General features: G+C 65.6%; 45 protein-coding genes, 1 tRNA gene and 1 pseudogene. 25 read left to right on the plus strand and 22 right to left on the minus strand.

All coding sequences use genetic code 11. The features are described 5' to 3' along the window. From HCU76_RS33550 to HCU76_RS33585, 8 genes are all read left to right on the plus strand, one after another. The coding region (locus HCU76_RS33550) for an FAD-dependent oxidoreductase (RefSeq protein ID WP_218511698.1) at positions 1-877 on the plus strand (877 nt) is incomplete at its 5' end. Then, the gene (gene thiS, locus HCU76_RS33555; RefSeq protein ID WP_213959198.1) at positions 874-1,071 is read left to right on the plus strand and encodes a sulfur carrier protein ThiS; all 198 of its coding nucleotides are present in this window, start codon (positions 874-876) and stop codon (positions 1,069-1,071) included. The genes HCU76_RS33550 and thiS, both read left to right, overlap by 4 nt. 35 nt (positions 1,072-1,106) lie before the next feature. After that, a complete protein-coding gene (locus HCU76_RS33560; protein ID WP_213959197.1) occupies positions 1,107-1,904 on the plus strand; it encodes a thiazole synthase in 798 nt (265 codons plus the stop codon). Continuing rightward, positions 1,901-2,785: a thiamine phosphate synthase gene (locus HCU76_RS33565; RefSeq protein ID WP_213959196.1), complete on the plus strand. Its 885-nt coding sequence runs from the start codon at positions 1,901-1,903 to the stop codon at positions 2,783-2,785. The genes HCU76_RS33560 and HCU76_RS33565 overlap by 4 nt, the downstream gene beginning before the upstream one ends. A gap of 98 nt (positions 2,786-2,883) precedes the next feature. Next, positions 2,884-3,411, plus strand: coding sequence for a hypothetical protein (locus HCU76_RS33570; protein ID WP_213959195.1), 528 nt, complete (start codon positions 2,884-2,886; stop codon positions 3,409-3,411). Between the two features lie 57 nt (positions 3,412-3,468). Continuing rightward, a complete protein-coding gene (locus HCU76_RS33575) occupies positions 3,469-3,915 on the plus strand; it encodes a phasin family protein (RefSeq protein ID WP_213959194.1) in 447 nt (148 codons plus the stop codon). A 32-nt stretch (positions 3,916-3,947) separates the two neighbouring features. Then, the gene (locus HCU76_RS33580; RefSeq protein ID WP_213959193.1) at positions 3,948-4,583 is read left to right on the plus strand and encodes a TetR/AcrR family transcriptional regulator; all 636 of its coding nucleotides are present in this window, start codon (positions 3,948-3,950) and stop codon (positions 4,581-4,583) included. Between the two features lie 28 nt (positions 4,584-4,611). Continuing rightward, positions 4,612-5,388: a triacylglycerol lipase gene (locus HCU76_RS33585; RefSeq protein WP_213959192.1), complete on the plus strand. Its 777-nt coding sequence runs from the start codon at positions 4,612-4,614 to the stop codon at positions 5,386-5,388. A 15-nt stretch (positions 5,389-5,403) separates the two neighbouring features. Here the strand turns inward: HCU76_RS33585 and HCU76_RS33590 are convergent, their stop codons facing one another. From HCU76_RS33590 to HCU76_RS33605, 4 genes are all read right to left on the minus strand, one after another. Next, complete coding sequence (locus tag HCU76_RS33590; RefSeq protein WP_213959191.1) at positions 5,404-5,583, minus strand: DUF3606 domain-containing protein; 180 nt, start codon at positions 5,581-5,583, stop codon at positions 5,404-5,406. 200 nt (positions 5,584-5,783) lie between these two features. After that, positions 5,784-6,758 carry an alpha/beta hydrolase gene (locus tag HCU76_RS33595; RefSeq protein ID WP_213959190.1) on the minus strand — a complete coding sequence of 325 codons (975 nt, stop codon included), beginning with the start codon at positions 6,756-6,758 and terminating at the stop codon, positions 5,784-5,786. Positions 6,759-7,248: 490 nt separating this feature from the next. After that, positions 7,249-7,324: transfer RNA gene (locus HCU76_RS33600), tRNA-Asn, on the minus strand. 51 nt (positions 7,325-7,375) lie between these two features. After that, the gene (locus tag HCU76_RS33605; protein WP_213959189.1) at positions 7,376-8,179 is read right to left on the minus strand and encodes an IclR family transcriptional regulator C-terminal domain-containing protein; all 804 of its coding nucleotides are present in this window, start codon (positions 8,177-8,179) and stop codon (positions 7,376-7,378) included. A gap of 93 nt (positions 8,180-8,272) precedes the next feature. On the opposite strand from HCU76_RS33605, the gene pobA reads away from it, so the two are divergent. Genes pobA through HCU76_RS33625 form a run of 4 tightly spaced genes read left to right on the plus strand, consistent with a single transcriptional unit; the run spans position 8,273 to position 11,826 of the window. Beyond that, a complete protein-coding gene (pobA, locus tag HCU76_RS33610; protein ID WP_213959188.1) occupies positions 8,273-9,454 on the plus strand; it encodes a 4-hydroxybenzoate 3-monooxygenase in 1,182 nt (393 codons plus the stop codon). 39 nt (positions 9,455-9,493) lie between these two features. Continuing rightward, on the plus strand, positions 9,494-10,246 hold the full coding sequence (aat, locus tag HCU76_RS33615; RefSeq protein ID WP_213959187.1) for a leucyl/phenylalanyl-tRNA--protein transferase: 753 nt from the start codon (positions 9,494-9,496) through the stop codon (positions 10,244-10,246). Then, positions 10,243-10,992 carry an arginyltransferase gene (locus HCU76_RS33620; protein ID WP_213959186.1) on the plus strand — a complete coding sequence of 250 codons (750 nt, stop codon included), beginning with the start codon at positions 10,243-10,245 and terminating at the stop codon, positions 10,990-10,992. Before aat ends, HCU76_RS33620 begins: the two co-directional genes overlap by 4 nt. Before the next feature lie 33 nt (positions 10,993-11,025). Beyond that, entirely contained in the window at positions 11,026-11,826 is an 801-nt protein-coding gene (locus HCU76_RS33625) for an IclR family transcriptional regulator (protein ID WP_213959185.1), read from the plus strand. 61 nt (positions 11,827-11,887) lie between these two features. Here HCU76_RS33625 and HCU76_RS33630 read toward each other — a convergent pair whose 3' ends face one another. The 7 genes from HCU76_RS33630 to HCU76_RS33660 all read right to left on the minus strand — a co-directional run bounded on the left by HCU76_RS33630 (position 11,888) and on the right by HCU76_RS33660 (position 21,344). After that, complete coding sequence (locus tag HCU76_RS33630) at positions 11,888-13,084, minus strand: serine hydrolase (protein ID WP_213959184.1); 1,197 nt, start codon at positions 13,082-13,084, stop codon at positions 11,888-11,890. A 116-nt stretch (positions 13,085-13,200) separates the two neighbouring features. Beyond that, positions 13,201-14,739 (minus strand): 2-isopropylmalate synthase, encoded by a 1,539-nt coding sequence (locus HCU76_RS33635; protein WP_213959183.1) that lies wholly within the window; start codon positions 14,737-14,739, stop codon positions 13,201-13,203. 36 nt (positions 14,740-14,775) lie between these two features. Then, positions 14,776-16,479 carry a 2-isopropylmalate synthase gene (leuA, locus tag HCU76_RS33640; protein ID WP_213959182.1) on the minus strand — a complete coding sequence of 568 codons (1,704 nt, stop codon included), beginning with the start codon at positions 16,477-16,479 and terminating at the stop codon, positions 14,776-14,778. A 189-nt stretch (positions 16,480-16,668) separates the two neighbouring features. Beyond that, positions 16,669-17,493, minus strand: a complete 825-nt coding sequence (pssA, locus tag HCU76_RS33645) for a CDP-diacylglycerol--serine O-phosphatidyltransferase (protein WP_213959181.1) — start codon at positions 17,491-17,493, stop codon at positions 16,669-16,671. Between the two features lie 162 nt (positions 17,494-17,655). Beyond that, positions 17,656-18,672: a ketol-acid reductoisomerase gene (ilvC, locus tag HCU76_RS33650; RefSeq protein ID WP_213959180.1), complete on the minus strand. Its 1,017-nt coding sequence runs from the start codon at positions 18,670-18,672 to the stop codon at positions 17,656-17,658. Between the two features lie 166 nt (positions 18,673-18,838). Continuing rightward, a complete protein-coding gene (gene ilvN / locus HCU76_RS33655; protein WP_213959179.1) occupies positions 18,839-19,330 on the minus strand; it encodes an acetolactate synthase small subunit in 492 nt (163 codons plus the stop codon). A 229-nt stretch (positions 19,331-19,559) separates the two neighbouring features. Continuing rightward, complete coding sequence (locus HCU76_RS33660; RefSeq protein ID WP_213959178.1) at positions 19,560-21,344, minus strand: acetolactate synthase 3 catalytic subunit; 1,785 nt, start codon at positions 21,342-21,344, stop codon at positions 19,560-19,562. Positions 21,345-21,625: 281 nt separating this feature from the next. On the opposite strand from HCU76_RS33660, the gene HCU76_RS33665 reads away from it, so the two are divergent. The 6 genes from HCU76_RS33665 (at position 21,626) to HCU76_RS33690 (ending at position 25,051) form a co-directional block, all read left to right on the plus strand. Continuing rightward, entirely contained in the window at positions 21,626-22,192 is a 567-nt protein-coding gene (locus tag HCU76_RS33665; protein WP_213959177.1) for an RNA polymerase sigma factor, read from the plus strand. Next, entirely contained in the window at positions 22,189-22,617 is a 429-nt protein-coding gene (locus HCU76_RS33670; RefSeq protein ID WP_213959176.1) for a DUF3619 family protein, read from the plus strand. Before HCU76_RS33665 ends, HCU76_RS33670 begins: the two co-directional genes overlap by 4 nt. A 116-nt stretch (positions 22,618-22,733) precedes the next feature. After that, positions 22,734-23,474, plus strand: coding sequence for a DUF3106 domain-containing protein (locus HCU76_RS33675; protein ID WP_256354664.1), 741 nt, complete (start codon positions 22,734-22,736; stop codon positions 23,472-23,474). A gap of 15 nt (positions 23,475-23,489) precedes the next feature. Beyond that, complete coding sequence (locus HCU76_RS33680; protein ID WP_218511699.1) at positions 23,490-24,050, plus strand: RDD family protein; 561 nt, start codon at positions 23,490-23,492, stop codon at positions 24,048-24,050. Beyond that, the gene (locus HCU76_RS33685) at positions 24,047-24,442 is read left to right on the plus strand and encodes a diacylglycerol kinase (RefSeq protein WP_218511700.1); all 396 of its coding nucleotides are present in this window, start codon (positions 24,047-24,049) and stop codon (positions 24,440-24,442) included. Before HCU76_RS33680 ends, HCU76_RS33685 begins: the two co-directional genes overlap by 4 nt. Before the next feature lie 18 nt (positions 24,443-24,460). Continuing rightward, positions 24,461-25,051 (plus strand): TIGR00730 family Rossman fold protein, encoded by a 591-nt coding sequence (locus HCU76_RS33690; protein ID WP_213959172.1) that lies wholly within the window; start codon positions 24,461-24,463, stop codon positions 25,049-25,051. Positions 25,052-25,239: 188 nt separating this feature from the next. Here HCU76_RS33690 and HCU76_RS33695 read toward each other — a convergent pair whose 3' ends face one another. Further along, positions 25,240-25,578 carry a P-II family nitrogen regulator gene (locus HCU76_RS33695; RefSeq protein WP_213959171.1) on the minus strand — a complete coding sequence of 113 codons (339 nt, stop codon included), beginning with the start codon at positions 25,576-25,578 and terminating at the stop codon, positions 25,240-25,242. A gap of 116 nt (positions 25,579-25,694) precedes the next feature. On the opposite strand from HCU76_RS33695, the gene HCU76_RS33700 reads away from it, so the two are divergent. Together HCU76_RS33700 and HCU76_RS33705 are read left to right on the plus strand one after the other, a co-directional pair. Next, entirely contained in the window at positions 25,695-26,603 is a 909-nt protein-coding gene (locus tag HCU76_RS33700) for a DMT family transporter (protein WP_256354665.1), read from the plus strand. Positions 26,604-26,644: 41 nt separating this feature from the next. Then, positions 26,645-28,090, plus strand: coding sequence for a GNAT family N-acetyltransferase (locus HCU76_RS33705; protein ID WP_213959169.1), 1,446 nt, complete (start codon positions 26,645-26,647; stop codon positions 28,088-28,090). A 91-nt stretch (positions 28,091-28,181) separates the two neighbouring features. On the opposite strand, the gene ppa is transcribed toward HCU76_RS33705, so the two are convergent. Continuing rightward, the gene (gene ppa, locus HCU76_RS33710; RefSeq protein WP_213959168.1) at positions 28,182-28,715 is read right to left on the minus strand and encodes an inorganic diphosphatase; all 534 of its coding nucleotides are present in this window, start codon (positions 28,713-28,715) and stop codon (positions 28,182-28,184) included. 252 nt (positions 28,716-28,967) lie between these two features. On the opposite strand from ppa, the gene HCU76_RS33715 reads away from it, so the two are divergent. Then, entirely contained in the window at positions 28,968-31,439 is a 2,472-nt protein-coding gene (locus HCU76_RS33715) for a sodium-translocating pyrophosphatase (protein ID WP_218511701.1), read from the plus strand. Positions 31,440-31,444: 5 nt separating this feature from the next. Beyond that, complete coding sequence (locus HCU76_RS33720; RefSeq protein WP_218511702.1) at positions 31,445-31,813, plus strand: nuclear transport factor 2 family protein; 369 nt, start codon at positions 31,445-31,447, stop codon at positions 31,811-31,813. Between the two features lie 29 nt (positions 31,814-31,842). Here HCU76_RS33720 and HCU76_RS33725 read toward each other — a convergent pair whose 3' ends face one another. From HCU76_RS33725 to HCU76_RS33765, 9 genes and pseudogenes are all read right to left on the minus strand, one after another. Continuing rightward, positions 31,843-33,180 carry a DUF2254 domain-containing protein gene (locus HCU76_RS33725; protein WP_256354667.1) on the minus strand — a complete coding sequence of 446 codons (1,338 nt, stop codon included), beginning with the start codon at positions 33,178-33,180 and terminating at the stop codon, positions 31,843-31,845. A gap of 15 nt (positions 33,181-33,195) precedes the next feature. Continuing rightward, entirely contained in the window at positions 33,196-35,127 is a 1,932-nt protein-coding gene (locus tag HCU76_RS33730) for a site-specific recombinase (RefSeq protein WP_256354671.1), read from the minus strand. 232 nt (positions 35,128-35,359) lie between these two features. After that, positions 35,360-35,533, minus strand: a pseudogene (locus tag HCU76_RS33735) (phosphate acetyltransferase); the annotation flags it as partial. 90 nt (positions 35,534-35,623) lie between these two features. Continuing rightward, positions 35,624-36,220 (minus strand): hypothetical protein, encoded by a 597-nt coding sequence (locus HCU76_RS33740; protein WP_213959164.1) that lies wholly within the window; start codon positions 36,218-36,220, stop codon positions 35,624-35,626. A 100-nt stretch (positions 36,221-36,320) separates the two neighbouring features. Then, on the minus strand, positions 36,321-36,755 hold the full coding sequence (locus HCU76_RS33745; RefSeq protein WP_371319945.1) for a hypothetical protein: 435 nt from the start codon (positions 36,753-36,755) through the stop codon (positions 36,321-36,323). Then, a complete protein-coding gene (locus HCU76_RS33750) occupies positions 36,748-37,872 on the minus strand; it encodes a DUF2955 domain-containing protein (protein WP_256354668.1) in 1,125 nt (374 codons plus the stop codon). Before HCU76_RS33750 ends, HCU76_RS33745 begins: the two co-directional genes overlap by 8 nt. Then, a complete protein-coding gene (locus HCU76_RS33755) occupies positions 37,862-38,992 on the minus strand; it encodes an HlyD family secretion protein (RefSeq protein WP_218511704.1) in 1,131 nt (376 codons plus the stop codon). Before HCU76_RS33755 ends, HCU76_RS33750 begins: the two co-directional genes overlap by 11 nt. Next, the gene (locus tag HCU76_RS33760) at positions 38,989-40,524 is read right to left on the minus strand and encodes an efflux transporter outer membrane subunit (RefSeq protein ID WP_256354669.1); all 1,536 of its coding nucleotides are present in this window, start codon (positions 40,522-40,524) and stop codon (positions 38,989-38,991) included. The genes HCU76_RS33755 and HCU76_RS33760 overlap by 4 nt, the downstream gene beginning before the upstream one ends. 38 nt (positions 40,525-40,562) lie before the next feature. Beyond that, on the minus strand, positions 40,563-41,681 hold the full coding sequence (locus HCU76_RS33765) for an AI-2E family transporter (protein ID WP_218511706.1): 1,119 nt from the start codon (positions 41,679-41,681) through the stop codon (positions 40,563-40,565). A 181-nt stretch (positions 41,682-41,862) separates the two neighbouring features. On the opposite strand from HCU76_RS33765, the gene HCU76_RS33770 reads away from it, so the two are divergent. From HCU76_RS33770 to HCU76_RS33780, 3 genes are all read left to right on the plus strand, one after another. Continuing rightward, positions 41,863-43,287 (plus strand): TAXI family TRAP transporter solute-binding subunit, encoded by a 1,425-nt coding sequence (locus tag HCU76_RS33770; protein WP_218511707.1) that lies wholly within the window; start codon positions 41,863-41,865, stop codon positions 43,285-43,287. A gap of 21 nt (positions 43,288-43,308) precedes the next feature. After that, positions 43,309-46,659 carry an autotransporter outer membrane beta-barrel domain-containing protein gene (locus HCU76_RS33775; protein WP_218511708.1) on the plus strand — a complete coding sequence of 1,117 codons (3,351 nt, stop codon included), beginning with the start codon at positions 43,309-43,311 and terminating at the stop codon, positions 46,657-46,659. A gap of 126 nt (positions 46,660-46,785) precedes the next feature. After that, positions 46,786-47,574: a DUF2092 domain-containing protein gene (locus HCU76_RS33780; protein WP_218511709.1), complete on the plus strand. Its 789-nt coding sequence runs from the start codon at positions 46,786-46,788 to the stop codon at positions 47,572-47,574. Positions 47,575-47,718 lie beyond the last annotated feature (144 nt).

A 47,718-nucleotide genomic window follows, 5' to 3' on the forward strand; every position in this document is an offset into this window, starting at 1 on the left:
CCGCATGGGCCAGTACGGGCTCGAACGCTGGCCGGAGCTCCTCGCATCGCTCGCTTCCGCCGTCTTCTTTCAGCGCGAAGGCACGCTGGTGCTGTGGCATCGGCAGGACGCACCTGAGGCCGTGCGCTTTGCCGGCGTGCTCGCGCGCACGGTGAACGAAGTGCCGGGCTTGCCGGCGATGCAGCGGCTCGATGCCGCCGGCGTCGACGCCATCGAACCCGGCATCGGCAAGCGATTTGCGCAGGGCCTGCTGCTGCCGGGCGAAGGCCAGCTCGACAACCGGCAGTTGCTGGCCGCGCTGCTGGCCTCGCTGCAGGCGCTGCCCAACGTGACGATGCATTGGCACAGCGCACGCGCACCCGATGAATTCGAACCAGGCGCGTCGGAGCGCATCATCGATTGCCGCGGCCTCGGCGCCAGGCCGCAATGGGCCGCCCTGCGCGGCGTGCGTGGCGAGGTGATCCGCGTGCATGCGCCCGAGGTCAACCTGCGACGGCCGACGCGCCTCGTGCACCCGCGCTACCCGCTCTACATCGCGCCCAAGCCCGACGGCGTGTTCGTCATCGGCGCCACCGAGATCGAATCCGACGACATGTCGCCCGCCAGCGTGCGGTCCACGCTCGAATTGCTGAGCGCCGCCTATTCGGTGCACAGCGGCTTTGCGGAGGCGCGCATCCTGGAGATCGCGACACAATGCCGCCCCTCGCTGCCCGACAACCTGCCCGCCATTCGCTGGCTGAAGCCGCGCGTGATGCAGGTCAACGGCCTGTACCGTCACGGCTTTCTCATCGCACCCGCGATGCTGGACACGGCCATCGAACGGCTGGCCACCCGCACGCCGACGCTGGCGTCGCGCTTTGCCCTCGAATCCGAATGAACATCCTGATCAACGACACACCACGCGAACTGCCCACCGGCGCCTCGCTGGCCGACGCCATCGCGCTGCTGGCGCCGGCGCCACCCTTCGCCGCCGCGGTCAACAAGCAATTCGTGCCGCGTTCCGGTTACGCCGCCCGCACATTGCAGGACGACGACCTGGTCGAAGTGATCCGTCCAGTGACCGGCGGCTGACAAAACCCAAAAGCAGCGCCATGAAGAGAGACTCCATGAATACCGACGACCCGCTGGTCCTCTACGGCCAGACCTTCCACAGCCGCCTGCTCCTGGGCACCGCGCGCTACCCCTCGCCCGACGTGCTCGAAGCGGCCGTCAGGCGGGCCCGCCCCGCGATGCTGACCGCCTCCCTCCGGCGCCAGACCGCAGCACCTTCGGACCGCCATGACAACGGCTTCTGGGACTTGCTGCGCCGGCTCGACGTGCCGGTGCTGCCCAACACCGCCGGCTGCCACAGCGTGCAGGAAGTGATCGCGACCGCGCAGATGGCACGCGAGCTGTTCGAGACGCCGTGGATCAAGCTCGAGCTGATCGGTGACGACTACACCCTGCAGCCCGACACGCTCAATCTCGTCGATGCCGCTTCGCAGCTCATCCGCGACGGCTTCCAGGTGCTGCCCTATTGCACCGAAGACCTGGTGCTGTGCCAACGCCTCGTCGATGTCGGCTGCCAGGCCGTCATGCCCTGGGCCGCGCCCATCGGCACCGGCCGTGGCCCGGTCAACCCCTATGCGCTGCAACTGCTGCGCGAGCGGCTCGACGTGCCGATGCTGGTCGACGCCGGCCTGGGCCTGCCTTCGCATGCCTGCCAGGTCATGGAATGGGGCTACGACGGCGTGCTGTTGAACACCGCCGTTGCATTGGCGCAAGACCCGGTCGCGATGGCCGGCGCCTTTGCGGATGCGGTGCAAGCCGGCCGCGCCGCGCATCGGGCCGGCGCGATGTCCGCACAAGAGTCCGCCCAGCCGAGCACGCCCGTGCTGGGCACACCCTTTTGGCACCAGTCATGACCGCTCCTTCCGCGCAAGCCATCTTCGACGCCCACACCGGGCGCTTCGGCGCCGCCATCGGCGACCTCACGCCATCCTTCACGCGCGACGAGCCCGTCTACCGCGCCGCCAAGGAAGCCTGCCTTCGCCTCGGCTTCATCGAAAGCGACGCCGAATGCCTCGGGCAGGCCTGGCAGGCCCGCAGCGCGCGACTGGGCTTCGATGCCACCGCCTGGCCCGAAGACCCGGTCGACTTCGGCTTCCACCCCTGGCCGCGCGACAACGCCTTCGCGCCCTGCCCCAAGGCCCTCGGCCTCTATGCCGTGCTGCCCGATGCCGCCTGGGTCGGTCGCATGGCGCGCGCCGGCGTGCCCACGGTGCAACTGCGCTTCAAGTCCGACGACCCCCAGGCGGTCCAGCGTGAAGTGCGCGCAGCCATCGACGCGGTCGCGGGCACGTCCTCGCTGCTGTTCATCAACGACCACTGGCAAGTCGCCGTCGACGCGGGCGCCTACGGCGTCCACCTCGGGCAGGAAGACATCGACGAGGCGAATCTCGACGCCATCCGCGCCGCCGGCCTGCGTCTGGGCCTCAGCACCCACGGCTATGCGGAGATGCTTCGCGTCGATGCCCTCAGCCCCAGCTACATCGCGATGGGCGCCGTGTTCCCGACCACGCTCAAGCGCATGCCCACCGCGCCGCAAGGACCGACGCGCCTGGCCGCCTATGCGCGCCTCCTGCGCGACTATCCGCTGGTTGCCATCGGTGGCATCGATCTCGGCAGGCTGCCCGAGGTGCTGCAAAGCGGCGTTGGCTCGGTGGCCGTGGTGCGTGCGCTGGTGGCGGCGGCATCGCCGGAGACGGAGGTCGAGCGCTTCCAGCGGGCGCTGGAAAACTGCTAGAGCAGTTGCCCTAACTATCGACAGGATCTAGCTTTTTCCGACTAGTCCTTTGGAGGGAACATACGTCCATTCCAAACAACTCCTCACAGGACAAGACCATGTCGAACCAATCCCTCGCTACCGTTGCCACCCACGTCGTCGACCAGTACAGCGCTGCTGGCAAGACCCTGAACCAAGCCTACCGCGCCACCGTCGAGCGCGTGCTCGGCAACGCCAAGAGCCGCTTCGTCACGGCGCTGGAAGCCCGTTCGCTGCCCTTGGTCAACGACCAGGTCAAGTCGGACCTCGTGAACGCGCAAGACGTGCTGGCCGGCTTCATGCTCAAGGGCGTGCAAACCGCCTACGACCGCGCTGACCAAGCCATCGACGCGATCGCCACGCGCGCCAACAGCGGCATCCAGTCGGTCGACAGCACCATTGCTCGCGTCGAATCCGCTTTCAAGATCGGCAACCTCGACGCAGTGCGCGCCCTGTGCGCACCGGCCGCCACGCTGGCTTCGCAAGTCGCCGACAAGATCGCCGAAGGCGCCAAGGCCCTCGAAGCCCGCATCGGCTCGGTCGTTGAGCAAGGCACGGAAGTCGCCGTCGTCGCCAAGCCGGCCCGCCGCGCCGTTCGCAAGGCCTGAGTCCTGATAGGCTGCATGCCTGCGCCCTGAATTCCTGGGGCCCACACGAAAGTTCGCATGCCCTCGCCCGCCAAGAAAACTGCTGCATCCAGGAGCCCCAGGCCGAAGACCACCGCCGCGGACGACGCGCGCAAGGTCAAGGCCAGCGAGCCGGCGGCAGATGCAGCGGGCGGATCAAGCGAGAACCTGCTGACCGTGGGCCTCAAGGTGCTTGGCGACGCGCGCAACCACCAGAACCGGGTCGTCGAGTCGCTGCTCGGCATTCCCAAGGGCACGCCCACCGGGACGCGCCCGGCCGGCAAGAAGACCCCGCTCGATACGCTGGGCGACACCCTCGGCTTTCGCAAGCTCGAGGACGTGTTCGACCAGCGCATCGCCGCCGCCCTGGTGCGGCTCGGCATTCCCTCCGCTGAAGAATTGGCCAGCTTGCGCAGGCAGGTGAACCAACTGATCGAAGAGCGCGACAAGGCGCTCGCGCAGGCGCAACCCCGCCGCAAACGCTGACCTCCTGCGACGCGCATCGCGCCGGTATCGCTGTGGCCAGTTCCAACACCCGTGAACGGATTCTCCAGACGAGTCTGGCGTTGTTCAACGCGCACGGCTTGCCCTCGGTGTCCACGCACCGCATTGCCGCTGAAATGGGCATCAGCACCGGCAACCTTCACTATCACTTCAAGACCAAGCGACTGATCGTCGAATGGTTGTTCCGGCGTTTCGACGACAGGCTCGCAACCATCGACGAAGCCGGCGTCGGCGTCCGCGCGATCGACGACCTGTGGCTGGCGCTGCACCTGCGCTTCGAGGCCATCAACGAATACCGCTTCGTCTATCGCGACATGGCCCACCTCGAGAGCGAGTATCCCGAGACTGCCGCCAAGTCCCGAGCCTTGATGGCGCGCAACCTGCTGAACTCCCGCGCGCTGTGCGAGAACCTCGCTGCCCTGGGCGTCATCAAAGCGACCGCCGACGAGGCCGAGATGCTGGCGCTGCAGATCGTCTTCACGACCACCTGCTGGCTGTCGTTCGAGCGGCTGGTCACGCAAAATGCGGCTTCGACCCAACCGTCCGACACCGGACTCGCCGCCTACTACACGCTGACCTTGCTCACGCCCTATGTCGACCCGCAGTCACGGGCGTACCTCGACTACCTGCGTTCCAAGTACGTGCAATAGCAACGCTGTTCCTGACCACAGGAGTTCCATGGCCCGCACCGTTTCCCCGTCCACCATCGCACCGCCTTCGCGTTTCCTGCAGATCGCCGAACTGCGCGCGGGCTGGGAGCTGGGCGCTACCTTGTCGCTCTGGCCGCTGCTCAAGCTCGCGCCCAAGGGCGACGGACATCCGGTGCTCGTCCTGCCCGGTCTGGGCGCCGGCGACCGGTCGACGCAGTTGCTGCGCCGGTACCTTCGCGGGCGCGGATACGACGTGCATGGCTGGGGCCTGGGGCGCAACCTCGGTCCGCGCGAAGGCGTCGAAGCCGGCATGTTCAAGCTGCTCGAATCCCTGCGCGAAAAAGCCGATCGCAAGGTCAGCCTCGTAGGATGGAGCCTCGGCGGCGCTTACGCGCGCCTGCTGGCCACCAAGCGGCCTGACCTGGTGCGCAGCGTCATCACGCTCGGCAGCCCTTTCGCCGGCGGCCCGCGTTCGACGAACGCATGGCATATCTACGAAGACGTCAGCGGGCAGAGTTCGGACGACCAGACCCGCATGAAGCATGTGCGCCCCACGCCGCCTGTCCCGACCACTTCGATCTTCAGCCGCAGCGATGGTGTCGTCGCCTGGCGAGGCAGTCTTGAAAAGACCGGCCCCGCCGCGGAAAACATCGAGGTCTTCGCAAGCCACGTCGGCCTGGGGGCCAATCCTTCGGTGCTGTATGCCGTTGCAGATCGGCTCGCACAACCAGAGGGCGCCTGGAAGCCCTTCACCCGAAAGGCGCTTGGCGCGCTGATCTATCCCAACCCGCAACGCCGGCTCTGACGCCCGCGCGACGGCTCACTTGATGCCGAGGTAGTCGCGGATGTCTTGCAGCGATTCGCCCGCGGCCGCCACTGCATAGCGCAGTTGCATCTCTGACACGCCGAATTCACGGGTCCAAAAGAGGATGTGCCGAGGCTCGGTGACGTCGATGAACGACGGGGTGGAATGCGTCGCGTTTTCCGTGGAAGGCGTCATGGTGATCTCCGTGGAGGATGAACGGAGGGTGCCCGCGGCGCTCATGCGGCGTGCCGGAAAAAGCCGCATCCGGATGCAGGAAGCCAGCGACAGCGGAATGAAAAAGCCTGCTGTCTGATGGAGCAGCAGGCTTGTCTTGTGGGCTTTTCGACCTGGGTGTCGCACCGGCGTCGACCTTGCGCCGGCCGGTGTTCAAGCCCTCACGCAGGGGCCGTTGCGGTTTCCTTTGAACTAGTCGCTGACGTAGTGATATGCCTCACGAAGGCCTCCACCTGATTCATTGAGGCCTGCGATTCATTAAGGAACTTGGCGACCTGGAACACGTGCGGCAGGTCGTGCCAGATGGAGATTTCGGCACTGCCGCCCGCCGCCCGGACCTTTTCCACGAAGCGGCGCGAATCGTCGAGCAGCAGTTCGCTATCGCTCACCTGCATGAGCAAGGGAGGCAGCCCATGCAATTCGCCGTAGAGGGGCGAGACCCACGGGTGGTTCACCTGCGAGGGGTCCGTCAAGTAGAACTCCTGGATGTAGGCAGCAGCCTTCGGCATGAACATCACGTCCTTCAACGCATTCATGCGCACCGAATCGCCCGTGAATGCCAGGTCGGTCGCGGCTGAAAACGTGAAGGCACAGGCCGGCATTGGCAGGCCCTCGTCGCGCGCGCGCAGCAAGGTTGCCAATGTCAGGTTTCCGCCCGCGGAATCCCCGGCAATCACGAACTGCAAGGGCGATATCCCTTGCGCGAGGACATGCTTGTACGCGGCCAGGCAATCGTCCGAACCCAAGGGAAAGCGGAATTCGGGCGCCAGCCGGTAGTCGGGCAAGAACACGCGTGCCTCGAGTTGTTGGGCCAGGCGACGCGCAAGCCCGCGATACAGGCGCGGCGCGCGCGTGATCCAGGCGCCGCCGTGCAAGTAAAGCAAGACCCGCTTGGGCGCGATGCCGACCGGCTCGAACCATTCGCCTTCGCAATGCTGGGGAATGAATTCGGGCCGGCCCGGCATGGCGTCCCGCGCGGGCAGCCGCTTGCTCAACTGGTCCACGAGATGCTGCATGTCCGCTGCCGTGAGATTGGGGCGCTCCCACAGGGGGCGGGCCCGCTTGCGCAGCATCCAGTTGAAAGCCTTGCGCTTCATCCAGCCCCAGACGCTGTTCCCCGTATCAGATTGCTGCATTTGCCTGCACTCTCCATGAATGATTTGTGACACGGAGGCGCACCGCCCCGTGACGCGCGGCTGCCCGGGGCGACGAACAAGCCTTGACCTCGCCCGCGCAACAAACCAGAGGTTCGTCAAGCATGAGCGTGAGTGAAGCGTTGTACCGATGGTTGACAGCGGAATTGAACACGGCTTTCCTCTCCTTGGACCATGAAATCAGGTTGTATTGCGCCGGCGGCGTCCGTGCGTTGGGACCCCTCCTGTCCGGCAGGCGTGACAGTGCCGAAAGTGTAGGGTTGTTTTGTGCCAATCCAAACCAGCAAGCGTGGGCTTAGGTATTAAATTGGGAGTGCTCGGCCTGCGCCGAGTGGAAGCGACCACAGGTACGGTGCTTTTCAGCGACCCCGCGAAGAGGCGCAAGGCGTATCACGAGATGAGCCATTCGCAATTGAAAATGCCCCGCTACCAATTAGATAGCGGGGCATTCAAGAACCACAGGGGTTTGTCTTGGCTCCTCGACCTGGGCTCGAACCAGGGACCTACGGATTAACAGTCCGGCGCTCTACCAACTGAGCTATCGAGGAATATTGTTGAGCCTCAAATTATAGCGTGCTTTTTCGGGCTCTCACAACAACTCACAAAATCGCGCGAACTTCTCGCGCCGCTTCAAACAAAAGTGGCAGCAGTTCGTGCTGCAGCCGGGACGCCGGACGCGGTCCGCCCGGAAGCACCACGTTGAGTGCTGCAACGGTATGGCCCTGCATGTTGCGCAGCGGAACCGCCATCGCCTGCACGCCAAGTTCGTGCTCCTCGGTGGCAATGCAATAGTCATCGGCGCGCACTTGTGCAATGCGCCGGCGCAGCGCCGCGATCCGTGTGAGCGTGTGCGGTGTCAGCCGGGGCAGCGAGCGCCCCTTGAGCCACGCACCGAGGCTCGCCGCGCTCATTGACGCAAGCAACACACAACCTGTCGATGTCGCGTGCACAGGCAGGCGCGCACCCAGGTGCAATCCGTAGGCCAACGCGCGTGTCGGCGCGCCGTAGCTGCCACTGCGCGCAACGATGACCACCTCCTCCCCGTCCAGCACCACGGCGGAAAACGACTCATGCGTCTGCGCGGCCAGGCGGTTGAGCGTGGGCTGCAATGCGCGCGGCAGCCGCGACGATGCCAGGTAGCTCCCCGAAAACCGCAGCACTTTCGGCGACATCCAGAAATAGCTGCCGTCGGTCTCCAGGTAGCCCAGGTGCGTCAATGTCAGCAGATGGCGCCGGGCCGCCGCGCGCGTCAGCCCGGCGCGCGCGGCCGCGAGCGTCGCATTGAGGCGCTGCCGTTCCGTGTCGAAGCTCTCCAGCACCGCCATGCCCTTGGCGATGCCTTCGATGAAATCGGGTTTGGCGATGGTCACTCGGTTGCCTTGATCGACTTGCTGCGCGATCATCGCGCAGGCTTGCCGATCATCGCACACAGCGCTTGCACCGGGCTTCTGTCTTGAAGCTCCGCACCCTACGCTTGAGGTCATTCAGGAGACCTCATGAAAACGCAAGTCGTCATCATCGGCGCCGGCCCCGCGGGCCTGTTGCTGGGCCAGCTTTTGTACCGCGCCGGCATAGAAAACATCATCCTCGAACGCCAGAGCGGCGACTACGTGCTGGGCCGCATTCGCGCCGGCGTGCTGGAGCAGGTGAGCATGGACCTGCTGCGCCAGGCCGGCGTGGAGGTGCGCGCACTTGAAGAGGGCCTGCCGCACGAAGGCATCGAGCTGCTGTTCAAGGGCGCCCGCCACCGCATCGACCTGCACGGCTTGACCGGCGGCAAGCAGGTCACCGTCTACGGCCAGACCGAAGTCACGCGCGACCTGATGGCGGCCCGGGCGGCGGAAGGCCTCACGACGATCTACAACGCAGCGCCCGTGAGCCTGCAAGACTTCGACACCGCCACGCCCACCGTGCGCTACCAGAAGGACGGCGCCACGCATGAAATCGCTTGCGACTTCATCGCCGGTTGCGATGGCTACCACGGCATCAGCCGCGCCAGCGTGCCTGCAGCCGCGCTGCACCTCTACGAAAAGGTCTACCCCTTCGGCTGGCTGGGCATCCTGGCCGACGTGCCCCCCGTCTCGCACGAACTGATCTATGCCAACACCGCGCGGGGCTTCGCGCTGTGCAGCATGCGCAGCGAAGCGCGCAGCCGCTACTACCTGCAGGTGGCGAGCGACCAGAAAGTCGAGAACTGGAGCGACGACGCCTTCTGGAACGAACTGCGCCATCGCCTCGACCCCGAAGCCTGCGAGCGCCTCGTCACCGGGCCATCGCTCGAGAAGAGCATCGCGCCGCTGCGCAGCTTCGTCGCCGAGCCGATGCGATTCGGTAGCCTTTTCCTTGCAGGCGACGCCGCCCACATCGTTCCACCCACAGGTGCCAAGGGCCTCAACCTTGCGACCGCCGACGTCGGCTTCCTGTCGCGCGCCCTCGAGATCCACTACCGCGAAGGCAGCCAGTCCGCACTCGATCGCTACTCGGAGTTGTGCCTGCGCCGCGTCTGGAAGGCGGAGCGCTTCTCGTGGTGGTTTACTTCGCTGATGCACAGGTTTCCGGAGAACGGCGAGTTCGGCCAGAAGATCCAGGAGGCCGAACTCGACTACCTGGTCCACTCGCGCGCAGCGTCCACCTCGCTCGCAGAAAACTACGTAGGCCTGCCATTGGAATCCTTTTGAACATGGAGGAAGACACGCAAACGCGTGTATACCTCCAGCATGCAAATCACGTGGATCGCGCCCGGCGAATCGTTGCCTGACCCGGCATTGGCCTGGGGCCCCGACGCACCCGTGCCGGGCCTGCTGGCCGCCGGCGGAGAACTGGGGGTGGAGCGCTTGCTGGAGGCCTATGGCAACGCGATCTTTCCTTGGTTCAGCGACAACCAGCCGATCCTCTGGTGGAGCCCCGACCCGCGCATGGTGCTGGAGGTGGCGCGCTTTCGCCTGCACCGCTCGTTGCGCAAGACCCTCGAGAAATTCCGTCGCCAGGATGGCTGCGAAGTGCGCATCAACCACGACTTCAGGGCGGTGATCCGCGCTTGCGCAGCCGCGCCGCGCGCCGGCCAGTCCGGCACGTGGATCGTGCCGGACATGGTGGAAGCCTATTGCGGCCTGCACCAGGCCGGCCATGCGCACAGCATCGAAACCTGGATCGACGGCCGTCTGGCCGGCGGGCTCTACTGCGTGGCGATCGGCCGCGCGGTGTTTGGCGAATCCATGTTCGCGCGCCAGGCCGATGCTTCCAAGATCGCCCTCGCGGCGCTGGTGAGCTTTTGCCGCCGGCACGGCATGCCCATGATCGACTGCCAGCAGAACACGTCGCACCTGGCCAGCCTTGGCGCCCTGGAAATGCCGCGCAGCGCATTCATTTCGCATGTGACGCGCGCGCGCAGGCAACAGGGGCCCGCATGGCATTTCGACCCTTTATACTGGGACGAACTCCTGTTTGCGCGACCTTTGCCACTGACGTGACGCACCTCAAGGATCTTCCGCTCCACACGCTGCAGTTCTATGCCACTGCGCCCTATCCGTGCAGCTACCTGCCGGACCGGCAGGCGCGCTCCCAAGTCGCCACGCCAAGCCACCTGATCCACAACGACGCTTATTCCGACCTCGTGTTGGCGGGCTTCCGGCGCAGCGGCATGTTCACGTATCGACCCTATTGCGACGGCTGCCGCGCCTGCGTCCCACTGCGTGTGAAGGTCGACGAGTTCAAGCCTACGCGCAGCCAGCGTCGCGCCATGTCGCGCCACGCTAACCTGCAGGCGCGGGTGCTCAAGCTCTGCTTCGTGCCCGAGCACTACCAGCTGTACCTGCGCTACCAGAACGGTCGTCATGCAGGCGGCGGCATGGACCACGACAGCATCGATCAGTACACGCAATTCCTGCTGCAAAGCCGGGTCAATTCGCGCCTTGTGGAATTTCGCGAAACCCTGCCCGACGGCAGCGCGGGCGCCCTCAAGATGGTGTCGATCCTGGACGTCCTGAACGATGGGCTCTCCGCGGTCTACACCTTCTATGAACCCGACGCGGGCGCGGGCTACGGCAACTACGGCGTGCTGTGGCAGATCTCGCAGGCGCGAACCCTGGGGCTGCCGCACGTCTACCTTGGCTACTGGATCTCGGGCAGCGCCAAGATGAACTACAAGGCCCTTTATTCGCCGCACGAATTGCTTGTGGATGGGCGCTGGCAAGCGCAAAGCGATTTCACAAAGTAAAATGGCAGGCGATACAACCCCGTACCGCCGCCCATGAGAAAACCCCAATCCGACGTCGCCGCGACACCCGTCATCCAGGTGATCGAACGCATGTTCGCCTTGATCGACGTGCTGGCCTCCCGCGAGGAAGCCATCTCGCTCAAGGAGATCAGCGAAAAAACCGGATTGCACCCTTCCACCACGCACCGCATCCTCAACGATCTGGCCGTGGGGCGCTTTGTCGATCGACCCGAAGCCGGCAGCTACCGACTTGGCATGCGCCTCCTGGAACTGGGCAATCTGGTCAAGGGCCGGCTCAACGTGCGCGATGCCGCATTGACGCCCATGCGCGAACTGCACAAGCTCACGCAGCAACCCGTCAACCTGAGCATGCGCCAGGGCGACGAGATCGTGTACATCGAGCGTGCCTACAGCGAGCGCTCCGGCATGCAAGTGGTCCGCGCCATTGGTGGCCGGGCCCCGCTGCACCTCACCTCCACCGGCAAGTTGTTCCTCGCGGCCGACGATCCGCAGCGTGTGCGCAGCTATGCCACCCGCACGGGGCTGGCCGGCCATACCCGCAACAGCATCACGCAGTTGCCGGCGTTGGAGCGCGAACTGTCGCGAGCGCGCCAATACGGAATCGCCCGCGACAACGAGGAACTCGAACTGGGCGTCCGCTGCATGGCCGCCGGGATTTACGACGACCAGGGCAAGCTCATTGCCGGCCTGTCGATCTCGGCGCCGGCAGACCGTCTCGACGACGGCTGGCTGCCGAAGCTGCAAGCCACTGCGAACGAAATCTCCGGAGCGCTCGGTCACAGCGCCGACGCGCCCGCGGCGTCTTCGGCCTGAAGCTGCCGATGAGCAGTCGCCTGCAGCGACCGCTCATCGGCAAGCTTCGCCAGATAGCCCGCTATCCGGCGACGCCAACCGTCACGGCTTGATGGCGAGCCGCAGGCGTCGACATCAATTGAGTGGCCTCCACCCAACGGCGAACGCGCTCGGCATCCCCGATGCGGCTCAGCTTGCCGGCTGAATCCAGGAACACCATGATCAGCTTGCGTCCGGCGATCTTCGTCTGCATCACCAGGCACTGGCCCGCTTCCGAGATGTAGCCGGTCTTTTGCACGCCAATGTCCCAATCCGGGTTCTTCACCAGTCGATTGGTCGTGTTGAACTGCATCATCCGATTGCCGACCTCGACCTGGTACTCCGGGGACGTGGACAGTTCGCGCACCGTGGCGTCAGCCGAGGCTGCGTTCACCAACAAGGCCAGGTCCTGTGCGCTCGACTGGTTGCCGCTCGACAGCCCCGTCGGCTCGACATAGCGGGTGTCCTTCATGCCGAGCGAACGCGCTTTCGCATTCATCATGCTCACGAAAGTCGCCAAGCCACCGGGGAAGGTGCGGCCCAGCGCATGGGCAGCGCGGTTCTCGCTGGACATCAGCGCCAGGTGAAGCAATTCGCCACGCGACAAGGTAGTGCCCACACGCAGGCGCGAGCGGCTGAACTTCTCGGTGTCGATGTCGTCCTCGGTGATCGTGACCGGTTCGTCCATCGGCAGGCGGGCTTCGCTTACGAGCAAGCCAGTCATCAGCTTGGTCAGGGATGCAATCGGCAAGACGGCATGGTCGTTCTTGCTGAACAGCACTTCGCGCGTGTCCTGGTCAATGACGAGTGCCACGCTCGACTTCAGATCGAGCTCGTCCTGGCTGTGCAGTCCTGCGAGTTGCCCGTACGAAAGCTTGGGCGGCGCGGCATCGGCCAGCCGGACCACGGAGCGGCGCTGGACGGCGACAACCGTCTTGCCATGGCGCGTGTGAGCGGTGGCCACCACGTTCCTGCCGGCGCGAACGGAGCGTTCGGCCTTGTCGGTGCGCTCGACTTTGGATGCGCGTGCGGCCTTGGCCGGTGCAGCGTTGGCGGCGACGACCGCCTTCTGCTTGGCGCCGGCACTGGCTTGCGCCTTCTTGGCGGAAGCCGCCTCCGGATGCTTGGCCGCCTGGGCTGCGGGCAACAAAAACGCCGTGGCACACAGAGCGACGGCGATCATGCGAAACGCGGGTTGGAACCGCTGGCTGGAAACTCGATGTAGGCGGGCTTCAGGCATTAATAAATCTCCAGCGGGCGAAAGTAAGCGCGCAGTTTAACGAGTTAGAAAAAGACACGCAATATCAGTTACTTGCATTCGCTTCCTCATTCGAAAACAAAAGAGCGCTCGAACACCTAACCTTGCGCGGCAATTCTCTCAGCTTGGCTCTGTAACTTGTTGAGCGCACTCAGATATGCCTTGGCCGAGGCCACCACGATGTCGGGATCGGCTCCGACACCATTGACCACCCGGCCGGCATTCTGCAAGCGCACAGTTACCTCTCCCTGACTTTCGGTCGACCCGCTGATTGCGTTCACCGAGTACAAGACCATTTCCGCCCCGCTCTTCACATGCGATTCGATCGCCTTCAGAGAGGCATCGACGGGGCCGTTGCCATCGGACTCGCCCGTCACTTCCTTGCCGTGGGCAGTGAACACCACGCGCGCCTGCGGCCGCTCCCCGGTTTCGCTGTGTTGTGACAAGGAAACAAATGCAAACTGCTCCCCAACGTGCGACCCGTCCTCGTCGCTGACCAAAGCGAGGATGTCTTCATCAAAAATTTCACTCTTGCGGTCAGCCAGTTCCTTGAAGCGGGCAAAGGCGGCGTTGATGTCGGCCTCGCTTTCCATGGTCACGCCGAGTTCCTGCAGCCGCTGCTTGAACGCATTTCGGCCGCTCAGCTTGCCCAGCACGATCTTGTTCGTGGTCCAGCCCACATCTTCGGCACGCATGATCTCGTAGGTATCACGGGCCTTCAGGACACCATCCTGGTGGATGCCCGAAGCATGCGCGAACGCGTTGGCGCCGACCACCGCCTTGTTCGGCTGCACCACGAACCCGGTTGTCTGGCTCACCATGCGGCTGGCCGCGAGGATGTGCTGGGTGTCGATATTCATGGTCAAGCCGAAGTAGTCCTTGCGGGTCTTCACAGCCATGACGATTTCTTCCAGCGAACAGTTGCCCGCCCGCTCGCCCAGGCCATTGATCGTGCATTCGACCTGCCGCGCGCCGCCGAGCTTCACGCCCGCCAGCGAGTTGGCTACCGCCATGCCAAGGTCGTTGTGGCAATGCACCGACCAGATGGCCTTGTCGCTGTTCGGAATGCGCTCGCGCAGCGTCTTGATGAAGTTGCCGTACAGCTCCGGGATCGCATAGCCCACGGTGTCCGGCACATTGATCGTCGTCGCGCCTTCGGAGATCACGGTCTCCAGCACGCGGCACAGGAAATCCACGTCGCTGCGGTAGCCGTCCTCCGGGCTGAATTCCACATCGCCGATCTGGTTGCGCGCAAAGCGCACCGCCAGCTTCGCCTGCTCGAACACCTCGTCGGGCGTCATTCGCAGCTTCTTTTCCATGTGCAACGCGGAGGTCGCGATGAAGGTATGGATTCGACCACGGGCGGCGCCCTTGAGCGCCTCGGCCGCGCGCGCGATGTCGCGGTCGTTGGCGCGCGACAGGCCGCACACGGTCGAGTCCTTGATCGCGTTGGCGATGGCTTTGACGGCCTCGAAGTCGCCATTGGAACTGGCCGGAAATCCGGCCTCGATCACGTCGACCTTCAGCCGCTCCAGTTGCCGGGCAATGCGCATCTTCTCGTCGCGCGTCATCGACGCACCGGGCGATTGCTCGCCATCGCGCAAAGTGGTGTCAAAAATGATCAGCTGGTCGGTCATCGTGTCTCTCCATACTTTGAATTGCCGCTCTGCGCCTCAGGCCGGCTCAGCCACCGATTGTGCGCTGCGCGCGCCCTGCCCTCGCGCACGCTCCAGGCCCGAAACAATGGCCTTCAGCGAGGCGGAAATCGTGTCTGCGTCGATGCCCACGCCGAAAAGGGTTTGCGACTCGTCCACGCGCAACTCAAGGTAGGCCACCGCCTTGGCGTCGGCACCGGCGCCGATGGCATGCTGGTGGTAGTCGATCACGCGGACGGCATGGCCGGTCGCGTCGACAAGTGCATGGATGAAGGCATCGATCGGGCCGTTGCCTCGGCCTTCGATGCGGCAAGTCTCCCCATCCCATTGCAGGTCGCCGCGCAGCACGATCGACGCATCTTCCCCCTCGCCCTGCTCTTCAAGCACGCGGTGTTGCAAGGCATGCACGGTGCTCAAGCCGTACTCGCGCTCGAACAGCGCGTAGAGGTCGGCCGCACTCAATTCCTTGCCACCCACGTCCATCACCCGCTGCACCGTCTGCATGAATTCCATCTGCAGGCGGCGCGGCATCTCGATGCCGTATTCGCTCTCGAGCAGGTAGGCCATGCCGCCCTTGCCCGACTGGCTGTTGACGCGGATCACGGCTTCATAGCTGCGGCCCACGTCCTTCGGGTCGATCGGCAGATAGGGCATGTCCCAGATGTCGCCTTCCTTGCGCGCCGAGAACGCCTTCTTGATCGCGTCCTGGTGCGAACCCGAAAACGAGGTGTAGACCAGGTCGCCGACGTACGGATGGCGCGGATGTACCGGGATCTGGTTGCAGTGCTCGACCGTTGCGCGGATATCGTCGATGTGGGAGAAGTCCAGTTCCGGCGACACGCCCTGGGTATAGAGGTTGAGGGCGACGTTCACCAGGTCGAGGTTGCCGGTACGCTCGCCATTGCCGAACAGGCAGCCTTCGATACGGTCGGCGCCGGCCATCAATGCAAACTCCCCAGCCGCCGTGCCTGTGCCCCGGTCGTTGTGCGGATGGACCGACAGCACGATGCCGTCACGCCGCGCGAGGTTGCGATGCATCCACTCGATCATGTCGGCGAAGATGTTGGGCGTGGAATGTTCTACCGTCGAGGGGAGGTTGACGATGCACTTGTTCTGCGCCGTCGCACCCCATACCTCGGTCACTGCATCGACCACCCGCTTGGAGAACGCGAGATCGGTGCCCGAGAACATTTCCGGCGAATACTGGAAGGTCCATCGCGTGTGCGGTTGCTTCGCTGCGCAGTCCTTGAACATCTCGGCGTGCGAGCTGGCGAGTTCGACGATCTCGTCCTCGTTCATGCCCAGCACCACCTTGCGCATCACCGGCGCCACGGCGTTGTAGAGGTGGACGATCGCACGCGGCGCGCCTTGCAGCGACTCGAATGTGCGCGCGACGAGATGGTCGCGCGCCTGGGTGAGCACCTGGATCGTCACGTCATCGGGAATGCGATCTTCCTCGATGAGCTTGCGCACGAAGTCAAACTCAACCTGCGAGGCCGAGGGAAAGCCGACCTCGATCTCCTTGAAGCCGATCGCCACGAGTTGCTCGAACATGCGCATCTTGCGCGCGATGTCCATGGGCTCGACCAGCGCCTGGTTGCCGTCGCGCAGGTCCGTCGACAGCCAGATCGGGGCCTTGGTCAGCACGGCGTCCGGCCAGGTGCGGTCCTTGAGGCCGATCGGTGCGAACGCGCGGTACTTGCGGTCGGGTTGCTTCAACATTTGATTCTCTCCATTGAGGGTGATGAACCAGCAACCCCAAGCAAAACGGCCCGTTGCTGGTGCGAACGGGCCGTGTGAAAAGGTTTGCGCGTGCGCTACCGTCTCCGCCCGAAGGAGATCAGTAGTAGGGCCAGCGAAATCTTTTGCATGAGGGTGCGGAGTGTAGCAGAGCCGATTTGTGCGTGGCAATTAGTTGTGCAGGCCGCGTTCGTCGGGTTCGTCGGTCGACGTGCTGATCACGCTCACCGGATGCCCCTTCGCCTTGCGCCATGCATACACGACATAGCCGCTCAACCCATAGGCGACGAACACGCCGAACAGCACCGTCGGGGGATCGATATTGATGATGGCAATGCCCAGCGCAATGAGCACGATCACCGCGAACGGCACGCTCTTCTTCACCTGAATGTCCTTGAAGCTGTAGAAGGGCGCGTTGGTCACCATCGTCAGGCCCGCGTACAGCGTGAAGGCAAAGGTGAGCCAACTGATCTGGTTCCATGTCAGGTACAGGGCTTCGCCGCCCCGCTTTCCGGACTCGGTCATGAGCCAGATGAATCCGGCCACCAGCGCAGCGGCCGCGGGCGAAGGCAGGCCCTGGAACCACCGCTTGTCGATCACACCGGTATTGACATTGAATCGCGCCAGCCGGAGGGCCGCACAGGCGCAGTAGACAAACGCCGCAATCCATCCCCAGCGCCCCAATCCCTTCAGCGACCATTCGTATGCAATCAACGCGGGCGCGGCGCCGAACGACACCATGTCTGACAGGGAATCCATTTGCTCGCCAAACGCACTCTGCGTGTTGGTCATCCGGGCCACACGCCCGTCAAGGCTGTCCAGGATCATCGCGGCGCCCACGCCCATCGCGGCCAGGTCGAAGCGCGAATTCATCGCCATGACGATCGAATAGAAGCCGCCGAACAACGCGGCCAGCGTGAAAAGGTTGGGAAGGATGTAGATGCCCTTGCGGCGCTTGCGCGGCAGAGCCTCTGTGTGCACGGTGTCGTCATGCATCGAATTGACCTCCAACGCACACGCCTCGGGCGCATTCAGCTATCACATTCATAGCAGGACGGGGGTTGATTCGCATCGTGGGCAGTGTAGTTCAGGCGCCCTCTCGGGCCTGTAATGAAAAAGGCCACCGCAAGGGTGGCCTCCTGTTCGTCGCAGAGGCGATCAGTTGCGGGTCTGGTCGACCAGCTTGTTCTTCTTGATCCAGGGCATCATCGCGCGCAGCTTGTCGCCGACGACTTCGATCTGGTGCTCTGCATTCAGGCGGCGACGGCTGATGAGCGTGGGCGCGCCGCCAGCGTTCTCGAGCACGAAGCTCTTGGCGTATTCGCCGGTCTGGATGTCCTTGAGCACCTGCTTCATGACCTTCTTGGTCTCTTCGGTCACGATGCGCGGGCCCGTGACGTACTCGCCGTATTCGGCATTGTTCGAGATCGAGTAGTTCATGTTTGCGATGCCGCCTTCATAGATCAGGTCGACGATCAGCTTGAGCTCGTGCAGGCATTCGAAGTACGCCATTTCGGGCGCGTAGCCGGCTTCCACGAGCGTTTCGAAACCAGCCTTGATCAGTTCGACCGTGCCGCCGCACAGGACGGCTTGTTCGCCGAACAGGTCGGTCTCGGTTTCTTCGCGGAAGTTGGTTTCGATGATGCCGGCCTTGCCGCCGCCGTTGGCCGTGGCGTAGCTCAGGGCCAGGTCGCGGGCCTTGCCGGACTTGTCTTGATGGACAGCCACGAGGTGGGGAACGCCGCCGCCTTGCGTGTAGGTGCTGCGAACCGTGTGGCCGGGGGCCTTCGGCGCCACCATCCACACGTCGAGGTCGGCGCGCGGCTGCACGAAGCCGTAGTGCACGTTGAAGCCGTGCGCGAAGACCAGCGAAGCGCCTTCCTTGATGTTGGGGGCGACGTCGTTCTTGTAGACGTTGGCGATCTGCTCGTCAGGCAGGAGGATCATGACCACGTCCGCCGACTTCACGGCGTCAGCGACTTCCGCGACCTTCAGGCCGGCCTTCTCGACCTTGGGCCACGAAGCGCCGCCCTTGCGCAGTCCGACCACGACCTTGACGCCGCTGTCATTCAGGTTTTGCGCGTGCGCATGGCCTTGCGAACCGTAGCCGATGATTGCGACGGTCTTGCCCTTGATGAGGCTCAGGTCCGCGTCCTTGTCGTAATAAACCTTCATGAGATGCTCCTTCGTTGAATTCAGTGTGAGTGGTTGGATGGATGGGGCACTTGGTCAGCCCCGGATTTCTTCCAGAAACACCGCTGGGCAAGCTTTGCCGGACTGCGGGTGTTGCCCTGGCGAGGGGGTTGGCTGCCAAACGAAGTGGGCAAGCCTGGGGGAGCGCTCATACTCTCAGGATGCGTTCGCCGCGGCCGATGCCGCTGGCGCCGGTACGCACCGTCTCGAGGATCGCGCTGCGTTCGATCGCCTCGAGGAATGCGTCGTTCTTGCCATGGTCGCCAGTCAGCTCGATGGTGTAGCTCTTGTCGGTGACGTCGATGATGCGGCCGCGGAATATCTCGGCCATGCGCATCATTTCTTCGCGCTCCTTGCCGACCGCGCGCACCTTCACCATCATGAGCTCGCGCTCGGTGTAGGAGCCTTCGGTCAGGTCGACAACCTTCACGACTTCGATCAGGCGATTCAGGTGCTTGGTGATCTGCTCGATGACTTCGTCGGACCCGCTCGTGACGATGGTCATGCGCGAGAGGCTCGCGTCTTCGGTCGGTGCGACCGTGAGCGATTCGATGTTGTAGCCACGGGCCGAGAACAGGCCCACCACGCGGGAGAGTGCGCCGGGCTCGTTTTCGAGCAGGACGGCAATGATGTGTTTCATAAGCGATGGACTCCTCTTTTCGCCGCCCTCCCCCGTGCACGGTAATGCGCGGGCTTGGCGGGCAATAGATTCGTCTTCAGGTTGAGTGGATCGGGATCGGCATCAGACAGCCGAACGCAAAGATCGCGAAGGTTTCGCAAGGTCGCAGACGGAACGCAGAAAAATCTTCACCGCCTTCTTTTGCGACTTCTGCGTAACTTTTGCCTTCCTTCTGCGTTCGAAGTCCGTATTAGAGGTCTTCGGAACCCAGCAACATTTCCGTGATGCCCATGCCGGCCTTCACCATGGGGAACACGTTCTCGGTGGGGTCGGTGCGGAAATCCATGAACACTGTGCGGTCCTTGAGCTTGCGGGCTTCGCGCAACGCCGGCTCCACGTCCTGCGGACGCTCGATCAGCATGCCGACGTGGCCGTAGGCTTCCGCCAGCTTCACGAAGTTGGGCAGCGCGTCCATGTAACTGTGGCTGTAGCGGCCGGAATACTCGATTTCCTGCCACTGGCGCACCATACCGAGGTAGCGGTTGTTCAGCGAGCAGATCTTGATCGGCGTGTTGTACTGCAGGCAGGTGGAGAGTTCCTGGATGCACATCTGCACCGAGCCTTCGCCGGTGATGGTGAACACTTCAGCCTCCGGCTTGGCGAGCTTAATGCCCATGGCGTACGGAATGCCCACGCCCATGGTGCCCAGCCCGCCCGAATTGATCCAGCGGCGCGGTTCGTCGAAGCGGTAGTACTGGGCCGCCCACATCTGGTGCTGCCCGACGTCGGACGTGATGTACGCATCGGCATCCTTGGTCATGTTCCAGAGCGTCTCCACCACGTACTGCGGCTTGATGACGTCCGTATTGCCGCGGTCGTACTTCAGGCAATCCTTGCTGCGCCAGGCCTCGATGGTCTTCCACCATTCAGCCAGCGCACCCGCGTCCGGCCGCGTGGCGGTCTCGCGGATCATTGAGATCAGTTCGGTCAGCACATCCTTCACGTCGCCGACGATGGGAATGTCGACACGCACGCGCTTGGAGATGCTCGACGGGTCGATGTCGATATGGATGATCTTGCGTTCGTTCTGGGCGAAGTGCTTCGGGTTGCCGATCACGCGGTCATCGAAGCGCGCGCCAACGGCCAGCAGGACGTCGCACGTCTGCATCGCATTGTTGGCTTCGATGGTGCCGTGCATGCCCAGCATGCCGAGGAACTTGCGGTCGCTCGCCGGATAGGCGCCGAGGCCCATCAGGGTGTTGGTGACCGGATAGCCCAGCATGTCGACCAGCGTGCGCAGTTCGTTGGTGGCATTGCTCAACAGCACGCCGCCGCCGGTGTAGATGTACGGACGCTTGGCATTCAGCAGCAACTGCAATGCCTTGCGGATCTGGCCGCCGTGACCCTTGCGCACGGGGTTGTACGAGCGCATCTCCAGCTTTTCCGGGTAGCCGGAATAAGGCGTCTTCTTGAAGGACACGTCCTTCGGCACATCCACCACCACCGGGCCGGGACGGCCGCTGCGTGCGATGTGAAAGGCCTTTTTCATCGTCAGTGCCAGATCCTTCACGTCCTTGACGAGGAAGTTGTGCTTGACGATGGGGCGCGTGATGCCGACGGTGTCGCATTCCTGGAATGCGTCGAGACCGATGGCCGCAGTCGGCACTTGGCCCGAGATGATCACCATCGGGATCGAGTCCATGTAGGCCGTCGCGATGCCGGTGACCGCATTGGTCAGGCCGGGGCCGGAGGTGACCAGGGCCACGCCGACTTCACCGGTGGCACGCGCATAGCCGTCTGCCGCGTGCACGGCCGCCTGCTCGTGCCGCACCAGCACATGCTGCATGGTGTCCTGCTTGTAGAGCGCGTCGTAGATGTAGAGAACCGCGCCACCCGGGTAGCCCCAGATGTACTGGACGCCTTCGGCCTGCAGCGCCTTGACCAGCACTTCGGCGCCCATGAGTTCTTGCGATTGGTTGCCCATCCCGGAGGATGCAGCTGCTGCGGAAGCGAGTTCCGATTTGGATATTTCCATGATCAACCTTTTGTGATTTTCGGGAACGAAAAACCTTGGGTGCCCCTTGCCAACCCTTGTGAGGTCGCGTCGGGACTTGAGGCCAAAGCCATGAGCGGACTGGATGCTCCGCCGGACAGTGACCCGTTTGCGTTTTGACGTGCGACCGCGATTATGACACCTGAAAAGGTCGAATTTCGGGCCGCCAGCAGGCAAAACTTCGGATGCGATAATCCGCGCCGTCCAAAACATAACGCCTGGAAGAGACACCCCACGCTGCGCTTCACCGCGTTCATACCCGTTTGGCTACCGAAAAAGAACTCTCCGACTTTCTCAAAAGTGTCGAAAGGCGCGCGTTCAAGCGCTCGGTCTATCACGTCCGCGACGAGGAAGCAGCGCTCGACATCGTGCAGGACAGCATGATGAAACTGGCCGAACACTATGGCGACAAGCCGACCACGGAATTGCCGATGCTGTTCCAGCGCATCCTGTCGAACTGCACGCTCGACTGGTTTCGCCGCCAGAAGACCCGCCGGGCACTTTTCTCGAACCTGAGCGACTTCGAAGCCCCTGATGACGACGGCGAATTCGATCTGCTGGGAAACTTCAACTCGCCCACCGACTCGCGCGAGACCGAGAGCGCCGAAGACACCACCCGCCGTGCCCAGATCTTCCACGGAATCGAAGAAGAAATCGCTGCGCTGCCGGCGCGTCAACGCGAGGCGTTTCTGATGCGTTACTGGGAGGAAATGGACGTTGCCGAGACCGCCGCAGCGATGGGGTGTTCAGAAGGCAGCGTCAAAACCCATTGTTCGCGCGCCGTTCATGCCCTGAGCAAAGCGCTCAAGGCCAAAGGTATATCGCTATGAACGCAACACTTTCGAAGACTTCCAGCGCTCTCGAAGAGCAATTCGCCCGTCGCCTTACGGCCCGCCTGTCGGCCGGCAGCGCCGAACTTCCGCACGACATCGGAGAACGCCTGCGCGTCGCACGCCAGCAGGCCGTCGCCCGTCGCAAGATTGCCCCGGCCCTTCGCCCTGCGCAGGTGATCGTGCCGTCAGGCGGCGCTGTCGCACTGGGTGGCTGGTGGACACGCGTCGGCGCGGTGGTGCCGCTGGTCGCGCTGGTCGTCGGGTTGATCACGATCAGCATCGTGCAGGACGAAAATCGCGTGAACGACATGGCCGAAGTCGATGCCGCCCTGCTGACAGACGATCTTCCGCCTGCCGCGTTCACCGATCCGGGCTTTGCACAGTTCCTCAAGACAGACGCCAGCGACACCGCCTCACATTGAATCACCGCCACCCCGCCCGCATGGTCCCACGCCCGACCTCTTGCGCATCGGCGCGTTCATCGCTGCGCCCGCAAACGACGGGCGCTGCCGTTTGGGGCGGCCTGCTCCTGTCCGTCATGGTTACGGCACTGAGCCTGCTGCCAGCGGCGCGCGCCTCCGCGCAGCCCGGCACCGCCCCCACCGGATCATCCGAGGCGAATGGCAAGACCCCGGCCACGTCGAAGCCCTTCTGGACCAGCCTGACGCCCGGCCAACAGGCGGCCCTGCAGCCCTTGGCGCCGTACTGGAACTCCATCGGCGGCGTGCAGAAAAGCAAGTGGCTGGCGCTCTCGCGCAACTTCGATTCCATGAAGCCCGAGGACCAGGCCACTCTGCACAGCCGGATGAGCGAGTGGGCCACACTGAGCGCCCAGCAGCGCGCGCTGGCACGGCTGAACTTCGCCGAAGTCAATCGCCTGCCGGCTGACGAGCGCAAAGCCAAGTGGGAGGCCTACCAGGCGCTGAGCGAGGACGAAAAGCGCGATTTGGCGGAGCGTGCGCAGGTGCGTCAGCCAAGCGCCGCCCTGCCGGTTCGCCCGGTGCCGGAGAGAAAGCTCGCCCCGGTGCCGCAGTCGACTTCCCTGTTGGGCAAGGGCGAGCACAGTCCGCGCATCCAGCTTGCGCCGCCGGCCGGGCCTGCAACTCCGGCGGCATCGTCGGCTCCGGTCGCGGCTGCGCCGCCCCCCGCAGCACCTGCCAGCACGCCGGTGCCCCCTGCGGCAGAGGCTCAGATCCCCGCCCCGGCGGCCAGTGCGCCCGAGGCACCTGCTACGATTCCGCCGGTCCGCACAACCGAGCAACCCTCCTCCGCGCCCTGACCCGGCGCCGGGCCCATGAACGCTGGCGCCACCATTCACTCAGAACCCGCTCCCCCCGTCTCCCCGTCCACGCAAGCACTGCCCGATCTCTCCGCCCCGGGCCTCTGGCGCCGCATGGCTTGCTGGACCTACGAAGGCATGCTGCTGTTTGCCGTGGTCTTTGTTTCGGGTTGGTTGTTCAGCACGCTGGGGCAAATGCGTGACGCGATGGACGAGCGGCGGCATCTGCTGCAGGCATTCCTGTTCGTCGTGTTCGGCCTCTATTTCGTCTGGTTCTGGATCCACGGCCAGACGCTCGCGATGAAGACCTGGGGCCTGCGCGTGGTCGACCGCCATGGCCGGCCGCTGAAGCAGGGTCGCGCCCTGCTGCGCTACCTGCTGAGCTGGATCTGGTTCCTGCCGCCCTTGGCCGTCATGGCGCCGTTCAAGGTCTCGGGCGGCGAAGCGGTGCTGTTGCTCACCGGCTGGGTGGTGGTTTGGGCGTTGCTGGCGCGATTCCACCCGCAAGAGCAGTTCTGGCACGACGCTTGGGCTGGCACGCGGCTGATCCCCTCCAAGCCCATGAGCCGTCGATGAGCCAGCCCGATCCTGCCGTCAACCCCCAGAAGGGCCGCAGCGGGCTGACCCGCGTATTCCACGCGATGCTGATCTCGATGAACGGCCTGCGAGCGGGCTGGGGCGAGACGGCGTTCCGGCAGGAGGTGCTGATTGCCATCGTGCTGGTGCCGCTGGCCTTCTGGCTTGGCCGTAGCTGGGTCGAAGTCGCGCTGCTCGCGGGCAGCGTTGTGCTGGTGATGATCGTGGAACTGCTCAATACCGCCGTGGAAGCGGCCATCGACCGCATCGGGCCGGAATGGCACGACCTGTCGAAGCGGGCGAAGGACATGGGCAGCGCCGCGGTGCTGCTGGCCCTTTTGCTGGCCGGCGGCATCTGGCTTGCTGCACTGTGCACCCGATTCCTGGTTTGAACGCGGCATGATCGTGGCATGAATCCTGATTTTTCGATTTGCATCTATTGCGGCTCGCGGCCCGGCGAGCGACCTGAACATACAGAAGCAGCGCAGTCCGTCGGCCGCTGGATCGGCGAGAACCGCGGCCAGCTCGTCTATGGCGGCGGCCGCACAGGCCTCATGGGCACGGTGGCCGAGGCCACGCGCGCCGCCGGAGGCCGGGTGGTGGGCATCATTCCCAAGGCACTGGTCGACAAGGAACTGGCCAATCCGCTCTGCGACGAGCTTCATGTCGTCGACACGATGCATGAACGCAAGGCCATGATGGGAGAACGCGCCGACGCCTTCGTGGCATTGGCGGGCGGCATCGGCACCTTCGAGGAGCTGTTCGAGATCTGGACCTGGCGCCAGTTGGGCTATCACGACAAGCCCGTCGGCATTCTCAACACGGCTGGCTACTACGACACCATGCTCGCCTTCCTCGCCCATTCAGTGGGCGAAGGCTTCATGGGGGAATGGCAGATGGGGCTGGTGCGCAGCGGCGCTGAGCCGGCTGCGCTGCTGGGAGAGTTGCTGGAAGAAGCGCGCCGCCACCCGCGTGGCGACAAGTTGGCCGAGGTGCTCTAGGAGTCTGGGCGGCAGAAGCAGCGTCGGCTGCAACGCGCGGAAAACGGTCCATCGCGGCGCTCCCGCCTGCGCCCATAGCTGGGCTATGGGCTTGTCGGTATCACCACGCTTTCCTCGTTTTTCGCGCATTTCGCTTCGACGGCTTCTGCCGCCCAGACTCCCAGGCTCGGGGGCTTCCGGCTCGCGGATCAGATCGCGGCTTCGTCCTGCTCGCCGGTTCGGATGCGGACGATGCGCTCGACGTTGGTAACGAAGATCTTGCCGTCACCGATCTTGCCGGTGCGCGCGGCGCCGACGATGGCTTCGATGCAGCGTTCGACGTCATCCGTGTTCACGACCACCTCGACCTTCATCTTGGGCAGGAAATCGACCACGTATTCCGCACCGCGATAAAGCTCGGTGTGGCCCTTCTGGCGGCCGAAGCCCTTGACTTCGGTAACCGTCAGTCCGGTCACGCCAACGGTTGCCAGCGCCTCGCGCACATCTTCGAGCTTGAAGGGTTTGACGATGGCGGTGATCTGTTTCATTGCGGAGGTTCTCCCGGTGATTTCGGAAAAGGGGGCGGCCGATTATGTCATTCACGCACTGTTAGGCTCCGGGGTCGATGAGTGCAAGTCCCCCTGTCACCCCCGCTGCATCCGGCTTGGCAACGCTGATCCGGCGGGTCAATGGCCAAGCCTGGCTGCTGCTCGTATTCACCACGCTGATCTGGGGCGCCAATGCGGTGGCGGCGCGCCTCGCGGTAGGCGAAGCATCGCCGATGCTGGTGACCTCCGCGCGATGGATCGTCTGCTGCGTGGCGCTCGGCCTGACCTCGCGCGGCGAGATCGCCACGCACTGGCGCGCGCTGGTGCCTCACTGGCGCTTCGTGGCGCTGATGGGCACTTTGGGCTTCACCGGATTCAACGCCCTCTTCTACACGGCCGCGCATCACACGACCGCGATCAACATTGCGATCATCCAGGGGACGATCCCGGTGTTCGTGCTGGTCGGGAGCCTCTACCTCTACCGCACCCGGATCACCGTGCTGCAGGCCGTCGGGGTCGCGCTGACGCTGGCGGGGATCGCGGTGGTTGCCTCGCAGGGGCACTTGGAACGGCTGGCCCAGTTCCAGTTCAACATCGGCGACGTGTGGATGCTGATCGCCTGCCTGCTCTATACCTTCTACGCCCTCGGCTTGCGTCGGCGGCCCGCAGTGCCGGCGATCGTTTTCTTTGCGGCGACGGCCGCGGTGGCGAGCGTCGTGTCGCTGCCGCTGCTGGTGGCCGAAATCGCGATGGGCAACTTCACGGCGCCCACCTTGAAGGGCCTGCTGCTGATCCTGTTCATCGGCACCTTTCCCTCGTACATCTCGCAGCTCACGTTCATTCGCGCCGTGACGCTGATCGGGCCGGCACGGGCCGGGGTGTTCCTGAACCTGGTGCCGATCTTCGGCCCGCTGCTCGCAGTGATGGTGCTGGGCGAGCCACTCTCGGGCTTCCACGCGGCGGCGCTCGCGCTGGTGCTGGGCGGGATCTGGATTGCCGAATACCTGGGCGTTCGGAAGACATGACGAAGCGACCGGAAATGCCCCCCACGGGAGATCAAGTCGGGATGGCAAAGCCACACAGACTCGAGAGCGACGAGCCGATCCTGCGCATCCACGGGGCGCCTTCCGAGATCGACGCGGCCGCATGGAACGAGTTGCTCGCGCTGCAAGGCGCGCCCAGCCCGTTCATGCGGCATGAATACCTGCATGCGATGCACGAGAGTGGCAGCGCCACGCCGGCCAGTGGATGGACCGCGGCCTTCGTGACGCTGTGGCAGGGCGAGCGGCTCGCTGGCGCGTGTCCGGTCTACATCAAGTCTCATTCGTACGGCGAATACGTGTTCGACTGGGCCTGGGCCAATGCCTATGAGCAGCATGGACTCGCCTACTACCCGAAGGCGGTCGCGGCGGTGCCGTTCACGCCGGTTCCGGGGGCGCGGTTGCTGGCGCGAGATGCGCAGAGCCGGGCATTGCTGGCGCAGGGGCTGGTGCAATGGTGCAAGCAGGCCGGGTTGTCGTCGCTGCACCTGCTGTTCGGGGCTGAGGAGGACATCGCTGCCTGCGTCGATGCGGGGTTGATGCTTCGGCACACGGTTCAGTTTCATTGGAAGAATATTGCCCCCGAGCTCGGCACTGGCGTGTCCTCGCTGCCCCCCGAGGGGGCGCGTTCCGCCTTGGGGCGGCCCGGCGGCGGAACTGTTGCCCCCACGCTCGGCACTGACGTGTCCTCGCTGCCCCCCGAGGGGGAACGTTCCGCCTTGGGGCGGCCCGGCGGCGGAACTGTCGCCCCCACGCTCGGCACTGGCGTGTCCTCGCTGCCCCCCGAGGGGGCGCTTTCCGCCTTGGGGCGGCCCGGCGGCGGAACGGGCTACGCGGACTTCGAGGCCTTCCTCGCCAGCCTCTCGCACGACAAGCGCAAGAAAATTCGCCAGGAGCGCCGCAAGGTGGCGGACGCGGGGGTTGTGTTTCGCTGGGCGCGCGGTGTGGACATCTCTCCGGACGACTGGGATTTCTTCTATCGCTGCTATGCCCGCACCTATCGCGAGCATGGCAATCCGCCCTACCTGAAGCGGGACTTCTTCCAGCGGATGGCCGACACCATGCCCGAGGCGTGGCTGCTGTTCGTTGCCGAGCGCGGCGGGCATCCGATCGCGACCAGTTTGATCGCGCTGTCGCAGGACGAACCGCGCAGCGATGGCTCCATCGGGCCCGAAGTGGCCTATGGCCGCTACTGGGGTGCGATGGAGCGCGTGGATTGCCTCCATTTCGAGGCTTGCTACTACCAGCCGCTCCAGTGGTGCATAGCGCACGGGGTGCAGCGCTTTGAAGGCGGCGCGCAGGGCGAGCACAAGATGGCCCGCGCGCTGATGCCGGTGAAGACGACCAGCGCCCACTGGCTGGCGCATCCGTCGTTCGCGGACGCGGTCGAGCGCTTCCTGGAACGCGAGGGCGAAGGGATCGCCAATTACATGGAACACCTCGACGAACGCAGCCCGTTCCGATCGAAATGACCAGCCCGGCAACACCAGCGCGGTGACCGGCTCCCCATGAAAAAAGCGCCGGCAACGGCGCTTTTTTGTCAGTGATCCGCGAGGGAACGGATCAGCCCTTGGCCTTGTATGCGGCGATGCCGTCCACGACTTCCTTCCGGGCTTCGTCAAGGCCCTTCCAGCCCAGGATCTTGACCCACTTGCCGGCTTCCAGGTCCTTGTAGTGCTCGAAGAAGTGGGCGATGGTCTTCAGGCGCATCGAGTTCACGTCGTCGATCGACTTCCAGTGGCTGTAGATCGGCAGCACCTTGTCGGTGGGCACGGCCAGAACCTTGCCGTCGACGCCGGCTTCGTCTTCCATCATCAGGATGCCCAGCGGACGGCACGGGCACACCACGCCGGGCATCAGGGCATAGGGTGCGATCACCAGCACGTCGACCGGGTCGCCGTCACCGCTCAAGGTTTGGGGGACATAGCCGTAATTGGCCGGATAGTGCATCGACGTGGTCATGAAGCGGTCCACGAAGAGCGCGCCCGACTCCTTGTCCACTTCGTACTTGACGGGATCGGCGTTCATCGGGATCTCGATGACCACGTTGAATGCGTCGGGGAGGTTCTTGCCTGGGGAAACTTTATCGAATGACATGTCTTTATACGTTGATTGAATGAAACAGCGGGTTACTCGGACAAACCCGAAGTTTAAGACGCGCGTCATGGGCAAGTCATACGGAATGTGACTTTTCACTGTTAAATTGGACTTGTTGGCCAATCGGTCTCCCTTTTTTGCGGGAGGCTTCGAGGAAGCAACGCGGCGGTAGCTCAGACCCGTACGCGTTGCGCGCAGGGTCTGTGCTTTCCGTCTCCACCAGTCGCAACGAACTCCTGGAGAAAGCAAAGCATGATCGGCAACACCCCCCTGATACTTGCCATCGTCTGCGGCCTTGTGGCCGTAGCCTATGGCTTCTGGGCCCGCAGTTGGATCCTCGCGAAAGATGCAGGCAACGCGCGAATGCAGGAAATCGCAGCGGCGATCCAGCAAGGCGCGTCGGCTTACCTCGCGAAGCAATACACAACCATCGCCGTCGTCGGCGTGGTCCTGGCGGTGCTCATCGCCGTCTTCCTCGACCTGACCACTGCGGTGGGTTTCATCATCGGCGCGGTGCTCTCGGGTGCTTGCGGGTTCATCGGCATGAACGTGTCGGTGCGCGCCAATGTGCGCACGGCCCAGGCGGCCACCAAGGGCATCGGGCCGGCACTGGACGTGGCGTTCAGGGGCGGCGCGATCACCGGCATGCTGGTGGTCGGGCTCGGCTTGCTGGGCGTCGCAGGCTTCTTCTGGTTCCTCGGCGGCGCCAGCCAGACCGATGGCAAGGCCCTGTCGCACGTGCTCAACCCGTTGATCGGTTTTGCATTCGGCTCGTCGCTGATCTCGATCTTCGCGCGCCTGGGCGGCGGTATCTTCACCAAGGGCGCCGACGTGGGCGCCGACCTGGTGGGCAAGGTCGAGGCCGGCATTCCGGAAGACGATCCGCGCAACCCCGCGGTAATTGCGGACAACGTGGGCGACAACGTCGGCGACTGCGCCGGCATGGCGGCCGACCTGTTCGAGACCTATGCGGTGACGCTGATCGCGACCATGGTGCTCGGCGCGTTGATGGTGACCGCCGCACCGGTGAATGCGGTGATGTACCCGCTGGCACTGGGTGGCGTGTCGATCATCGCGTCGATCATCGGCTGCTTCTTCGTGAAGGCATCCCCGGGCATGGTCAACGTGATGCCGGCGCTCTACAAGGGCCTGGCGGTGGCCGGCGTTCTGTCGCTGATCGCGTTCTGGTTCGTCACGAGCTGGCTCATTCCGGACAACGCGATTGCCGCGAGCGGGAGCCAGCTGAAATTGTTCGGCGCTTGCTTCGTAGGCCTGGCGCTGACGGCCGCGCTCGTGTGGATCACCGAGTACTACACGGGCACGCAATACAAGCCGGTGCAGCACATCGCGCAAGCCTCCACCACGGGCCACGGCACCAACATCATCGCGGGCCTGGGCGTGTCGATGCGTTCCACCGCCTGGCCGGTGATCTTCGTCTGCATCGCGATCCTGGCTTCGTATTCGCTGGCCGGCTTGTTCGGCATCGCGGTGGCCGCCACGTCGATGCTGAGCATGGCCGGCATCGTCGTTGCGCTGGACGCCTACGGCCCCATCACCGACAACGCCGGCGGCATCGCCGAGATGAGCGATCTGCCCGCCAGCGTGCGCGCCGTGACCGATCCCCTCGACGCGGTGGGCAACACCACCAAGGCGGTGACCAAGGGCTATGCGATCGGTTCGGCCGGCCTCGCGTCGCTGGTGCTGTTCGCCGACTACACCCACAAGCTCGAAGGCCTCGGCCAGTCGATCGACTTCAACCTGAGCGACCCGATGGTGATCGTCGGCCTGTTCATCGGCGGGCTGATCCCCTACCTGTTCGGCGCCATGGCAATGGAAGCCGTGGGCCGCGCAGCGGGTGCGGTGGTGGAGGAAGTGCGCCGCCAGTTCCGCGACATCCCCGGCATCATGGAAGGCACCGGCAAGCCCGAGTACGGCAAGGCGGTGAGCATGCTGACCGGCGCGGCGATCAAGGAAATGATGATCCCGTCGCTGCTGCCCGTGGTGGTGCCGATCCTGGTGGGGCTGGTACTCGGACCGAAGGCGCTCGGCGGCCTGCTGATGGGCACCATCGTGACCGGCCTGTTCGTGGCGATCAGCATGTGCACCGGCGGCGGCGCATGGGACAACGCCAAGAAGTACATCGAGGACGGCCACCACGGCGGCAAGGGCAGCGAGGCGCACAAGGCTGCGGTCACCGGCGACACGGTGGGCGACCCCTACAAGGACACCGCCGGCCCGGCCGTCAATCCGCTGATCAAGATCATCAACATCGTGGCGCTCCTGATCGTGCCGCTGGTGGTGCAGTTCCATGGCGTGAAGGCCGCCGGCGCACCGGTGGCACCCGTGTCGGCGCCTGCGCCGGCGCCTGGCCCGGCGGCAGCCGCGAGCGGCGAGAGCGCGATGGTGAAGATCGAGAACGGCATCGTGAAGTTCTACTTCGCGACCGGCAGCAACGACATCGCGCCGAACTCGAAGGAGTCGCTGGCCGACGTGGTGAAGGCGGTGCAGGCCGGCAACGTGGCGCTGGTGAGCGGCTATCACGACGCCAGCGGCGATCCGGCCAAGAACGCCGAATTGGCCAAGCAACGCGCCGAGGCCGTGGCCGAGGCACTGAAGGCTGCCGGTGCGCCGGCCGACAAGATCGAGCTGGCCAAGCCCGAGCAGACGCAAGCCGATGGACCCGCGGCGGAGGCACGGCGCGTCGAGGTCAAGATCAAGTCCTGAACGACATGCCGAGCGCGGAAAGACTCGAAGCCTTCATCGCCGCCGTCGAAGGCGGCGACCATGTGAAGGCGATCGAGGGCTACTACACCGAAAACGCCAGCATGCGCGAGAACCAGGCCGAGCCGCGGCGCGGCCGCCCTGTGCTGGTGGCCAACGAGGCCGCGGTGCTTGCGCGCATGGCTTCGGTGATCTCGAAGTGCGTGCGACCGGTGCTGGTGAACGGCGACCACGTGGTCATCCGCTGGATCTTCGACTTCACCAACAAGGATGGGCGCGGCATGCACATCGAGGAACTCGCATGGCAGCGCTGGGAAGGGGACCGGATTGCCGAGGAAGAGTTCTTCTATGACCCGGCCCAGATGAGGGCGCGCTGAAGGCGCTGCGCCGAGCGCCATGCGCAGTGTCAGTGTTGCGCCTCCTCCAGGGGTTGGACCCCCAGCGCGCCGCCCATCCCCTGTGAATCGGGGATGCGTGCCAGCACGCGGTCTTCGGCAAACGCAAAGTTCGCGTCGATCGTCCGGTCCAGCAGTTCAAGTTGCTTGTGCAGCTCGGCATGGCGATGCGGGGGCAATGTCTGCATAAGGTTGACCAGCATCGAGCGCAGTCGCCGCACGATCTGGATGCTGCCCGCGCCACAGTGCCGTATTTCGGTGCAACTGAGGTGAACGAAATCCTCCCAGTTCGGCGTGCGCAGCACCAATCGCAAGTCACCGGCCTCGTCGCGGACCTCCTCCCCGCGCAGGTCGCGCTGCCCGACCAGGCGCAGCAGATGGTGCAGTTGGTCGATGGCCATCACGGCCGTGGTCGGATCGTTGATGGCGGCCGACAGCGCCTTGATCGCGATATCGACCAGGATCCGGAAAGCAAAGGCCGGGTCCTGCTCCAGCGTGCGTTCGGTCCCCAGCACGACGGCCGCCCGCAACCAGCGCTCATCGATGGCAGTGGCATTGCCGTACAACTTGAACAGGGGTTCGTCGACGGCCAGGAAGTCGCCGACCAGCGGCACGAACTCGACGACGCCGTTGGCACGTCGGGCCGCTGCGACCAGCCCTTTGACATTCAGCGCGAGCACCACGCCCGAGGCATCCGCATGAAGGACTGTCCGGTCGGGCGCGCCGAGCCGCCGGGTCACGGCCGGCTTGGGCCGAACGGTCGGGTCAGGGTAGATCGCGTGGACGACCTTCGTGCCGAACTGCCCCACGCGCGCCACGATGCTGATGGGACGCAGCAACCGCGCCGCGTAGTCGATCAGGAAGAGAAAGGTCATCAGCGAGACGACTCCCAGCAATGCCGCGATGAAGATGTCGAGTTGATGCACCGACTCGCCGGTGCGCGACAACACCTGCACCGCGAAGACCAGGCTGAAGACGAAGCAGCCCACCGTGCCCCGGATCACGTTGTCCCGCAACAGCGTCGTCGCGATGATGCGTGGCGTGTACTGGCCGCCTGCGACCTGGATCGCAACCAGCAGGGAGCCGAAGGTGAACACCAGGAAGGAGAGGTTCAGCGTCAGCACCGTCTCCAGCAGGGATCGCGCGCCGGTGACGGACAAGGCCAGCAACGAGGTCGCGTCGTCCAGCATCCCGGCCTGCAGCAGCCACTCGTCGATCCACTGCACGATGACGCGGAACGCCTGGTTGGCCACCAGCGCGAGGATCGGCACCAGCCACAGCGAGCCGCCGAGATAGCTCTTGACGGCATACCTCCAGTTCCAGCGAATGCGTCTCAGGCCACGCGGCATTTGCATGCTCCGGGTTCAGGGCGGCGGCAGCAGGAAGCTTGCGGGATGCCGCCGCAGGCGTGCGCCGATGGCTGCGCGAAGGCGTGCCCGGTCCACCCGGCTGACGTTGTGGGCGCGGATGGCCAACCGGACGGCGCAGTAGAAGCTGACGCCGAGGTTGAGCAGGCCCAGCACCGGAATCGCGGCAACGCTCCACCAGAGCAGGGGCGATGCCAGCACGGATGGCCCGAGGCTCGCCGCGGCCACCACGATCAGGCCGGTGCTGAGCGTGACGTGCGGCACTTGGAGCGGCAGGCCGAAGAAGTCGGCCACCACCGGCACCAGTCCGAGCATGAAGCCCAGCGAGATGTTCGCGGCGAAGCCCGAGATGTGGGTGCGCATGAAGACCGCCCAGCGCTGCGCCCGTTCCACGCCGAGCGTGGCCCGGATGCGGGGGTTGTAGCGCATGGCCGAATCGATGTGATTCAGCACGAAGGCGTTCTCCGCCCACCCCGCGATGAGGCTGCTGGCAAACAGCACCATGCCGGTGAAGGCGGCCATCCACGGCAAGACCGCGTAGATGTGCAGCGACTCGAGCGTCTCGCGCGCATGCGCCTCGTCGAGCGGCTGCACGCCCAGCACGCGCGACAGCAGGAAGTACAGCAGCAGCGCCGTCGGCGCCACCAGCAACACGTTGCCCAGCACGGCCGCGACCTGCGAGCGCACCAGGTGCGTGACCTCGTCCACGAATTCCTCGATGGCGCCCTCGGTGTGCAGGTCCTTGAGCTTGGCGGCAATCGCCGGCGCCGTCATCGCCGGCTGCTTGGTGGCCAGCGTGGCGTGCGTGAGCTGGATCACGATGAAGCTCACCGAATAGAGGATGCCGACTGCGAAGCCGCTCCAGAACGCCGACAGCGCGATCGCCAGCACGCCGAACTTGAGCAGCACCGTGAAGCCGGTGATGAAACCGCCGCCTGCCGACGACAGGAGCATGCCGCGATATTCGGCGCGGTCGCGCGTGATGTAGTGCTCGCCGACTTCCGCACTGCGCTCCGCGACCTTGGCTGCCAGCAGCGAGGCATTGTTGGCGATCAGCGCACGGATGCTGTAGCGCTCGCCGCTGGCCAGCACCAGCCGGCCCAGCAACTGTGCGATGGCGCGATGCGGCTGCTCGGACAACAGGCAGTCGAGCAGGTCGCGGATTCGCACCATGCGCGACCGCAGCTGGCGCAGGCGGAACACCAGCCCGACCGAGATGCCGTTCTCCTCGAGATGCGCGTAGACCGAAGCGGCGGCCTCGCGGCAACCATCCAGCCGCTCCCGGAATGCCTTGAACGCCGCCTTCAGGGCCTCCGGATCACGCGGCCGACGAAGCGCCTCGTCGCGCAGGCGATCGAGATCGACCATCAATTCGTGGAAGGGCTGCCCCGCGCGCACCGGGTCGCTCATGCGCAGGCGCAACTCCGACGAGAAGCCGGCCGCCACCACTTGGCTGGTGCAGAAGGTCACGGCGTCCATGATGAGCGGCTGCCAGTGCGGCACACCGTCGACGAGATCCGGGGGCGCCAGCCTGGCGATGCGGCGCAGCTGGTCTGCGTCGAGTTGCTGGAGCCATGTGGCGTCGAAGTCCACCGGCAGCGCCAGTCGCAGCAGGCTGGAGGCATCGATGGTCTCCGGCGTGGCCGGCAGCAGCTTGCGCCGCAGGCGCTCGCCAAATGCGCTCACGAAGGCGCTGCGTGGCGAGAAGCCGTGGTCCGCCAGCATCGCGGTCAATTCGACCGTGCGGACGAACACGGCCCACCATTCCCGCACGCGCGACTCGACCACGGGCCGGGCCTCGATGGCGTCCAGGAACTGCGTCACCCTGCCCAAGGCGGCGCTTGCCGACTTGCCGTCGCCACGCACCCACGCCAGCAGCTTGATCAGCCAGATGTGCCGCAACGGCAAGCTCGCGTGCGGATCGAGCATGTGGAGCAGGAACTCCAGTCGCGCATCGGCAACCGCCGTGCTCAGGGACTCCGTGGCCTGGGCGCCGCCCTGCCCGTCGTGACCGGCGCGCAGCCCATCGCGCCACGCACGGGGCCCACCCATCACTTCACCCCTGCACCGTCAGGCTCTCGCGGCGGGCCTTGGCGACCATTGCCGCGACAGCGCACGAGGCGAGCCGTGTCATCAGGGAGTCGGCCCTGCTGGTCAGACTCTCGATCCGCGCGCAAGGCCCGACCAGGATCGATGCGATCACCCCAAGGCGCGTCGCCTCCCGCATGCCCTCCAGCGAACTCTGATCGCAGGGGTGCACGACCGCCGTCGGCATGGGGGGAAGCGACTTGCATGCGTCGATCAGCCGCTGGTATTTCTCATGCTTTGCGGTCATTCGATGCCTTTGAAGGTCGGGCGTGCCGACACCGCCCATGACTGCCTCGGCACGCGGCCTGCCCATCGCGCCGTCTGGCGCGCAAGCGCCTTATTTCTTGGAAGCAGGCTCGACCGACAGCGCCACCGCCTCGGTGTAGACCGCATGGACCTGGTCGCCCACCTTGATCAGCTTCAGCTGCTCGGGATCGCGGACCTTCAGGTCGATCTCATGCTCCGGGCCGCGCAGCGTGACCATATGAGTCTTGCTGTTGACGGCCGTCACGTCGGCCGTGACCTCGACCTTCTGGCCGATCACACCGGCCGGGCGCTCGCCTTCCGCAGACCGGGCGCCGCTCGGGGTCTCGCTCTTGCTGCGCAGTTCCTTGCCGTCCTTCATCAAGGTCAGGCTCAACGCCTGCGCGTAGCTCACCCGGACGTGGTCGCCGACCTTGACCTGTTCCAGGTTGCGTGCCTCGGGGCCGATCGCCATCGCAATCAGCTTGCCGTGGGAATTCTTGAGCACCACATGACGTGTCGGCAGGTCGATCGCCTCGACCACACCCGAGACCCGGACGACTTCCGTGATGGTGCCCGAGCCGGGCGCCGTCGAGGCGGCCATGGCGTGGGCGGGTTTGTCTTTCGCGATCGCGGGTTGCAGCAGCGTGCCCAGCAGCGCCACTGCTGCAAGCGAAGTCATGATCCTCATGGGATCCTCCTTGGATGGTTGAGACTGGCGACTAGCATGTCCCCAAGCCCGTCGATTCGACTTGACGGAAGTCAATTGCCCTGGAAATTTGGCCGGCGCGTCAGCGTCCCATGCGGCTGTCGTAGCTGCGCGAGACGCGATCGATCAGCGCCGGATCGCGCGGACCAGTGGCATCGAATTGCACGCGCACGCTGCCATCGGCCTGCTGGAGCACGCGCGCGGTCACCGTGCCGCCCCCGATGCCGCCGACGACGGTGCCGCTGGCGCGGTCCTCGACGCTGATGGCCAGGCCCTGGTCGCGCATGGCGCCGCCCGCCGCGCTGAAGGACCGGTCGAAGCTGGCGGGGGCGGACGTCGCAACCGGATAGGGGTAGTACGCGCAGCCAGACACGGCCACCACCGCGGCGCAACTCGCGGCTCGCAGCAGGTGCATGAGGAAGACCGCCCTGCCCCGCTGCGGGCGAGGCGGGCGCGTCTTGTGTCGTGCGTCGGGCGCGTCGAAATGATGTTCGCTGTCCGTATCGAAGTCACTCATGTCTGTCACCTCCATCAAGTGGTAATCCGGCGCCGCTACCTGCGAGGCGGCTGGGCACCTTGCGTCTCCCGTTCGACCTTGCCCCGGATCGGGCGGCCCGCCAGTGTTCCAGCACCCACACCGTCGCCCACGCATACAGCGCCACAACGACGAACAATGCGGCCCGCACGGCCGATGCCTTGAGGACATCCTTGCCGCCGGCACTGTCCTCGATGGCCGGCCCCAGCAGCAGCAGCATGGTCACCAGGGACTGCACCCAGAAGGAAGGCGGCCAGGCGCCGGGCCGCACGCGGAACAGTCGCGTCCCGGCCCACAGCGCGGCCGCGGCCATCCAGAGCATCAGCATCCACAGGTTGGGCCGCAGCGAAAGGCCGAACCAGAGACAGCCGGCGATCGCTGCGCCCATGAGCGTGCAGCCCACGAGTTCCAGTCCGGCCGAACGGGTGCTCGTGGCGCCGGCCTGCTGGCCGAGCGCAACCGACTTCATGATGGCCGCGACGTAGAAGGACGGATTGGTCAGTGCCAGCACGAAGACGGGCAGCACGACCACGACCGCGCGCAAGGCGATCCAGCGCGCAGACTCCGCCGAGGGAACCTCCCGTGCAGCCCTTGCCATGCCAGGCACCGGCGGATCGGGAAAGAGCGCGTGCGATATGCCACCGACCAGCACGCCGATGCAGAGGCCCACCGCGAGGGTCACGCCGATCTGCAACGCCAGCGCCTGCGCCGCCACGCCGATCACCGGGATCAGGGTGATCGCCATCACCAGGATCGTCGCCAGCGGGTTGGCATTGCGCACACCCGAATAGAAAACCGCGTAGAGCAAGGCCATGGTCAGCAGCACGCCGGCCAGCGCGTAGTTCTCCAGCAGCGGGACCAGCAGCACGCCCGCCATCATCAGCACGGCAACGACGAGCGCGAGGACGATGCCCTTGAACAGCGGGATCGGCGCACCCGGCTTGCACAGGATCAGCACGGCCACCACGCAGACGGCATAGGGCGCCTTCAACGCCATGCCATAGGCCACCAGCACCGCAAGACCGAGGCCGATGGCGAGCCGCAGCACGGCCTTGTCGGCCCGGCCCATGCGCCCCCGCGCAGTGGACTCAGTAGACATAGGACAGCAGGCTCATCATGTGGACGAAGACCGATCCCAGCCAGTTCATCAGCCCGTGGTCGCCGGTGTAGACCAGCACCTCGGCCTGTCCCCCGACGCGCACGGCGCGCAGCTGATCGCGCTCGGACGGATCGAACTCGATGGCCACCGGAAAGCGCTGGGCCTGGCGCAGCCAGTCGCGGTTGTTCTCGATGGTCGGCAGCGTGCCGGGTTGCGCCGGCTGCCCGCTGGCGACCCCGGTGCCGATGCTGCGCACCCGGCCCTTGAACACCTTGCCCGGCATCACGTCGAGCACGATCGCCACCGCGTTGCCGGGCTCGATGTTGCCGAGGTTGTTCTCCGTCATGTCCGCGCTGATCCAGAGGTCGTGGACGGTGACCAGCGTCATGAACGGTGCGCCGGCCTGCACGAACTGCCCGGCGTCGGTGCGCAGGTCGGTCACCAGGCCGCTGGCGGGTGCGGTCACGGACGTGCGTTGCACGTCCAGTTCGGCCTTCTCGACGGCCGAGCGGGCGCTGGCCAGCTGCGCGTTCTTGTCGCCGCTCTCGCCCGCGGCTTCCTGGGCACGGATCAGGTCCACCCGGGCGGCCTGCTCCTGGCTCTGCGCCTTGACCCGGCTGGCCTGCGCGCTCTGCACGCGGCGGATGGAGATCGCGCCAGGGTCTTCCGCAAAGATCTGCTCCAGTCGCGTGGCGTCCTGCCGGGCATAGACATGGTTGGCCACGGCCGCCCGCAGCCCAGCCTGGGCCGCGTCCACCGAAGCCACCGATGCATTGACCGAGCGCCGCACCGACTCGTAGTCCGCGCGGCTGCGTTGCAGCGCGATGCGGTATTGCGTCGGGTCGATCTCAAAGAGCGCCTGCCCCTGCTGCACGCTGTCGTTGTTGCGCACGTTCACCTTCAGCACCCGCCCCGCCACCTCCGCCGCCACCGGCACCACGAAAGCCTGCACCCGGGCCTGCGAGGTGAAGGGCGTCAGACGATCCGACGCGAAGTACCAGACCAGGCTGGCGACGATGAGCACCAGCACGACGATCCCGCCGATGCGGGCGCCCTTGCCGTTCTCAGGCGGCGGCTGTGGCGGCGGCTCTGCCGGCTTCGCGACTTGTTCTTCGCTCATGGTCTTGTCCCCTCCGGAATGGGCGGCGCATCGGCGCCGGGCGGCGGCAGGGGGGCTGCCAGCAGTCCCTTCCAGTCGCTGCGCCGGCCCATGGTCTCCTGCGACGCATCGTCGAGCACCGGCCGATTGCGCGCTGCCTCCCAGCCGCCGCCCAGGGCCTTGTAGATGGCGATCAGGCTCTGCGTCTGGCTGCCGCGGCTGGCGACCAGCAGGTCCTGCTGGCTGAAGAGCACCCGTTGCGAGTCGAGCACGCGCTGGAAATCGACCAGGCCTTCGTTGTATTGCCGGTCGGCGATTTCCAGCGAACGCTGCGCCGCCTTCACCGCGTCGGCCAGCAGCACGATCTGCTCGCCGGTCCTGGCAAAGCCGACCGACGCGTCATCGACCTCGCGGGCCGCCCGCAGCAGGGTGTCCTGGTACTGCTGGTAGAGCTGCTGGAACCTCGCGTCCTGCACCAGCACGGCGTTGGTCAGCCGCCCGTGGTCGAACACGTTCCAGACCAGGCTGGGCCCGATGGCCCCGCTCAGGACGCGCGAGGATCCCTCGACCGAGGTGGCCGACAGGCCTACCGACCCCAGCAGCGTGATGGACGGATAGAAGTCCGCCTCGCTCACGCCGATCTGCGCCGATTGCGCCGCCAGCTGCATCTCCGCCGCACGCACGTCCGGACGGCGTCGCAGCAGCTCGGCCGGCATGTCGACGATGACGTCCAGGCCGGCCTGCGGAATCCGCTCCTGGCCCTCTTGCATTTCGGGCAACGGACCCGGCGCACGCGCCAGCAGGATGCTCAGCGCGTTCTGTGCCTGGCGCAGGGCAATCTCCAGCGGAGGCACGGTCGAGAGGGTGCCGAGGTACTGGGCCTTGGCCTGCTGCACGTCCAGCTCGGACTCGTTGCCGCTCCTGAAATGCAGCTCGGTGATCTGCAGGCTGCGCTTCTGCAATGCCGCGTTCTCGCGCGAGATCCGCAGGCGCAGTTCCACCGTGCGGATCGTGCAGTACAGGCCGGCCACCTGGGCGGCCATCAGCACCTGCATGTCGTCGTACTGGGCGATGCTGGCGAGGTAGGCGGCATCCGCCGATTCGATGCTGCGCCTGAACTTGCCCCAGAAGTCGAGCTCCCAGCCCACGGAGAACGCGGCACTGGCAGACAGCGCGCTGTTGTCGCGCCCGCTGGAGCGCTGTTCGCCCACGCCGAGCAGTTCACCGCTCGCCTGCTGCACCTGCGGATAGCGCGTGCTGTCGGCGATCCCCAGCTGCGCCCGCGCCTCCATGATGCGCATGCCGGCAATGCGCACGCCGGGGTTGACGCGCTGCGCCTCGGCGACGAGCCGGTCGAGCACGGGGTCGTTGAAGTTGCCCCACCACGCCTGCATGGCGCCATTGCCGGGCCGCCGCGCGCGCCCCGGGTCGGCGGCAAGGGTGCCGAGCGAGCCGCCGCTCCAGCCCGACAGCCAGGGCACGACGGGCCGCTCGAAGTCGGGGCCTACCGTGGTGCACCCGCCCAGCATCGCGGCGGCGCCGGCAAGGGCCATCGCCCGCACCCTCGATGGCTTCGAAGGCATCGCGCGCATCAAGTGGCGGGCGGCAGGTCGCTTTCCGTGACGACGTCCGGATGGGTCGCCACCCAGGCCATGAGGATCTGGTAGCCCAGGCTCAGCGCGGTGGCGCCGATGAACATTCCCAGGATGCCGGCGCCCGCCAGGCCGCCCAGTGCGCCCATCAGTACCACCGGCATGGGCGCATCCACGCCGCGGCCGAGCAGCAGCGGCTTCAGCACGTTGTCGAGCATGCCGCCGATCCCCAGCAGCACCGTGTAGATGACTGCCGGCACGGTGCCGTAGTTGCCGCTCATCCAGATGTACGCGATGGCCGGCACCGTGACCAGCAGCGCAGGCACCTGTGCGATGCCGAGCACCAGCACGATCATGGCGAGGACGCCGGCGAAGGGAATGGCGGCCACGATCATCACGATGCCCACGGCCATGGCCTGGATGAAGGCGACGCCGACCACGCCCAGCGACACCGCCCGGATGGTCGCGGTGGACAGCGCCGCGAACTCCACGCCGCGCTCGATGCCGACGATGCGCCCGAGAATTTCCCGCGCGGCTTGGGCGCCCGACTCCCCGAAGGCCATGATGATGCCGGCGATGACGAAGGAAGCCATGAAGAGCAGAACCGTCCCGGCGATGCTGGCCACCATCGCCAGCGCCTTGGCGGCCAGCTCGCCAAGCTGCGGCTGCATCCTCTGGATGACCGAAGGCATGTCCGTGTGCGCCAGCGACCAGGCGCCGTGCACCTTCGAGCCGACCACGGGCCACTCGGCCACGCTGGCCGGCGGCTCCGGGATCTCGACCTTGTTCTCGCGCACCCGTTCGACGGTCTCGTGGACCGAATCCCCCATCGAACCCAGCACCACGGCCATGGGCACGACGATCAGCGCGATGCCGACCAGCACCAGCAAGGTTGCGGCCAGGCCCTGCTTGCCGCCGAGCTTGCGGGCCAGCGCCTGGTGGCCCGGATAGGCCGTGACCGCAAGGATCAGCGCCCAGGCCATCATGGTGATGAAGGGCGCGAAGATCCGGAAGCACAGCAGTGTCAGGGCCAGCACCAGTCCGGCCCGGATGAACACGTCCATCAGCTTCCTGGACAGGCGTGTCTCGAGCACGAGGTCAGGCTTCGGTGTGATCATGGGATGCCCTCCGGAGGTAGCGAGCTGCGATTGTTCACGCGACACTGCCGCCGCGACTTGACAACGCTCAAGACGGCAGCAATCAGCAACGGGTAGATTGCTTCGCACAAGTGGAGTTGTCACAGGATCAGGGACGCATTCGCGGACCGGGTCCGAACGTTGCCGGAAAACTCGACACGGTATGCAACTGGGTGATTTGCCTGCGGGACCGCGACAGGAGAACGCGCGCTGGACCTTGGTCGCGGTCGCAAGCGTGGTCGTTGCCGTCGTGGGCGCCTGGTTTCTGCAAAGCACCATTCCACGCCACATCGTTCTCGCGTCCGGCCTGCCGGACGGCATGTATCACCAGTACGCGAATCGCTACAAGGAAATCCTGGCGCGCGACGGCGTCACGGTCGAGGAGCGCATGACCGGTGGCGCAGACGAGAACGAGCGCTTGTTGCGGGATCCGAACTCCGGCGTGGACGTGGCGTTCGTGCAGGGCGGCGTGGTGCGCCCCGACGAGCGCGGCTCGTTGGTCATGCTTGCCGCCCTGTACTACGAACCGCTGTGGATCTTCTATCGCGACAGCGTCGTGCACGAGCACTTCGACGAATTTCGCTACAGGCGAATCGCCGTGGGCTCATCGGGCAGCGGCGTGCGCGCGTTCATGGAGCCCTTGCTCGCAGCGAACGGCATCACGCGCTTCAACACCGAACTGGTGCCGCTGGTCAATCTGGAGGCGCTGCGCGCGTTGCAGGCAGGACAGGTCGACGCCGCGTTCCTGGTCGGGCCGGTCCAGTTCCCGGCGGTCTGGCAGGCATTGCACGACACGAACCTGAAGCTGATCAGCCTGGCACGCGCGGAGGCCTATCAACGCAAGTTCCCCTACATCACGAAGCTGACCTTGCCGGCGGGAACGATCGAGCTGGAGCAGCACATCCCGCAGGAAGACGTGAAGCTGATCGGTACCAAGGCGATGCTGGTCTCGCGCGAGGGCTTGTCGCCGGCGATCATCAACCTGCTCCTCGAGGCCGCGCGCGAACTGCACAGGAAGCAGGGCTACTTCGAAGCGGACGATGAATTTCCGAGTACCGCGGCGGTGGACCTGCCGGTGTCGGCCGATGCGGATCGTCACCACCGCTTCGGGCCCAGCGTGCTTCACCGCTACCTGCCGTTCACCATCGCGGCCTATCTCGAACGCCTGATCGTGCTCCTGCTGCCCGTGGTGTTCGTGGTCGTTCCCTTGACCAACATCCTGCCGCGCCTGTTCCGCTGGCGCATGCGATCGCGCATCTATCGCTGGTATGGAGAGCTGGCACTGCTCGAACGCGATGTCATGACGCGCGCCACCGCCCTGCCCATCGAGAAATGGCTGAGCGACCTGGTCCGCATCGAGCAGGCCGCCGCGCGGATCCGGGCGCCTTTGAGCTATGCCAGCGAGGCCTACACGCTGCGCGAGCACATCGGGCTGGTTCGCCAGAGCGTGATGGCCAAGGCGCAAGGCGTCGGCGCGGATACGGATGCCGAAGAGGCGGATGCCGCAACGGGGCCTGGACGCAACGGGCGCCAGACGCGCGCTGCGCCCGCCCCGCAAGGCCCATCGGGCCTGAAGACACCCTCCTGAACACGTCCTTGCGGGGAGCACATGGCTACATCCTCTTTCACGATCCATGGCCGTCTGCCGCGTGGGAGAAGTGGACTGTCTCTCACCGTCACGCTGCTCGCAGCCTCCGTTGCGCCTGCGCATGCCCAAACCGAATGGACCGGAAGATTCGGCAGTGACTGGTTCCTCAGCGGGAACTGGAGCGCCGGCTATCCCAGGCAAACGACCGACGGGATCATCAACACGGTGACGCCGAATTCGACTGAGATATCGAGCTTGGGTGCGCAGGCCAGAAATCTCGACATCGGTCCACTCGCAACAGGGAGACTCCTCATCCAGACCGGCGGGACATTGGCCGATTCCTTCGGCGCAATCGGCAATTTGACGGGTGGCGCGGGCACTGTGACGGTGACCGGCGTCGGCTCCAGTTGGTCGAATGCCGGAGGCGTCGTGCTGGGCGGCCAGGGCACGGCCACCCTCTTGATTCAAGACGGCGGCGCGATGCAAAGTGCCAACGCCTCCATCGGATTGGGGTCCGGTTCAGCGGGCATGGTGACGGTGACCGGCGCGGGCTCCAACTGGACGAACGGAATCAGCGGCGGGCTCAATATCGGCAGTTCCGGCACAGGCTCGCTGACGATCGCGAACGGCGGGGTCGTTACCAATATTTCTGCCAACTTCGCTGCCAACGTCGGCGCCAATGCAGGCTCGCGGGGTACGGTGACGGTGACCGGCGCGGGCTCCACCTGGACCAACGTTCCCGGAGTCAACGTTGGCAATCGGGGCACAGGCACGCTCACGATTGCGGATGGCGGCGTCGTCAACGGGCCTGTTGTGATCGCGAGCAATCCCGGCGGGACCGGGACACTCAATATCGGCGCGGGCGCGGGCGAGCCGGCCGCTGCACCCGGCACGTTGACGGCGCGGAGCATCGAATTTGGCGCCGGCACCGGCACGATCAACTTCAATCACACGTCCGCCGCTTACGTTTTCGCACCCGAGATCATCGGCAACGGCACCGTCAACGTGCTCGCCGGCACGACCATCTTCACTTTCAACAGCACCAACTACACCGGGCGGACCACCATCAGTCCCGCCGGTACGCTCCAACTCGGCGATGGCGGGACGAGCGGCTCGATCACCGGCGATGTCACCGACAACGGCACCTTCTCCGTCAACCGCTCGGGCCCCTTCACCTTTGGCGGGGTGATCTCCGGCTCCGGCGCCTTCCACCAGCTCGGCACCGGCACCACTATCCTGACAGGCGCCAACACCTACACCGGGGTCACGACCATCAGCAGCGGCACCCTGCAACTGGGGGTCGGCGGCACGACCGGCAGCATCGTGGGCGACGTGGCCAACAACGCATCGCTGGTCTTCAATCGCAGCGACGCATTGACCTTCAGCGGCGCCATCAGCGGGAGCGGCACCGTCACCAAGCTCAACGGCGCCACGCTGACCCTGACGGGTGCCAGCTCCTACGGCGGCGGCACGCTTCTCAAGGGAGGCCAGATCACCGTGGGCCACGACACCGCGCTGGGCGGCGGCGCGCTGGCCATGGACGAAGGCACCAAGCTGGCCTTTGGCCGCGACGGCCTGAACCTGGCCAATGCCGTGGTGCTCACCGGCACCAGCGACCCCGTCATCGACACCGGCGCTTTCACCGGTACGCTGTCGGGCGTCATCTCCGGCGGGGGCGGCCTCACCAAGAACGGCAGCGGCACGCTGGTGCTCGCGGGCGTCAATACCTACGCCGGCGCCACCACCGTGGCCGCGGGTACGTTGCGCGCGGGCGCTGCGAACGCGTTGAGCGCCGCGTCCAGCCACGCGGTAGCCCCGGGCGCCACGCTCGACACTGGCGGCTTCAACCAGCAGGTGGCGGCCCTGGCAAACAGCGGCACGGTCAGCCTGGTCGGCGCCAATGCGGGCAGCACGCTCACGGTCTCCGGCCCCTATGCCGGGAACGCGGGCATCCTCAAGGTAGGCACCGGCCTGCCTGGAAGCGACAGACTGGTGATCGACGGAGCAACATCCACGGCGAGCGGCACCACCAGCGTCCAGGTCGCCTCCCTGGGCGGGCTGGGCGCGCCGACCACCGGCGACGGTGTCGAAGTCATCAGCGCGCGCAACGGCGCCACCACCACTGCGCAGACCACCCACAGCGCCTTCAGCCTGGCGGGCGGGCACGTGGACGCGGGTGCCTTTGAGTACCGGCTCCAGCCGGGGAATGCGCAAGGCGCGGGCGAGAACTGGTACCTGCGTTCGACGACAACACTGCCGCCAGTGATCCCGCCTGTAATCCCGCCTGTTGTGCCCCCGGGCGAGGCCGGGCCCCCGGGTGAATCCGGCCCCCCTCCGGTCGTGCCTGTGCAGCCGCCGACGAGCCCCCCTGTGCAAGTCCCGATCTACCGGGCCGAGGTGCCACTTCTGGCGGCCTTGCCGGGGCAACTGCGCCAGGCCGACCTGGCCATGCTCGGCAACCTGCATCGACGCCTGGGCGATGAAGTGCCCGGGACCTCCGGCGCCGACCCAGCAACGCAGACCCCATCGAGCCTTGCCGATGCAGGCACGCGCCGGGCCTGGGCGCGCGTCGTGTATGCGGACTTGAGCGTGGCGGAGCCAGGCGTCGCGCAGGCCACCACCGACCTGCGCGTGAGCGGCCTGCAAGCCGGCACCGACCTGCTGGTGACCGACACCTGGCGGGCGGGCGTCTACGTCGGCTATCTGGACGGCAACGCCGACGTCAGCGGCAATGCGCGCGGCGTCATGGGACGCGTCGGCAGCAACGACCTGCGCTCGCGCTTCCTGGGCGCCTATGCGACATGGATGGATGCCAGCGGCTGGTACGTCGACAGCGTGCTGCAGGGCGCCAGCCATCGCTACGACGTGCGACCGGATATCAACCCCAGCGTGTCGGGCAAGGCCAGCGGCTTCATCGCCTCGGTGGAAGCCGGCAAGGCATTCGCGCTGAGCGAGCACTGGAACATCGAACCACAGGCGCAAATCGCCTGGCGGCACAACAGTTACGACGACCTGCTTCTTTCCGGCGCGCGCGTGCAGCAGGACTCGGGCAGCGGCTGGATCGCCCGGCTGGGCTTGCGCATCAAGGGCGATCTGCCCAGCGCCGCCGGCCGGCTGCAACCCTACGCGCGAGTGAACTTCTACCGCGCGAACTTCAGCGACGATGCCGCCCTCTTCATCGGGCCGGCGGCATCGACCGTGATCTCGAGCGGCGGCAGCTACAGCGCCGGCGAAGTCGCCGCGGGCGCAACCCTGGCGCTGACACCGGCCACAAGCCTTTACGGCGAAATCGGCCACCAGTGGAACATCGGCGGCGAGGCCAGCGTGAAGTCTTCCGTGCTGGGCTCGCTCGGCATCAAGGTGCGCTGGTAGGTGCTTACTGTGCCGGGCCATGTCGTGGCCCGTGATTGACACGCGTCAATGCGCGGCACGAGCCGAGCGCGCATGCTGAGGTTCTTCAGGGTGGCTTTCCGTGCCGCAGCCCCAAGGAGAAAGCTTATGAAACTCGCAGGACTCGCATCGGCCGTGCTGGCCTTGTCGTTGGCCGCGCCAACCGTTGTCGCGCAAACGCCCGCGGCAGGCGCGCCCCCGGCGCCAGCCGCCAGCCCCCCCGCCGGCAATCCCGTCGACCCGGCGTCGATCCAGGCGCTCAAGGACATGGGAACCTACTTGCAGACCCTGACTCGCTTCCGGACCTCGACCTCGCTGATGGGCGAGCGCGTGCTGGCCGACGGGCAGAAGCTGCTGCACAGCGCATCGGCGACCGTCGACGTGCAGCGTCCGAACAAGCTGCGCGCCCACATGTGGAGTGCTCGTTCCGAGCGTGAAATCATCTACGGCGGCGGGACGGCCACCCTCTACTACCCGGCGCAGAAGTACTACTCGTCGGTCGAGTTCTCGGGCTCGAACGCCGAGCTGGTGAGCGAACTTGAAAAGCGGTACGGCGTCGAGATCCCGCTGGCCGACCTGTTCCTGTGGGGCACCCCGGCTGCACCGGTCGACAAGATCGAGTCTGCGATGAATGCCGGCCAGGATCTCATCGGGAACGATCTCTGCGACCACTACGCATTTCGCCAGGGGGATTTCGACTGGCAGATATGGATCGCAAGCGGCGCCATGCCGCTGCCGCGCAAGCTCGTGGTGACCAACCGTGCCGACGATGCCCGACCCCAGTCGGTCACCTCCATGGATTGGAATCTGAAGCCTGCCTTCAACGACGCGACCTTCAGGTTCACGCCGCCCAAGGGGGCGACAAAAATCCAGATCGTTCCCACGAAAACCAACTAGAGGAGCATGACCATGAAAGGATCATTCCGCGGATTGCCCGCAGCCACGCTGGCCGCTCTTGTCCTGGTGGGTTTCGCATCCATCCCCGCTGCCGAGGCGGCGGGTGATCGCGGCGGCGGTGGCGCACGCGCTGGAGGCGGGGGT

The sequence above is a fragment of the Variovorax sp. dw_308 genome, assembly GCF_019207085.1.
Classification (GTDB): domain Bacteria; phylum Pseudomonadota; class Gammaproteobacteria; order Burkholderiales; family Burkholderiaceae_C; genus Variovorax.

Excerpts from the sequence above, each read along its gene's own strand:
- thiS (WP_213959198.1), top strand. The coding sequence starts at position 874 with ATGAACATCCTGATCAACGACACACCACGCGAACTGCCCACCGGCGCC.
- HCU76_RS33560 (WP_213959197.1), top strand. The coding sequence starts at position 1,107 with ATGAATACCGACGACCCGCTGGTCCTCTACGGCCAGACCTTCCACAGC.
- HCU76_RS33565 (WP_213959196.1), top strand. The coding sequence starts at position 1,901 with ATGACCGCTCCTTCCGCGCAAGCCATCTTCGACGCCCACACCGGGCGC.
- HCU76_RS33570 (WP_213959195.1), top strand. The coding sequence starts at position 2,884 with ATGTCGAACCAATCCCTCGCTACCGTTGCCACCCACGTCGTCGACCAG.
- HCU76_RS33575 (WP_213959194.1), top strand. The coding sequence starts at position 3,469 with ATGCCCTCGCCCGCCAAGAAAACTGCTGCATCCAGGAGCCCCAGGCCG.
- HCU76_RS33585 (WP_213959192.1), top strand. The coding sequence starts at position 4,612 with ATGGCCCGCACCGTTTCCCCGTCCACCATCGCACCGCCTTCGCGTTTC.
- HCU76_RS33590 (WP_213959191.1), bottom strand. The coding sequence starts at position 5,583 with ATGACGCCTTCCACGGAAAACGCGACGCATTCCACCCCGTCGTTCATC.
- HCU76_RS33595 (WP_213959190.1), bottom strand. The coding sequence starts at position 6,758 with ATGCAGCAATCTGATACGGGGAACAGCGTCTGGGGCTGGATGAAGCGC.
- HCU76_RS33605 (WP_213959189.1), bottom strand. The coding sequence starts at position 8,179 with ATGATCGCGCAGCAAGTCGATCAAGGCAACCGAGTGACCATCGCCAAA.
- pobA (WP_213959188.1), top strand. The coding sequence starts at position 8,273 with ATGAAAACGCAAGTCGTCATCATCGGCGCCGGCCCCGCGGGCCTGTTG.
- aat (WP_213959187.1), top strand. The coding sequence starts at position 9,494 with ATGCAAATCACGTGGATCGCGCCCGGCGAATCGTTGCCTGACCCGGCA.
- HCU76_RS33625 (WP_213959185.1), top strand. The coding sequence starts at position 11,026 with ATGAGAAAACCCCAATCCGACGTCGCCGCGACACCCGTCATCCAGGTG.
- HCU76_RS33630 (WP_213959184.1), bottom strand. The coding sequence starts at position 13,084 with ATGCCTGAAGCCCGCCTACATCGAGTTTCCAGCCAGCGGTTCCAACCC.
- HCU76_RS33635 (WP_213959183.1), bottom strand. The coding sequence starts at position 14,739 with ATGACCGACCAGCTGATCATTTTTGACACCACTTTGCGCGATGGCGAG.
- leuA (WP_213959182.1), bottom strand. The coding sequence starts at position 16,479 with ATGTTGAAGCAACCCGACCGCAAGTACCGCGCGTTCGCACCGATCGGC.
- pssA (WP_213959181.1), bottom strand. The coding sequence starts at position 17,493 with ATGCATGACGACACCGTGCACACAGAGGCTCTGCCGCGCAAGCGCCGC.
- ilvC (WP_213959180.1), bottom strand. The coding sequence starts at position 18,672 with ATGAAGGTTTATTACGACAAGGACGCGGACCTGAGCCTCATCAAGGGC.
- ilvN (WP_213959179.1), bottom strand. The coding sequence starts at position 19,330 with ATGAAACACATCATTGCCGTCCTGCTCGAAAACGAGCCCGGCGCACTC.
- HCU76_RS33660 (WP_213959178.1), bottom strand. The coding sequence starts at position 21,344 with ATGGAAATATCCAAATCGGAACTCGCTTCCGCAGCAGCTGCATCCTCC.
- HCU76_RS33670 (WP_213959176.1), top strand. The coding sequence starts at position 22,189 with ATGAACGCAACACTTTCGAAGACTTCCAGCGCTCTCGAAGAGCAATTC.
- HCU76_RS33675 (WP_256354664.1), top strand. The coding sequence starts at position 22,734 with ATGGTTACGGCACTGAGCCTGCTGCCAGCGGCGCGCGCCTCCGCGCAG.
- HCU76_RS33680 (WP_218511699.1), top strand. The coding sequence starts at position 23,490 with ATGAACGCTGGCGCCACCATTCACTCAGAACCCGCTCCCCCCGTCTCC.
- HCU76_RS33685 (WP_218511700.1), top strand. The coding sequence starts at position 24,047 with ATGAGCCAGCCCGATCCTGCCGTCAACCCCCAGAAGGGCCGCAGCGGG.
- HCU76_RS33690 (WP_213959172.1), top strand. The coding sequence starts at position 24,461 with ATGAATCCTGATTTTTCGATTTGCATCTATTGCGGCTCGCGGCCCGGC.
- HCU76_RS33695 (WP_213959171.1), bottom strand. The coding sequence starts at position 25,578 with ATGAAACAGATCACCGCCATCGTCAAACCCTTCAAGCTCGAAGATGTG.
- HCU76_RS33705 (WP_213959169.1), top strand. The coding sequence starts at position 26,645 with ATGGCAAAGCCACACAGACTCGAGAGCGACGAGCCGATCCTGCGCATC.
- ppa (WP_213959168.1), bottom strand. The coding sequence starts at position 28,715 with ATGTCATTCGATAAAGTTTCCCCAGGCAAGAACCTCCCCGACGCATTC.
- HCU76_RS33715 (WP_218511701.1), top strand. The coding sequence starts at position 28,968 with ATGATCGGCAACACCCCCCTGATACTTGCCATCGTCTGCGGCCTTGTG.
- HCU76_RS33720 (WP_218511702.1), top strand. The coding sequence starts at position 31,445 with ATGCCGAGCGCGGAAAGACTCGAAGCCTTCATCGCCGCCGTCGAAGGC.
- HCU76_RS33725 (WP_256354667.1), bottom strand. The coding sequence starts at position 33,180 with ATGCCGCGTGGCCTGAGACGCATTCGCTGGAACTGGAGGTATGCCGTC.
- HCU76_RS33730 (WP_256354671.1), bottom strand. The coding sequence starts at position 35,127 with ATGCTCGATCCGCACGCGAGCTTGCCGTTGCGGCACATCTGGCTGATC.
- HCU76_RS33740 (WP_213959164.1), bottom strand. The coding sequence starts at position 36,220 with ATGAGGATCATGACTTCGCTTGCAGCAGTGGCGCTGCTGGGCACGCTG.
- HCU76_RS33745 (WP_371319945.1), bottom strand. The coding sequence starts at position 36,755 with ATGAGTGACTTCGATACGGACAGCGAACATCATTTCGACGCGCCCGAC.
- HCU76_RS33750 (WP_256354668.1), bottom strand. The coding sequence starts at position 37,872 with ATGTCTACTGAGTCCACTGCGCGGGGGCGCATGGGCCGGGCCGACAAG.
- HCU76_RS33755 (WP_218511704.1), bottom strand. The coding sequence starts at position 38,992 with ATGAGCGAAGAACAAGTCGCGAAGCCGGCAGAGCCGCCGCCACAGCCG.
- HCU76_RS33760 (WP_256354669.1), bottom strand. The coding sequence starts at position 40,524 with ATGGCCCTTGCCGGCGCCGCCGCGATGCTGGGCGGGTGCACCACGGTA.
- HCU76_RS33765 (WP_218511706.1), bottom strand. The coding sequence starts at position 41,681 with ATGATCACACCGAAGCCTGACCTCGTGCTCGAGACACGCCTGTCCAGG.
- HCU76_RS33770 (WP_218511707.1), top strand. The coding sequence starts at position 41,863 with ATGCAACTGGGTGATTTGCCTGCGGGACCGCGACAGGAGAACGCGCGC.
- HCU76_RS33775 (WP_218511708.1), top strand. The coding sequence starts at position 43,309 with ATGGCTACATCCTCTTTCACGATCCATGGCCGTCTGCCGCGTGGGAGA.
- HCU76_RS33780 (WP_218511709.1), top strand. The coding sequence starts at position 46,786 with ATGAAACTCGCAGGACTCGCATCGGCCGTGCTGGCCTTGTCGTTGGCC.